Here is a 52,524-nt window from a genome sequence, read left to right as displayed (position 1 = left end):
GTTTTTGCTCGCTAAGAAGCGTGATCGAAGATGCTTCCCAAAAACTCAGCCTATGCTTCCGAAGTATTTTTTGCTCGCATGGAAGCCAAATCAAAGAAGCTTCGCAAAAAAAAGCTTATGCTTCCGAAGTGAGTTTTTGCTCGCTAAGAAGCGTGATCGAAGATGCTTCCCAAAAACTCAGCCTATGCTTCCGAAGTATTTTTTGCTCGCATGGAAGCCAAATCAAAGAAGCTTCGCAAAAAATTTGAGGAGGCAGGGAAAATGACCCAACCATCTTCCCCCTGGCTTCGCTCTTATCCGTCCGAGGTTGCGCCTTCGGTGGATATTCCGGACCTCGCCATCGGCGATTTGCTGCTCCAGACCGCGGCCAAATATCCGTCCCGCGAGGCGCTGTTTTTTTTCGGCAAACGGATCTCTTACAAAGAGCTGCTCGCGTCGGCCCAGCGCATGGCGGCCGGCCTTCAGGCTGCAGGTATCGGCAAAGGCGACCGCATCGCCATCATGCTGCCGAACTGCCCGCAGACGGTCATCGCGTACTTCGGCGTCCTGCTTTCGGGGGCGATCGTCGTCATGACGAACCCGCTCTACGTGGAGCGCGAGCTGGAGCACCAGCTGAAGGACAGCGGCGCCGTCGCCATCGTGACGCTGGATCTGCTGTATCCGCGTCTCGCGCGGGTGCGCGGCGAAGTGCCGGAATCCGGGCCGGTCCCGCAGCTCAGGAAAGTCATCGTCACCTCCATCCCGGACGGATTGCCGTTCCCCAAAAATCTGCTCTACCCGATCAAGCAGCGCCGCGCGGGACCGCTTCCGGACGTTCCGTACGGCCAAAACGGCGTGACGCGATATGCGTCGTTCATGGCGAAAGCCTCCAAGCTGCCGGCCGAAGTCAAGACCGACCCGGAGAAGGATATCGCGCTGCTCCAATACACGGGCGGCACGACAGGCGTCGCCAAGGGCGTCATGCTGACGCATCGCAGCCTGATCGCGAACGCGGCGCAATGCGCGGCATGGTTCTACCGGTTAGAGGAAGGCAAGGAGCGGTTCCTCGCGGCGCTGCCTTTGTTTCATGTGTTCGGTTTGACGGTTATCATGAACTTATCTGCGCTGATTGCGGGCTCCATCGTGCTGCTGCCCCGCTTCGAGATTGAGGCGGTACTGAAGGCGATTCGCGACGAGAAGCCGACGATCTTCCCCGGGGCGCCGACGATGTACGTTGCATTGCTCAACCATCCCGACGTGAAGAAATACGATCTGTCGTCGATCAACGTGTGCATCAGCGGCTCTGCTCCCCTGCCGATCGAGGTGCAGACGCAGTTCGAGGCGCTTACCGGCGGACGGCTAATCGAAGGGTACGGGTTAACGGAAGCGGCGCCCGTAACGCATGCCAACCCGCTGTGGACGAGGCGCAAGATCGGGACGATCGGGCTGCCGCTGCCCGGTACGTTGGCAAAAGTCGTCGATTTGGACACCGGCGAAGAACTTCCGCCCGGCGGAATCGGGGAGCTGCTTATACATGGCCCCCAGGTGATGCAGGGTTACTGGAACAAGCCGGAGGCGACGGCCGCGTCGCTGAAGGACGGCTGGCTGCGGACCGGTGACTTGGCGCAGATCGACGCGGACGGATTTTTCGCGATCGTGGACCGGATCAAGGATATCATCATCGCAGGCGGCTTCAACATCTATCCCCGCGAGGTGGAAGAGGTGCTGTATGAGCATCCCGGCGTCAGGGATGCGGCCGTCATCGGCGTGAAGGATGCGTACCGCGGAGAGACCGTGAAGGCGTTTATCGTGCTGCGCAAGGACGTGAACGTTTCTTCCATGCAGCTCGACCGCTGGTGCAGGGAACGGCTGGCGGTGTTCAAGGTGCCGCATCAGTATGAATTCCGAGCGGACCTGCCGATGACGATGATCGGGAAGGTGCTGCGCCGCAAGCTGCAGGAGGAAGAGGAACAAGCCGCGGCCGGCGGCGATGAGGACGGTGAGGCATGAACGACAGCGGGAATGAACAGCCTCGGGATGCCCGCAAGAAGCTGGAAGCGCTGGAAGCGGCGGCTCGGCCGACCTTTTGGGGCTTTCTTGGCTGTGAGCTGGTGTCCGCGGACGGGGACAAAGCGGTCATCGCGCTGCAGGTCCGGCCGGAGCATCTGAATTTGGCGGGCATCGTGCACGGCGGTGTGCTGGCCTCGCTGCTCGACAATGCCATGGGGCTTGTCGCCATTCTCGCGTGTCCGGGAGAACGGACGGTGACGACGGGGCTGAACGTCCATTATTTGTTATCCTCCTCGGAGGGGAGGCTGACTTGCGAAGCGGCGCTTATCCACCGCACGAGACGAACACTTACATTAGAAGCACGAGTTGCCGATAATAAAGGTGAGCTTCTTGTATGGGGAAGCGGAACGTTTCGCAGGGTAACTTGATTGTAACATGTTACATTTCTGTAGCGGGCTGTCCGTCGCATTGAAAGCGCTATTCCTTTCCTCTATAATTAGCCTATATATGGAAATTATCCGGAGCGAAGGGGGGGCGCATGTGTGGTTAGTCCTTGGATAACGACTGCGGTCATCCTGTTCGGCATCATCGTTGCGATTGCGGGCGTCATTGCTTACTTGCGTATGTATAAGAAGAGTACATGGTCGGCTGCAACAACGCGTCCGCAGGAAGTGGATTTGCCCGGTGCAGATTCGACAGAAAATGACAAAATTTGATGCATTTATAAATAAAAGTTCGTGTTCGCTTTTCTATCCGGATTGAAAATGTTATAATTGATTGATAAGTTAGAAAATTCAATGCGGAGTCTCCTTCACGCTTTCAGACTCACCTTCATTCACGTGGATCGTTCAACATGCTGTAATCGTAATTGTTAGAACCACCAACCGATGCTAGGGAGGGGATTTCATGGCTAAACGCAGCCATAATGAAGTCAAAGAAAGCCTCGTGGAGCTCACACGCATTTTTCAACCGAAGGACTCGCGCAAGTTTGTCAGGGATTATATCCGCAAGTACAGGATCATGGGCGGATATGAAGAAGAGCTGACGCTTCTGGTCGAGCATGAGATGGGGAGACTTCGCTCCTCGGTAAGCTAATCGAACGTATACAAGCCTTGCCCGGAACGATAGGGACAAGGCTTTTTTGTTGCTCTCCGGTCCATAAACGCCGGCCATGCCGTATGCATGTGGAGGGTTGCGCATGATCCAGTACAAGACGAGTGAAGAAATCGAACGGATGCGCAAGGCGGGGCGTATCGTCGCCGCCTGCCACCGCGAAATCGGCCGAAGGCTCAAGCCGGGCGTGACGACGCTGGAAATTGACCGCTTCGCAGAGGCCTACATGGTCAGCTGCGGTGCCAAGCCGGCTCAGAAAGGGTATAAAGGTTATCCGTATGCTACCTGCGCCTCCGCCTGCGACGTCGTCTGCCACGGATTTCCCCGTGACGTTCCGCTTCGGGAGGGCGAAATCGTGACGATCGACATGGTCGTCGAGCTTGACGGCTGGATGGCGGATTCCGCCTGGACGTACGCGGTCGGGCGGGTAAATCGCGAGATGATTCGGCTGATGAGCGCCGCGAAGTTTGCCCTATACCAAGGCATCGCGCAGGCTGCGGCGGGTAATCGGATCGGAGATATCGGCCATGCCGTGCAGACTGTCGCCGAGCGGGAGCAGTACGGCGTCGTAGAGGCATTCATCGGTCATGGCATCGGACGCCGGATTCACGAGGATCCTCAAGTCCATCATACGGGCAAGGCGGGCACCGGCAAGAAGCTGAAGGAAGGAATGGTCATTACGATCGAACCCATCTTCGTAACGGGCAAACCGCATATCTCGATCGATGCCGACGGCTGGACGGCACGTACGTTCGACGGTTCCTGGGGGGCCCAATTCGAGCATACCGTAGCGGTGACGAGCCGCGGGCCGGTCATTCTGACCTAAAAAACGCTTATTTCATTTTGCCTACATTGTCTATTCGTGTCTTGACCTTGCATTGCACTTCGATTTGCGGATACCGTTCGCTCCAGTTCGTTCCCTTCCACGCCGGATAGCCCATATGGTTGCGCACGTAGCTGCCGATGCCGATGCTGTCCGCCCCCGCCTTCTGCAGCTTCTTGACCAACAGCTCGGCCTGTTCGGCCACGTAGGCCGATATTTTCTGTTCGAGCTTCTTCAGGTCCTGCGGCTTGCCAAGCTCGAGCTCGCCGCCGATGTATTCCGAGACGGAGGCATTTAAATGCACGCGAACGGTGACTTTCGTCTTGTCGCCGGCCCCCGTGACCGCGATGCTGCGGCTGCTGACGAGCGACGCCAGCGTGACCGCTTCCGCGGTTTTTCCCTTCTTCTGCAGGCTGATGCCGAGCTCGCCCTGCTTGAATCCGCCGTGCAGACAGGCGAAGATCATCGCGTCTTTCTCCGGTATGCGGCCGACATAACGGTCGTCCTTGAACAGGGCGATGCCGTCGATCACGATATTCTCTCCGGCCCGCCTGATCATCGGTGCGACGGGATCGATGCCGTCATCATAATAGTCGCGCACGAATTCATACAGCGTTGCTCTCGGGATGGAATGCGTTTCAGACTCTTTATCGAGCAGCCGCTCGATATACAAGTCCGTCCGAGGATGCTCGCTGTACCGCTGGTTTAGCAGGTTCTCCGCGTCGCCGTTCACGACCGCGATTTTCATGAGCGGCGAAATGGCGGGATCGCGGGTCTGGGTATCCAAATGGTCGCCGACGCCTGCTTGAACGAAGGATTTGCCGAGCAGCGTGACGCGCAGCTGGCCGCTCACCAGCTGCAGGCTGGTCTGCCTGGACATTTGAATGCGCGCCTGCTTGCTCGTCGGAGCTGTCGTGCGGAGCACTTCACGCTCTTCGTTGGAATCGTCCTCCAGTCTCGGAATGGCGACGGCGACCTTCAACTCGCCGCTCGGCAGGAGATCGTAACTTGTCGTTTGGATGAAGCCGACCTGCTCGAGGATACGCTGGTCGCCGCAGCCGCCCAGCGGGAGCGACACGGCAGCGATCAAGAGGAGCGGCAGCCGCATGCACCGGGAGAAGGGGCTACGCATTGACCGCCGCCCCCTTCTCTTTGCGAATCATTAGGAGCATGACGAGAAACAAGGGCAAGCCGAATGAAACGATGATCTCGGCAATGCCGAGCCAAGTCAGCCAAGCGTTGACATCCGCTAGCGTATCCGGTACCAGTCCGACGAAGAACGTGCCGGCAACAAGCGCAAATCCCCGGTATTCGGGCTTGATCCGCGGAAACAGCCGCCCGCCTGTCTCGCTCGCGGACCAAAAATACATCGACATAGTCGAAAGCATCGTGAAGAGCAGCAGGCCGTACAGCATGTTTTCGATCCGTTCGATGAACGGAAATTTGATGTAAGCGAACATGTCGATCAACGGAAACTGCATATGCTTCAGCTCGCCGAATCCGAAGAACCCGAAGACAAGGAAGCAGATATAGATGTAGCTGACGAATACGAGGAGATTTGCCCATAGAGCCATTTGCACCACCTTTGAAGAGCGGTCTACATAAGCGAACAGAAGCATGACAAGCTCGTAGCCCAGAAAGGCCGAATAGATGCCCGTCATGCCCATCGGATTGAAATCTCCTTCGTGAAAGAAGAAGGGCGTCATCCGCTTCCAGCTGAACTCATGAAAGAACATGCACGAGAACGGATACATCCACACGGTCAAATAGAAAAATACCGTGCTCGCTTTGGACATCGTATAGACGCCTTTGATGCACAGGAGCATGGCGAGCAGGTCGATGACGAGCTTGAACCAGACCGGATTCGCTGTCGGAAAGGCGATCATCTGAAAGATATATACGTATTCCATGGCGACCAGGCAGGCCAGCATGCTCCAAAGCGCCGTCAGCGTCAGGTACAGCGGAGCAAGCAGCAGCTTGGGCAGCCGCTGCTCCATGAGATCGAAGATGGATTTTCCATGTCCCAGGCGATAAATAAGGCCGATCAGAAGCAAATTCGCCGTCACGACGATGCAATAGGCAGGCAGGACGAGCCAGCCGTTCAGCCCGAACGTTTGCGCCAGCATCTGGCCAAGCCAGATAATGACGACGCCCGTTTGCGTCATATATAGAAGAATAAGCACGTGGAACGAGGAAAGCTTTTCTTTGACCGCTTGCAATGCTGCTCGCCTCCTACTCTCTCGGTTTCATGCGGACCGGATTGGGGCTCTTCACTTGCGACGGGCGTTTCGTCAGCAGCCTGAAGGGGGCGCGAATGAAGACATCCGACCAATCGCCCGGCTTATGAGGCGCGACCGGGGTCAAATAGGAAGAGCCGAGACTTGTTACATGGCTGAGATGGATAATGAGGAACGCGATGCCGATCGTGATGCCGAGATTGCCCCAGATGCCCGCCAGAATAATCAGGCCGAAGCGGATCAGGCGGATGGAGGCGCTCATGATGAAGCTTGGCATGACGAAGGAAGCGATCGCCGAGGAGGCGACCACGATGATGAGAATATTGCTCGTAAAGCCGGCTTGCACGGCGGCTTGGCCGATGACGATACCGCCGACGATGCCGATGGTCTGGCCGATCTTCGTCGGCAGGCGGGCGCCGGCTTCGCGCAGCAGCTCAATGACCGTCTCCATGAGCAGCGCCTCGTAAACAGGCGGGAACGGGACCCGGCTTCTCGATTCCGACAGCGTCAGCAGCAGTTTCTGCGGAATCATCTCGTAGTGGAAGGTGGTGACGGAAACATAGAAGCCCGTAAACAGCACGGTAATGATGAATGCGATGAACCGCAGCATCCTGGTCGCGGTGCCGAGCGACCAACGCTGGTAATAATCGTCGGAAGAGATGAAGAACTCGAACAGCGAGGTCGGCGCGCTGAAGGCAGACGGACTTCCGTCCATCACGCCGACCACCCGCCCCGCGACGAGCTTGGAGGCGATGGCATCCGGACGCTCCGTCGTGAAGAACTGCGGGAAGATCGAGGCGGGCATATCGTCGATCAATTGCACGAGCATGTTCGTATCATGAACGGCGTCGATTTCGATTTCCCGAATACGGCGAACCACCTCTTGGACGTATTGCATGTTGACGATGTCCGCGACGTAGAGCACGTAAACGTCCGTTTTGGAGACTTCGCCGACCTGCAGCCGGATGCACTTGAGATGGGAGCTTCTTACGCGTCGGCGGATTTGCGAAAGCGTCGAATTCGCCGGCTCGGAGAACGCCTCGTGCGGACCCGTGATCGTCGTTTCCGTCTCCGATTGGCTGATGGCTCTGCCCTGCGGGTTGTACATGTCGATGATGTAGGCTTGGCCGTCGTGAAAAAGCGCCACGCTGCCGGATAAGATCGCGACGACGATTTCCTTGTCTTCGCTCTTCGCCGTACGGGCCAGCCGCGCAAGCGCAGTTTCCAGCTCGTTTTCGGTGGCGGACAGGATCGGCGTCAGCACTTCGCGGGAGAGTTTGCCGGCGTCGATCATATGGTCGAAATAGAGCAGATCAACGTTCAGCTCGGGATAAGCCATGTGCGTGAAATCCGCGCAGTCGTCGAATTGATGAAGGATATGGGTAAATTGCTGCCCTTGTTGTTCCATAAGCACGCCCTATGTCTTCGGAAGTTAGTATGCTTCCATCCTTGCCCAAGGTTTGCGATTTATACGAAATTCCGGTTATTTACATATAGGAAAGGGCCGCGCGGAGGCTGGCGCGGCGGCATTCGAAGCGGATTAAAGCGGATTAAGGCGCGGAGCGGCGGGGAAGCGTCGCGGTGGCCCGGTACTGGCGGGGGGTGACGCCCGTCTTCTTCTTGAACAGGCGGTTGAAAAATTTCGTGTTCAAGTACCCGGACCGGGCGGCGATATCGCTGATGCGATCCGTAGTCCCGAGCAGCAGCCGGCAACTGAGATCGATGCGCGCGCTCTGAACGTAGTCCAGGAAGGTGACGCCGGCCGCTCTTCTGAAGCTGCGCTGGAACTGGCGTTCGCCGATGCCGAGCTTCGCCGCCATGTCGGCTGCCCGCAGTTCTTCTGCGCAATTAGCGTCGATATAGGCCAGCAGCTCTTGCATGGAGGAAGCGGCAATGCTGCCGGCAGCAGGTTCGACCGGCTGTTCTACCTGCTCCTCCACGCAGCGGCGGTAGAGCAGGACGAGCAGCTCCGCCGTCAAGGCGCACAGCGCTGCGACGAATCCCGGCCGGCGCGACGAGAATTCGCCGTGCAGCCGGTGGAAGAGGCGCTGCGCTTCTTCGCCGCGGTCGTGAAGGCGGAACCACGCTTTGCCCGTGCGGCGTTCCCGGAAGAAGGCGGCGAGCTCGGGTTCGGCTTGAACGGCCTGCAGGAGCTTGTCCAGCTGCTCGGCCGTAATGATGCAGTTGTACAGGGCAAGCGGCTGCCCTTTGGCCGACGGACGGAAGACGTGGGAGATGCCGATCGGAATGAAGAACAGGTCGCCGCGCGCGACGGCCATTTGGTCCGTATCGAGATAGTGGTAACCGGAGCCCTCGGCGACGAGGCAAATTTCAATGAAATCATGCGCGTGCATGCGCAGCTCGAACGATTCGCGGGCGCGGTTGACGAAGACCGGCACCGGATTGTCGATGAGCGAGGCGTAAGGCAGCAGCCGTTCGCCCCGAAATGAAGGCTCAGGCGTTGGGGCGTTCGACTGCGTCGGCGAATCAATCGCTTCGTTCGTTGGTTCTCTCATACCGGCCCGATCTCCTCTCTTTGTAGGTTATTATAACGAATTCGGCTGGCAGGTACATGATTACGGCTGAAGTGGTCATAATAACCAAAACAAGAGGAGGTTTTTACCAATGTGCCAAGCAATTTCCATCACGGCCGCTTCATCCGAGCTGACGGAACGTTTCGAGCTCGATAACGTTCTGTTCCATACGTCAGGCCGGTACGAGATTCAACCGACAGAATCGGTTTCTGCCATCATTCACCGCAAAGACGAGCGCGTCCTGGACGAATTCCGCTGGGGAATGGTGCCCTATTGGGCCAAAGATTCCGTGCAGATGGACAGCATGAAGCTGTTCGAGAAACCGATCTATGAGCGAATCGCGAACAAACAGCGCTGCGTCATCCCGTGCAACGGCTTCTATGTCTCGCGTACCGAAGGCAAAGAGGTCAAGAAGTTCAAGATCACCATGCGCAGCGGGACGTTCGCCGTTGCCGGTCTCTACGACGTGTTCCGCGCCGCTTCCGGCGAGGAGATGCGCACCTGCACGATGCTCATGACCAAGGCGAACGGGCTGATCGCCCAGTATCAGCCGAATATGCCGGCCATCCTGGAGCAGGAAGACATCTCCGATTGGCTGACGCGCGGCGCCCGTACGCCGTTCGAGCTGAAGAACATGCTGCGCATGATGGAATCGGTGCGCATGATCGCCATTCCGGTGACGCCGTCCGGCGAAGCGGATGTCGAGTTCGAATCGCCACGAACGGAGTACGTCTAAGCTCAGCCATCTAACGTCGGTTCCGCTAGGACGGAACGCGTTGACGTCTGCCCTGAAGAGCGCCAAAAGCCTCTATACCCGCTACGTGGGTTGGAGGCTTTTTCGCGTGCATGGGCTGGGCTGACAGAGAACAAGGAGGCCGGAATTGTGCGAAACAGTAGTTTTGGAGATTCTGAGAGCCGCAGCCGGGCCGGAATTGTGCGAAACAGCAGCTTTGGAGGTTCTGAGAGCGGCAAACGGGGCGATTTGTGCGAAATTGCAGCTTTGGAGGCTCTGTGAGCGGCAAACGGGGCGAATTTGTGCGAAATTGCAGCTTTGGGGGCTCTGTGAGCGGCAAACGGGGCGAATTTGTGCGAAATTGCAGCTTTGGAGGCTCAGTGAGCGGCAAACGGGGCGGAATTGTGCGAAATTGCAACTTTGGAGACACTGTGAGCGGCAAACGGGCTGGAATTGTGTGAAATTGCAGCTTTGGGGGCTCTGTGAGCGGCAAACGGGGCGAAATTGTGCGAAATTGCAGCTTTACAGGCTCTGTGGGCGGCAACCGTGGCGAATTTATGCGAAACAGCAGCTTTACAGACTCGGTGAGCCGCAACCGGGCTGAAATTGTGTGAAATTGCAGCTTTGGAGGCTCCGTGAGCCGCAGTCGTGGCGAATTTGTGTGAAATTGCAGCTTTGGAGACACTGTGAGCGGCAGCCGGTCTGAAAATATGCGAAATTGCAGCTTTGGAGGTTCTGAGAGCAGCAAACGGGGCGATTTGTGCGAAATTGCAGATTTGGAGGCTCAGTGAGCGGCAAACGGTCCGGAATTGTGCGAAACAGCAACTTTGGAGGCTCGGTGAGCCGCCACCGGGCTGGAATTGTGCGAAACAGCAACTTTGGAGGCTCCGCTAGCAGCAACCGGGCCGGAATTGGCCAACCAGCAGCGGTGCCGAGTCCGGACGCCGCCCTTTCTATGCCAGCTTTTCTTATGGCCAACAAGTCAGCGGCGCTCACTCCCGGTCCGACCGTTCAGCGATCAAATCGGAGGGCAGCTGCTCAATGATACGCTTAAAGGTTCGGTTGAAATACGACGGGTCGCTGTAGCCGAGATGCTCCGAGATGTCTCGCGCGGTGAGCTGCGAGTGGCGCAGCATGTAGACGGCGGTCTTCATCCGCCGCCGGTGCACGTATTCGCTGATCGTCATGCCGGTGACGCTTCGGAACAAGGAGGCGGCATAGTTGGGGCTGACGCCGATGCAGCCGCCGAGCTCTTGCTTGGTGATTTTGCCGCGGTAATGATCCTCGATGTAGCGCTTCATGACTTCAATATGATGAATGGAAGACGGCGCCTTCTCGCCTTCGTCGTACTCCCTGCTGATCGTCACGATCAGCTCGGTAAGCAGCGCGCCGCACATGACGGAGAAATAGCGGTCGCGGGCCGTCCACTGCTCGACGATGTAGAGCAGCTTCTCGAGCAGCAGCTCCGGCATATGCGTGACCCAGCTCAGGGGAGTGCGTCTGGCGAGCAGCGGCAGCAGCCTTACCGCCGAGGAATCGGACGGGCTGAAACGCACGACGACGCTCTCGCGGATGCTGCCGGAGCCGCGCAGCTCGGCGGCGAGCACGCCTGCGGGGATGAGCAGCAGATCGTTCTTGCGCAGCTGCGTCGTTTGCCCGGCGAGCCGAAAGCTCGTCTGGCCGAACCGGATCCAGACGAGCGTGTAGCTGTCGCTCCCGAGCGGCGATTGTTCGTTCTTCAGAATGCCGCGCTCCTGCCGGATGTCGAAAATGTCGAACACGGAGCATGACCTCCTTTTCCGTTCATCGTACTATGATACAATCACTGTACTATAGTACATCGCGCTGGCGCAATTGTTCTTTTACAATGAAAGAAGCGATGAAAATAGGAACCAAGGAGTGAGCTTAATGAAAAAAACAGCGATCGTTTGTACGATGGGACCTGCTTGCATGTCGCCCGACATGTTGGAAAATATGCTGCTTGCCGGCATGAATATAGCAAGACTGAACTTGGCGCACGGAGAGCTTCAAGACCATAAGGAACGCATCGAGCTTGTTCGCGCGGCGGCGAAGAAGCTGAACCTGCCCGTTTCCATCATGCTGGATATCAAAGGACCGGAAATCCGCACGGGACTGCTCGAGGAGCCTTCTTACCTGCTGAAGGCCGGCGAGTTCCTGACGCTGACGACAGAGCAGATCAAGGGTACGGAGAAACGCATTTCGGTCTCGTACGATCTCGCCAGCGACGTCGCCATCGGCTCGCGCATCATGATCGATGACGGCCTGATCGAACTGCAAGTCGTCCGTATCGAGGGACCCGACGTCGTATGCGTCATCCAAAACGGCGGCATCATCAAATCCCGCAAAGGCGTGAACCTGCCGGGTATCCGCACGAGCCTTCCGGGCGTGACGGAGAAGGATAAGCTGCACATCGCATTCGGCATCGAGAACAACGTCGAGATTATCGCGATGTCGTTCGTTCGCCGGGCCGAGGACGTGCTTGAAGTGAAAGCGATGCTGGCCGAAAAGGGCGCCGGCCATATCGAAGTGATGTCGAAGATCGAGAACCAAGAAGGCCTGGACGAGCTGCAAGCGATCGTGGAAGCATCGGACGGCATCATGGTTGCCCGCGGCGACCTCGGCGTCGAGATTCCGATCGAGGACGTGCCGCTGGCGCAGAAGCAAATGATCAGCGCATGCAACCGTGCGGGCAAATTCGTCGTCACGGCGACGCAAATGCTCGAATCCATGCAAAGCAATCCGCGTCCGACTCGCGCCGAAGCGTGCGACGTCGCGAATGCGGTATGGGACGGCTCCGACGCCGTCATGCTTTCCGGCGAGACGGCTGCCGGCAAGTATCCGCTCGAAGCTGTACGCACGATGGCGGCACTCGCGATCCGAGCCGAGCAAGCGATGGGCGAAGGCGAAGTCGCAAAGAAAGATTTGATCGGAGCGTAGCCTTCGTTTAAAGTGAATAGATAAGGTGAAACGGTTGACGTCGTCCTTGTGGCGGCGTCTTTCGTTTCATTCCGGAGAAATTCAGCGTGCAGGATGAAGGTAAGCAAGTGAAGCTTAATCGGCGCTTGAATAGGGACAAAGCGCGGCGGCATGATGCGTTTTGCGATTTACTAACGTTAGGCGGGAGCTATTATGCACGTATTGACGGTTGATCATATTGCCAAGAGTTACGGGGAAAAAGTATTGTTTCAGGATGTGTCGTTCGGCGTGGAGACCGGCGACAAAATCGGCATCATCGGCGTCAACGGCACCGGGAAGTCGACGTTCATGCAAGTCGTGGCTGGTATAGAGCAACCGGATTCGGGCTCTATTCTCGTCGCGGGGGGCACGACGGTACGGATGCTGTCGCAGGATCCGCAGTTTGATCCCGAGGAGACGGTGATGGAGCATGTGCTCGGCGGCGACTCCGCCCAAATGCAGGCGGTGCGCGCGTACACGGACGCACTGCGGCAGTTGGAGCTGAACCCGGGCGACGCGGCGCTGCAGGAGCGCCTCGTCCGCACCAACCAGCGGATGGATGAGCTGGACGCTTGGAGCATCGAGAGCGATGCCAAGATCGCGCTGACGAAGCTCGGCATTCTGAATTTCGATGCGAAGCTCGGCGTCTTGTCCGGCGGGCAGCGCAAGCGCGTGGCGATGGCGGCTGCGCTGATCCAGCCGGCCGACGTGCTGCTGCTGGACGAACCGACGAACCATATCGACAACGAGTCCGTCGCTTGGCTCGAAGGCATGCTGCAGAAGCGCAAGGGCGCACTGCTCATGATTACGCATGACCGGTACTTCCTGGATCGGGTCACCAACCGGACGCTGGAGCTCGACAAGGGGCGGGCGTACTTCTACTCCGCGAACTACAGCCGCTTCCTGGAGCTGAAGCTGGAGCGCGAGGAGCGGGAGGCGGCTTCGGAGTCCAAGCGTCAAAACCTGCTTCGCAACGAGCTCGCCTGGATGCGCCGCGGCGCGCAGGCACGCTCGACGAAGCAGCAGGCGCGTATCCAGCGGTTCGAGTCGCTCAGCGCGCAAGGACCGGACCGGGCAGCCGGGAAGCTGGAGATGTCCGTCGCCTCGTCGCGGCTCGGGAAGAAGATCCTCGAGATCGAGGGGCTGCGCAAGTCGTTCGAAGGCCGCGACGTGATCGCGAACTTCAGTTATATCGCGGTGCCGGAGGACCGCGTCGGCATCGTCGGGCGCAACGGCCTCGGCAAGTCGACGCTGCTGAAGCTGATTGCCGGCAAGCTTGCGCCCGACGCGGGCACCGTCGATCTTGGACCGACGGTCAAGCTTGGCGTGTTCTCTCAGGAGCGCGAGGAGATGGACGAGACGCTTCGGGCCATCGATTATATCCGCGAGATCGCGGAGCAGGTGACGACAGGCGACGGTTCGACGATCACCGCGGGACAGATGCTGGAGCGGTTCCTGTTCCCGCCAGCGCAGCAATGGACGCCGATCGCGAAGCTATCCGGCGGCGAGAAGCGCCGTCTGCAGCTGCTGCGTGTCCTGATGGAAGCTCCCAACGTGCTGCTGCTGGACGAGCCGACGAATGATCTCGATATCCTGACGCTGACGGTGCTGGAAGATTATTTGGACGATTTTCCGGGCGTCGTCTTCACGGTATCCCATGACCGGTATTTCCTGGACAGGACGGCGGAGCGTATCTTCGCCTTCGAAGGCAACGGCGTCATCGAGCAGCATGTCGGCAATTTCACGGATTATCAGGTATACGCGGCCGAGCACGGAATTCGTGCCTCCGCGGGCGCATCCGAAGGGCGCAAGACGGCTCAGCCTGCGCCCCTGGCGAAGACCGAAGCCGCGCAGGAGCCGGCCAAGCCGACGAAGATGACCTACAACGAGCAGAAGGAATTCGATACGATCGACGCCGATATCGAACGAGCGGAAACGGCGCTCCAGAAGGTGCAGGAGCGGATGGAGGCTTCCTCCAGCGACTCCGGCTTGCTGCAAGAACTGCTCACGGAGCAGGCTCAGCTGGAGTCGAAGCTGGAGGAACTGATGGACCGCTGGGCGTATTTGAACGAGCTGGCGGAACAGATCGCGGCGAACAAGAAGAAATAAAAGTAAGCGGAAGTAAACCCCGTGTCGGTGAACAAACGAAGAGTGCCGGAAAGCCCAGTGGGCTGCTCCGGCACTCTTTTTTCGACGATTCAAAGATTCGGCGATTCGATGTTGGATTGTCCGATCGGCTTATTTCCCGCCACGAACCCCATGCAGGAAAAGCCGAACGATGCCAAGAATACGATAGTGAACATCTGATGTAAGCAGTCAAATCGAGAACGTCAAGCTTCCACGGGCTGATGACCTTTCGAAGAGATGGCAGCAGATGGACGCGCGGGCTCCTGTTGAACGTTCACGCCTGTCGTGACTGCAACGCTATTACTGCCGGACAGCGATGCCGGCACTCCTTGCTGCTGGAGCTTCCCCAGCTCATCGCGCTCCGCGGCGCGGTTCAAGAACATGCGCTTCCGCCAGCGGATGAAGACGAGGATGCCGCGCACGTATTCGTCGGAGATCATGCAGCAGTAGATCGCTACGAGTCCCCATCCGAGATGCAGCCCGAACCAATACGACATGCCGGCTGCCACGCCCCACATGGAGAAGATGGCGATGATCATCGGATAGCGCGTGTCGCCGACCGCGTTGAGGCCGGAATTGAACGCCATATTCAGCATTTTGCCGGGCTGCAGGAGCATGTTCAGGGCGAGCAGCGCGATGCCCATGTGGATGATTTCGGCGTCCTTGGTGAAGAAGCCGAGGAACGTTCGGCCCAGCAGGACGAGCAGTCCCGCGTTGACGGTCACGATGGCGAGCCCGATGAAGAGTGCTTTATAGGCGCTGGCATAGGCTTCCTTCCACCTCTTCGCGCCGAAGAGATGGGCGATCTGGATCTGAACGCCCATGGCAATGGCGTAGCCGAGCATGAAGCAGAACGATTCCAGCGTGTTCATGTACGTCCGGGCCGCGAGCTCCTTCGCGCCAAGAATGGCCAGGAACATGAAGATGACCATTTGCGAAAGCATCCAGCAGGATGAGCTGACGCCGAGCGGCCAGCCGATGCGAAGCACTTCCTTGAAGAGTCTGCGGCTGCGCAGCTTGAGATCCGCGAAGCCGATTCTGCGTTCGAACGCATGGATGAACATGTAGGCGAGAACGAGCATCATGATGACCCGGCAGGAGAACGTCGAGATCGCGACGCCCTTCAAGCCCAATTGCGGAAAGCCGAAGGCTCCGAATATAAACGCATAGTTGAGCAGCACATGCAAAATATTGATGCCGACCGCCGTCAGCATCGGCCCGCGCGTGTTGCCCGTATTGCGAATGACCGTGCTGAACGCGGCCGCCAAGGCAAACGGCGCAATCCCGCAGCCTGCGATGGACATATACGATCGGCCGAGCGGAAGCAGCTCCTCCGGCATTTGGATGATTCTTGCGATCTGGTCCGGAAACAGGAAGAGAACGGTGCTGATCGCAAGCCCGATGCAGACGGCGAATTTCGCCGCGATGATGCTGATCGTGCGGGCTTCCTCCGGCTTGCGCGAGCCCAGCTTCTGCGCGACGAGAATGCCGGCGCCGCCCGTAATCGTCACGAACAGCGTGTTCACGCCATTGAAGAGCTGATTGGACAGGCCCACGACCGCGACGGCATCGTCGGATACGCGGCTTACCATCAGCGTATCCACGGTGCCGAGAAGCGTGGCGAGAAAGAGTTCAATGAAGATTGGCCATGACAATGACCATAATGAGTACGATTGAAATGCGGTTCTATTGTTCGCGGATGCGCCCATCTCGATTGTATGCCTCCCAGGTGCTTGATCGCGCGAGAAGCTTCGGATGCTCGCGCGGAGCGCGGTATGCGCGCTCGTTTCACTTTCAAATTATAGATGGTATACTGGGCGCAATGTATGAGGGTATCAACCGAAACTTTCAAATTTGAAACCTCCGTATCCAGTCGGAACGGGAGTCGCGGCAAAGGATGGTCTTTCAATGAACAGACTTCAATTTACGGTCCCCCCGCTTCCGCACTACATGCTTTGCGGGCTGTCGTCGTACGGACCGGGAGGACGGCATGTCAGCCGGCGGAACGTGGGGGTGTTCGACCTTCTGATCGTTCGGGAGGGCTGTCTCTATATGGGCGAGGAAGATCAAACCTACGAAGTCGGCGAGGGCTGCGCGCTTATTCTCCGGCCGGACAGCTATCATTTCGGGACCAAAGGCTGCGACGTCCACACATCCTATTATTGGCTGCACTTTCAGACGACGGGAAGCTGGACCATGACGGATGACGAGCTGCCCCGCTCCGGGCCGGAGCCGTACGACGAGAAGCGCATGGAGGCGTTGTGGTCGTATGCGACGCACACGTTTCAAATTCAGGTCCCCCAATTCGTCCGGCTGCTTCACCCGGGCAAGGTCGACGAGCTGATCGACCAGCTCATTCAGCTGAACCACAGCTTCTATTCCGGCAGCGCCAAATGGAATCAGCAGGCGCTCTTCCAGGAGGTGCTGCGGCAGCTGTCGGCCTCGATGGCAAAGGAAGAATCGGCGCCGGCGGCGGCTTGCGCGGACCAGGCGGCAGCCTACATGCGGAAGCATTACCGGGAGTCGATCACCGCGCATGAACTGGGCGAACGGTTGAATTTTCACCCCGTCTATATCGCCCGCTGCATGCAGCGGTATTATGGCTGCGCGCCGATGGAATATTTGATGCATCATCGGATCGAGCAGGCGAAGCTGCAGCTGCTTCAGACGGATCATACGATCGCCCGGATCGCCGAAGAAGTGGGCTTCAACCAGGCGGCCTACTTCACTTCCTGCTTCACGAAGGCGGAAGGGATCTCCCCGCGTAAATACCGGCAGCGCTTCTCGTACGGTTAAACGGCGGTGAATGGGATAGGCGTATGGGTGAGTGCAGCGGTGAGGACGCCCAAGCTTGCTTCACTCGTCTTCTCGTTCATGCCGGTCCGTCAACAACGAGGTCAAGAGGCTGGCATAAAACCGGTCTCTTCCTAATATGGCTATTCGTAGGACAACTAGCGGCAAGTAATCGAAGACTCGTAAGCCAATCACTCGAAGGAGGAGAATGAATGACCGCAAAAATCGCATTTATCGGGGCGGGCAGCCTGGTCTTCACCAAAAATTTGGTGCGCGACCTGCTGACCTTCCCCGCCTTCCAGGACAGCACGATCGCGCTGATGGATATCGACCCAGGCCGCTTGGCGTATGCCAAAGCGGCGGTGGAGAAAATTATCGAAGCAGGCGAATACCGCGGCGTGAAGCTGGAAGCGACGACGAACCGCGAGGAAGCGCTCCGCGGGGCGAACGGCGTGTTGTGCACGATCATGGTCGGCGATTTGGACGTGTACCGGCATGACGTGGAGATTCCGAAGAAATACGGCGTCGATATCAACATCGGCGATACGCGGGGCCCGGCCGGCATTTTTCGTTTTTTGAGAACGCTTCCAGCGATGCTGGAGATTTGCCGCGACGTGGAAAGGATCTGTCCGGACGCGATCTTTCTGAACTATTCGAATCCGATGGCGATGCTCTGCAGGGCGCTGCAGAGCGAAACGAACGTGCAGGTGACCGGACTTTGCCATAGCGTGCAGGGAACGGCGTCGATGCTCGCCGGCTGGATCGGCGCGCCGATGGACGAAATCACCTATACGTGCGCGGGTATCAACCATCAGGCGTTCTACCTTGAATTCAAACGGAACGGCGAAGATGCCTACCCGATGATTAGGGATGCCGTCAAGAATAATCCGGACGTATATAACGAGGAAATCGTGCGAAACGAAATGTTCCTGCACCTGGACTACTACGTGACGGAGTCGAGCGGTCATAATTCGGAGTACAACGCCTGGTTCCGCAAACGGCCCGACTTGATCGAGCGATACTGCACGCACGGAACGGGCTGGAATCCGGGCGAGTACGGTGCCATCGTCAAATACGGGGAACGCATGAAGAATAATTGGCAGAAACAGATGGAAGAATGGCGCGACGGCCCGGTCGACTTGGCGCGCGGGGAAGAATACGCTTCGTACATCTTCAACGCGGCGTTCGGCGACGGCACGCTCTTCAAATTCAACGGCAACGTCCGCAATTTCGGCTTGATCGATAACTTGCCGGAAGGCGCCTGCGTCGAGGTGCCGGTACTCGCTTCGAGAAACGGGCTGTCGCCGATCCACGTCGGCAAGCTGCCTGACCATTTGGCGATACTGGTCAATACGAGCGCGAGATGCGAGGAATTGGCGGTCGAGGGGGCGCTGACGGGCAATAAACGGAAAATTTTCCAGGCCGTCGCGTTCGACCCGCTCACCTCCGCCGTGCTCAGCCTGCAGGAAATTCAAAGCATGGTCGACGAGCTGTTCGAAGCTAATCGCGGCTGGCTGCCCCAGTTTGAAGGCGACCGGCTCGTGAATTCCTGATCGTACGTATAAGCACGACAAACAGGGGCAGTCCGGGACGAACTCGTCCGCGGCTGCCCCTGCTCTTGGTGGGGTAGTTAAAGGTTGATTATTGACCGTTGAACGCTTTGAGCATCCACGTGTGTTTCTCGATGGATTTATGAATAGCCAGCAGCAGATCGCCTGTCGTTTCGTCTCCGGCTGCTTCCGCGGCTTCCATGCCTTCCTTCAGCTCGGCGGCAACGTTCGTGAAGTCCGCGATCAAGGTTTCCACCATTTCGCCCGCGGATTCTTTGCCCGTCGCTTCTTTGACGCTGGAATATTCCAAGTGTTCGGCCATCGTCGCGTAAGGCGCGCCGCCGATTGTCAGCAAGCGCTCGGCGATGTCGTCGACGTGCAGCGTCGCCTCTTCGTAGAGCTCTTGGAATTTCACGTGCAGCGTGAAGAACTGGCTGCCTTTTACATACCAGTGATAGTTGTGCAGCTTGATGTAGAGTACGCTCCAGGTCGAGATTTGTTTGTTCAGAACGGATTGCAGTTTTTTGGTCGGCATGATCGACAGCTCCCTTTTAATAAGATAGATTACTTGCACGTTCAATGTCTGCTCGCGCTCGGGCGAGCACGCCGGCGTTCGGCTGATATTGGCCCGTTCGCCAGGGATACCCATCTATTTTGCCGAAGCGCCCGCCGAAATAATCACGGCATCTGCAGCTTGCGCTTCCGGCAGCCAGATTGGACGTCCGGCAAGCTGGCGACTGTACCCGGCACAAGCCTTAAAATGACTGCCGCTAGCCTGCAGAACCCCAACCTACGTTAACTATCATTCCCATAGGCGGCTTCCCTTCCTCTCATTAAACAAGACGATTGGACTTGAAACTAATTAATAATAACTACTAAATTAAAATTATTATAAATAAGGCCGAATGTCAAGTGTCATTGCTTGAATTCTTCAAGCATGTTACGGTAGCTTCAATAGGATGGAGGCGTGCAGGAATGAGGATCGTTGTGTTCGGTGCGGGAGGCAGAACAGGACGTCTGGTCGTGCAGCAGGCTTTGGAGCAGGGACATCTCGTGACGGCGTTCCTGCGCGCTTCGCATCGTTGGGATTTATCTCATGCCGGCCTGCGTCTCGTCCGGGGAGACGCAAGCGACGTGGCTGCTGCTGCCGCTGCCATTGCCGGCCAGGATGCCGTTATTTCATGTCTCGGCACCAGGCGCTGGAAACGAGGAAGACAGCTCTCGGATTCGGCGGGTAGCATCATCGCAGGCATGCAGCGACATGGCGTGGCCCGAATCAGTTACTTGGCTTGCGCCGGCATCCATGGCGAAATATCCGGCCTCTCCGGAATCGCCGCCCGGCTGCTGCGGCTCCGCGCGCTCGCGGACCATCGCCGCGCGGCGGACGCGCTGGCAGCGAGCGGGCTGGATTGGACGATCGCCCGTCCGATCCGATTCTCGGGGTGGCGGCTGAGAGGCGATTATTTGGAAGCGCGGCAGGGCGTTCCAAGCGGCAAGTCGCGAATCTCGCGGGCGGATACGGCTCATTTTCTGCTGCGGACGCTGAAGAATCCGCTATACAGCCGTCAGTCGATCGGACTGAGCTATTAACGCATGACGGAAGCACGGCAGGCGTGCAAAGCAACCGCTGCCGTATAAAACGAGGCAAACTGGCCAAAACAGAAGAGAGAGGGCACATTATGGATCGAACACAGAAGCGGGTTCGCAAGGCCATCATACCGGCAGGCGGTCTCGGTACGCGTTTCCTGCCGGCTACGAAAGCACAGCCCAAGGAAATGCTGCCGATCATCGACAAGCCGGCGATTCAGTATATCGTCGAAGAAGCGGTCGCTTCCGGGATAGAGAGCATCATGATCGTGACGGGCCGCAACAAGCGGGCGATCGAGGACCATTTTGACAAGTCGTACGAATTGGAAGCGGAGCTGGAGGCGCATGGCAAAGCGGAGATGCTGGAGCTGGTCAGAAGCATCTCGCATTTGGCGGAGATCGTCTATACCCGGCAGGGCGCGCCGCTTGGTCTTGGCCATGCGGTGCTGTGCGCTCGCCGATTCGTGGGCGACGAGCCGTTCGCCGTGCTGCTCGGCGACGATATTTTGCAAGGCGGGAAGCCTGCGACCGCGCAGATGATCGAGCTCTACCGGGAGCGGCAATCATCGGTGGTGGCCGTTATGGAGGTGCCGTGGGATCAGACGCATAAATACGGCATCGTCGATTTGCGTGAAAGCGGCGGAGGCAGCGTGCGCGGTTTCGTGGAGAAGCCGTCGCCCGGCGAAGCGCCTTCCAATCTGGCCATTGTCGGCCGTTACGTGTTGGAGCCCGGCATTTTCGACCTGCTTGAGCATGCCGTTCCCGGCAAAGGCGGAGAGATTCAACTGACGGACAGTCTGCAGCGGCTTCACCAGACGAACCCGATGACCGCGTTCCGGTTCGAAGGCCAGCGTTACGATGTCGGGGACAAGCTCGGTTTCGTCCAGGCGACGATCGATCTTGCGCTTCGCCGCGAAGACTTGGCTGACGACGTGCGACAATATATGATCGAGCGCTTAAAACAGGATTAGCGAGGCGAGGGCTGCATGAATCACCGCGTCCTCGTCGGCAGAAGGCGAGGATGTACGGTTGAACAAGAAACGAAAGCAGCAATACCGCCGCTTCTTCCTTACGGCAGCGGTGCTGATCGTATTAGGGGCCGCGACGGGGTATTGGATGAGCCGCTACGCGGACATCGATTTGCCGGCAAGTACCGTGGAGTCGGACAAGCCCGGGGAGCATGCGCATCATGATGCCATGGACGGCGATATCGATTTGGACAGCGTTATGGATATAGATATGGATATGGATATGGAAGACGGACAGAACGGTACCGCGGCGAGCGCGGAGCATGGAAGTCGGCAAGGCGATGCGGATGGTAGGAGCCAAGCAGCGGGAACGGAAACGGCGGACCATGTGGAATGGACATGGCCAGGCGGCGTGCCGGAAGCCGGGGAGACCGGAAAACTGCGCATAGCGGTAACGAACGGAGCAGGCGAGCCCGAAGCGGGGCTGCAGGTCAACCACGAGAAGCTGCTGCATCTCATTCTCGTCAGTCAAGGACTCGCGACGTTCATGCATCTGCATCCGGCGGAGACGGACCAACCCGGCGTGTTCGAGGTCCCGGTGACGTTTCCGTCGCCCGGCCGGTACAAGCTCATCGCGGATTTCAAGCCGCAGAGCGGCGGGCAGCAATGGCAGAGTGCCTGGGTGCAGGCAGGCGGTGCGGGAACGAGGCAATCGGAGCCGGCGCTGACAGAAGATAAGAAGCTGGAGCACGGCGCCGGCGGCATGTCGGTTGCATTATCGTTCGGGCAAGCGCCAAAGGCTGGCGAAGCGACGGAGCTTACGTTTACATTCGCCGAAGGCGCAGCCGGCGGAGCGCCGGTCCGCGATCTGCAGCCGTATCTAGGCGCGGCGGGGCATGTCGTCATTATGGATGCCGAAGCCAAGCAGTATCTGCACGTGCATGCCATGGATCAAGCAAGCGGCCCGACGGCAAGGTTCCACGCGACGTTTCCGGAGAAGGGCCTGTACAAAATATGGGGCCAGTTTCAGCGGAACGGCCGCGTCGTCACCGTTCCTTTCGTGGTGGAGGTTAGCTAGCCGCTCATGCGTGCGCCAAAAAGCTTGAAATGAATAAAGCGGCAGCCCTGGACGATCTTCCGGGACTGTCGCTTTTTTGCGGGAAATGAAGGCGGGGTCCAGTCGATCACAGCTGCTCAACCGCTGCTTTTATAGATGCATCCAATTTCGGTTGTGCCTTGGACGTGGACCAATAGATCGCGAGCATGTTCCCTTTCTGGTATAGAGAAGGATAGGTCGTGAAAACGGCGTTTTCCATCTGCTTCGCGAATTCCGTCGCGCCCGCCTGCCGGGCTTTTTTTGTACCGAAAATATAAATATAGACCATCTCAGAAGCGGTTTGGTTGACGGATGTTTCCTTGTCCGTGTCCTTGTCCGTGTCCGTGTTCGTGTCCTTGTCGATGTCCTCCACATCGGGAACGACGTTTTGCAGCATCCGCAAGTCGCCCGCGATACCGTATTGCCCGAGCCGTAAATGCTGAGCGGCCATGGCGCTTTTCACATCCTGCAGGCTGTACGACTTCTCGCGCAGCGAGCACCCGGATAACATACTCCAAGCAATGAGGATGAAGATGGCAGGTTTGAGATTCATCGGCGTACTTCCTCCTTTAACGAATGGAACTGTTTCGATGCGCAAGCAACTGCGGATTCATTTATTCCATATTTTTACTATATAGACGCGTTCGGAACGCAAAGGTTGCTGCTAGCTCCTGATCTTCGACGGAGGCAAACTTCCTTCGGTGCTGCAGGCTGTGCAAGCATGTTGCCTGTATGTACGTACAAGTTGAGCGTATGCTATACTATTTCCATACAAGTTAACGGAAAGCAAGAGAGAACGAGGTGCCGAGTGAAGGAACAGCCAACGCCCAAATATCAGCAATTGAAAGAAGAAATCATGTCCTGGATCGCCAAAGCGGAGTTTAAGCCCCATGACAAGCTTCCGTCGGAGAACGAGATCGCCGGCCGATTCGGCTTCAGCCGCCAAACCGTCCGCCAGGCGCTCGGGGAATTGGAGTCGGAAGGCTGGCTGTATCGTTCCCAGGGCAAAGGAACGTTCGTCGCCGAGGCGGAGCGAAGCCAAAGCATGACGGAGACGCAGCAGAAGCTGACGGTCGGCGTGATGACGACGCACATCTCGGATTATATATTCCCCAAAATCCTGCGCGGCGTGGAATCAGCGCTGCGGCTTCACGGGGCTCGGATGCTCCTGGCAAGCACGGATAACGAGAAGGAGCGGGAGCGGGAAAGTTTGGCCTCCATGCTGCTGCAGCAGCAGCTCGGGGGGCTGATCATCGAGCCGACGAAGAGCGCGGAGGGCAATCCGAACCTGGATTATTTTCTGGCGCTGGAAGCGAGGAAAATCCCGTTCGTGATGCTCAATGGCCGCTATAGCGATCTGGATGCGCCATGCGTGCGGGTGGACGATGAACTGGGCGGTTACCGCGCGGCGGAGCATCTCGTGAAGCTGGGCCACCGGCGGATCGCCGGCTTCTTCAAGACGGATGATTTCCAAGGCGTCGACCGGATGCGGGGCTTCATGCGCTGCCTGCGGGAGCGGAAGCTGACGCTGCAGCCGGACTTTCTCGTCCGCTACGCGACGGAGGAGAAGCGGACGAAGCCGGCGGATGCGCTTGCGGAGCTGCTGCGACGGGATCCGGCGGAGCGGCCGACCGCGATCGTTTGCTATAACGACGAGCTGGCCGTACGTCTGCTGGACGTCGTTCGGCTGAATGGCATGACGGTGCCGGCCGACCTGTCGATGGTCGGCTTCGACGATGCGAATTTGGCGACGGCGACGGAAGTGAAGCTGACGACCTTGGAGCATCCCAAGACAAGGATGGGCGAGGATGCCGTGGCGCTGCTCATGAAGCTGATGAACGAGCGTGGCGCCCGCGAGACGGCAGGGGATCTCGTGTACGATCCGAAGATCATCGTTCGCCAGTCGACAGGTCCAGTGTCGGATAGGGCGGCAAATTAAGGCGTGACACACTTGTACGTACAAGTTATAATATAGACGAATATGAGGTTGCGACGGGGTTACGGCGAGGGCTGACGAGGGAAGGAATCGTTCCCGGCAGCGCCGGGCCTCATGGATAGCGGAGAGGAGAATGCTCATGCTGGAACAATTGAAGCAAGCCGTCTGGGAAGCCAATATGGACTTGCCCAAGCACGGCCTTGTCACGTTTACGTGGGGAAACGTAAGCGGCATCGACCGCGAAAGCGGGCTTGTCGCGATCAAGCCGAGCGGCGTGCCGTACGAGGAGCTGCAGGCGGATCAGATCGTCATCGTCGACTTGGATGGGAATGTCGTGGAGGGCAGCCTGCGTCCGTCTTCCGATACGCCGACGCATGTCGCGCTGTACCGGGCGTTCGAAGGCATCGGCGGGATCGTCCACACGCATTCGCCATGGGCGACGAGCTGGGCGCAGGCCGGTCGGGCCATTCCGGCGCTGGGCACGACGCACGGGGATTATTTTTACGGCGAAATTCCATGCACGCGTCCGATGACGGAGAGCGAGATTACGGGGGCTTACGAGCTCGAGACCGGGAATGTGCTCATCGAGACGTTCCGCGAGCGAGGCATTGATCCGAATCAAGTGCCTGCCGCGCTCGTCTACAGTCATGCGCCGTTCTGCTGGGGCAAGGATGCGCATAATGCGGTCCATAATGCCGTCGTCGTGGAAGAAGTGGCCAAGATGGCGCTCCACACGTTTCAATTGAATCCGAACGTGCAGCCGATGGACCAGCATCTGCTCGATCGCCACTACTTGCGCAAGCACGGCAAGAACGCTTATTACGGGCAAAAGTAAGCGATTGCAAGCGAAACAGGCCGGCAAGCGCCGGTTCGGGAATTCAAAATTTGGGAGGAGCCTATTCATGACGCATAAATATGCCATTGGCGTGGATTACGGAACGGAGTCCGGACGGGCGGTGCTGGTGCGCTTATCCGACGGCGCGGAAATCGCGGAGCATGTGACGCCTTACCGACATAATGTCATCGACGAGCGTTTGCCCGAGAGCGGCTTGAAGCTGGAGCACGATTGGGCGCTGCAGCATCCGCGCGATTATATCGAGGTGTTGGAGCAGTCCGTTCCGGCCGTCGTACGGGAGTCCGGCATAGATCCGGTCGAGATCATCGGCCTTGGCATCGATTTCACGGCTTGCACGATGCTGCCGATCGACGAAGCGGGCCAGCCGCTGTGCTTCGATCCTGCCTACCGTGAGAACCCGCACAGCTGGGTGAAGCTGTGGAAGCACCACGCGGCGCAGGACGAGGCCAATCGGATCAACGAAACGGCGGCAGCGCGCGGCGAAAGCTTCCTTCCCCGCTACGGCGGCAAAATTTCCTCCGAGTGGATGCTGGCGAAGGTATGGCAGATCCTGAACGAGGCGCCGGACATTTACGAGACGGCGGATCAGTTCGTCGAAGCGACGGATTGGGTCGTCGGTCAAATGACGGGCAACATCGTGCGCAACAGCTGCACGGCGGGCTACAAAGCCGTATGGCATAAGCAGGACGGCTATCCGAACCGCGAATTCCTGAAAGCGCTCGATCCGAAGCTGGAGGACCTGGCGGAAACGAAGCTGCGCGGCAGCGTGCTGCCGCTGGGTACCAAAGCGGGCGAGCTGACGACCGAGATGGCGTCCCGCATGGGGCTGGTTGCGGGGACGGCGATCGCCGTCGGCAACGTCGATGCGCACGCGGCCGTCCCGGCCGTCGGCGTCGTTACGCCGGGCAAGCTCGTCATGGCGATGGGTACCTCGATTTGCCATATGCTGCTGGGCTCCGAGGAGAAGCAGGTCGAAGGCATGTGCGGCGTCGTGGAAGACGGCATCATTCCGGGCTATTTCGGCTATGAAGCGGGCCAATCGGCGGTCGGCGATATTTTCGCCTGGTACGTCGATGAGGCGGTTCCGGCCTATGTGGTTGAAGCTGCGCAGAGCGAAGGCATCAACGTGCATGAATGGTTGGAAAAGCATGCTTCGGAGCTGAACGTCGGCGAATCCGGCCTGCTGGCGCTCGATTGGTGGAACGGCAACCGTTCCGTGCTCGTCGATACCGATTTGACGGGCATGATTCTCGGCTTGACGCTGCTCTCGAAGCCGCAGGAAGTGTACCGCTCCTTGCTGGAAGCGACGGCGTTCGGCACGCGCAAAATCGTCGATGCCTTCCACGGCAACGGCGTCGAAGTGAACGAGCTGTATGCCTGCGGCGGCTTGCCGCAGAAGAACCGCCTGCTGATGCAGATCTACGCGGACGTCACGAACCGCGAGATCAAAGTCGCTGCTTCCAAGCAAACGCCGGCGCTTGGCGCGGCCATGTTCGGCGCTGTGGCAGCCGGAGCCGCCAAAGGTGGTTACGACAGCGTCGTGGACGCCGCTGCCGCGATGGGACGCGTTCGCGAGGAGACGTTCAAGCCGATTCCGGCGAACGTTGCGGTCTACGAGAAGCTGTACGCGGAATACAATCTGCTTCACGATTATTTCGGCCGCGGCGCGAACGACGTGATGAAGCGTCTGAAAGCGATCAAGGAAGAGGCGAGCGCGCACTGATAACGGGGCGGGGCTGACAAGTTAATGCGGGATGAATAAGCCGAAGCAGAGCTAACAAGCCGATGCGGCATGAATAAGTCGAAGCATAGCTAACAAGCCGAATCAGCGTTAATAGGTCTTATCGTATACTCATTTTTGCTCAAATACAGATCGCCCGCAGCCATGGTGGCCGCGGGCGATTTTTTCGTTCCGGTATTCGTTGTGTTTTCGTTCTGGTTTCGAACCGGTGTCGTTCTTGCCTTGTTGCGTAATCGCCGGGCAAGCGTTACTGCTCTTCTTCCTCGAGGCGCAGAATTTGCTCGAAGTTGTTCTCGACTTGACCGGAGAGCGGCAGCGCGTGCTGCTCATCGCCGCGCAGCACGCGAACGATCAGTTCCAGGCCGACGGAATCGCCGTTGTGAACCGGCAGATTCAGCAGCGTCTGCGGAATCGGACGTCCGTTCAGGCGGAGAATGGCTTCCACGCTGCCGGTGACCGCGACGCCGTTCACGGATATGATGCGTCCGTTATTGCTGAAGCGGACGACGCCGGTAGAAGCCAGCGCCTGGCCGACGTTCATGCCGGGGAAATGCCGGATCGTGTAAGCATTCGTGATCCACGGGAAGAAGTTGCCGCCGTTGATGACGACCCTTACGAATCCGAAGCCAGGCTGAGGGAACGGTCCGGGTCCGGGAATCGGGATTGGAATCGGAATCGGGAACGGACCCGGGAACGGAGGGAATGGCCCAGGGAACGGCGGAGGCGGTGGCGGGAAGCCTCCGCCCGGACCGCCAGGGAAGCCAGGGCCGCCAGGACCGCCCGGACCGCCGGGAAAGCCAGGGCCACCCGGACCGCCAGGGAAGCCAGGGCCACCCGGACCGCCGGGGAAGCCAGGGCCGCCCGGACCGCCAGGGAAGCCAGGGCCGCCCGGACCGCCAGGGAAGCCAGGGCCACCCGGACTACCGGGGCCACCAGGGCCGCCTGGACCGCCAGGGAAGCCAGGGCCACCCGGACCGCCGGGGAAGCCAGGGCCGCCCGGACTACCGGGGCCACCAGGGCCGCCCGGACCGCCGGGAAAGCCAGGGCCACCCGGACCGCCGGGGAAGCCAGGGCCACCCGGACCGCCAGGGAAGCCAGGGCTGCCGCCTGGACCGCCAGGGAAGCCAGGGGTGCCCCCTGGACCGCCAGGGAAGCCAGGGCCTCCACCCGGACCGCCAGGGAAGCCGGGGCTGCCGCCTGGACCGCCGGGGAAGCCGGGGCTGCCGCCTGGACCGCCGCCCGGACCGCCGGGGAATAACCCCCTTGGTCCTTTGCAGCCGCAATCCGCATACCGCTCGTAATAACCAGCGGGCGCGCCGGAAACATACGTGTAACGAGTCATGGATCAAACTCCTTTATTGGCTTTCAAGGATAGGTGAATATCTCGGTTCAGCTTATGCGGCAGGAGCCTATCCGGTGTTTCGATTTCTCAACTTCACGACTATCCCTGCGGGAGGCGGTATACAAATAGGTAGGGGCGAAAGGAGGCCGAAACGGTGGGTTTTTATATCGAAGTGGAACCAGGCGTGAAGCTGTTCGTCGAGGACGTCGGCCAAGGAAGACCGGTCGTCTTCATCCACGGCTGGCCGGTGAACCGACGCATGTGGGAATACCAGACGAGCGTCGTGCCCGTGGAAGGCGGCTATCGCTGCATTCGGATCGATCTGCGCGGTTTCGGCAATTCCGATGCGCCGCTCCATGGGTACACGTACAATCGGATGTCCGACGATATCCGGATCGTCGTGGAGGCGCTTGGCTTGCAAAACGCTACGCTTGTCGGCTTTTCGATGGGCGGCGCGGTCAGCATCCGGTACATGACGCGCCATGCCGCGCGCAGGATGCGAGGGCTGGTGCTGGCCGCCGCTGCGGCGCCGTCGATGACCAGGCGTCCGGGTTACCCATACGGCAAGCCTGCTGCCGAATACGATGCGATCATACGAGCCCTCCGAACCGACCGGCCGAAGACGACGGCGGACTTCGGCGCAGGCTTCTTCCATAAGCCCGTCAGCGAGCCGTTTCGTGATTGGTTCAACGGGCTTGGCTTTGAAGCCTCCTCCTATGGCGCAATCCAGGGGATGGAAGCGCTGCGCGACGAGGATTTGCGCGGCGACTTGGCGCTTATTCGCGTGCCGACGACGATACTGCACGGCAAGCTTGACCTGATCGTCCCGTTCGAACTGGGCAAGCTGCAGCAGCAGGGGATCAAAAATTCCGTTCTGATCCCGTTCGAAGAGAGCGGGCATGGCTTGTTCTACGACGAGCGGGAGAAGTTCGACCGCGAGCTGCTGAAGGCGTTGAAGTCGCACGCGCCTCCGCCATCACCGCCGCCATCATCCACAAGTTCACAGCAAGCTTCGCAGTCCCCGGAGTCTCCCCAGTGATCATGGATTTCGGATATGTAAAAATAAGGGTAACCGGCGCTCGGCCGGTTACCCTTATTCTTATTCAAATGCCGCTACGGCCTCTATATCCGTCTACCGCCGCCGCGCCTCGCTCAGTCTGAACTGTCCGACGAGCTGCTGCAGGAATGCCGTTATCGCCTCGACATGGTTAGAAGTGTGGCGGACGTGGTTGAAGTCGCCAAGCAGCTCCTGCACGTTGCCTTCCACCTCCGTGGAGATCCGGCGGTTCTGCTTGCTGACGAGGGCGATCTTCTCCATGATGGCGACGACCTCGTCGATGATCTGCGATTTCAACGAGTCATCCTCGTGCGTGCCCCGCAGAATCTCCGATGCCGCCGCGACGAGCGCCGTACCTTCGGCTACGACCCGCGTGCCTTCCGCCATCGTAGCCGTGGCCCGCTGCGCGTTCACGTAGATATGCTGGACGATGCCATGCACCTCTTCGGTCGAGCGGCGGGTCGAATCCGCGAGCTTCTTGATCTCGGAGGCGACGACGGCGAAGCCTTTGCCCTGCTCGCCGACCCGTGCCGCCTCGATGGAGGCATTCAGCGCCAGCAGATGGGTCTGCGACGAGATTTCCTCGATGACGCCAAGCACGCTGCGAATCTCGCCCGTCGTCACCATGAACGCCTCGATGGAACGGTTCGTCTCGGATACGCGCTCCGCGATCTGCTCCATCTTGTCCCCGATGCGGACAAGCTCTCCCTGCGCGACGCCGATGTTCGCGGAGGCCTTGTCCTCCAGCAGCCGCAGCGTTTCCCGCATCTCGCCGGCGACGTCCTTCGCGATGTCGATATCCTTCAGCTGGCTGCGAATGCTGAGGATCATGTCGTTGATTTTGCCGCTTACCCGTTCCGTCGTGCCCGCGGTGGCGCCGGTCGTCTCCAGCAGCACCCGCTGATTGGTCAGCACGTCCGCGGAGGCCAGTTTTACCTGAAGCATGACGCCTTCCAAGGAATCGATCATATTGTTGATCCATTTGGCCAGCTCGCGCGTCTCGTTATTCGCGAACGATCCCGTGTCCAGCCGCTGCGTCAGATCGCCTTTGCCCTCCGCGTTGATGCGGATAAAACGATTGAGCCGCCGCATCTGGCGCGCGGTCTCGCGATTGCCGCCGCGGTCCAGCGACCAGACCATGGCGAGGCCGAACAATAGATTGAAGACGCCGACGATAACGGCTCCGAGGACGGGCATGTCGTTCGTGAACATGAAGTAGGCGAGGAGGGTTCCGATCGCCCCCAGGCCGGCCAGCCAGCCAATCGAATGACGGAACTGCGTCCACCGGATGCTGCGGATCCGGTACACTTCCTCCAAGTCGCCCTCGCACATCATGCCCCACACGTCCGGGCAGTGCGGCAGCTGGAACGTGACGCCTTTGCCGATGACGGGAATGTGTCGGTAGTCGGAATAGCCGGGGAAGCCGACGAAGAGGTTGCTGCCATTGCGAATCGTGTTCGCGACGCCGGGATGCAATTCACCGGTCGCGGGATCGGTGAACATGAGCTCAAGCTCCGTATGCTCCTTGACGGATACCGTGCCCCAGTCCGTGGAGACGCCGTCCTTCAAATTCTCGCCGTGCGTGAAGGTGCGATCCTCGAACCGGCTGCGCGACAAGGCGGTTCCGGGCGCGATCTCTGTATGGAGCCGCGGCTTCGCCATGAACAAATAGTTGTCGCCGGAATCGGAATACACATGGCCGGATTCCCGTTGGATCAGATCGCCGATCACATCGTTCGGCACCCGTCCGCAGAGCGCGCCTTGCCATTCGCCGCCCCGTATGACGGGGGAGATGAAGAGCAGCGTCATTTTGTCGTGAAAGGAAGAGGTGCTTGGTCCGAGCTTCAGCGTCCAGGGGTCGGCGTACGGTCCGAACAGGCATTTACGCGCGTCTGCCGTGCCTTTAGCATAGGTAAGTCCAGCTGCGATCAAGCTGCCGGAGCCGTACTTCTCACCTACGTGGCGCATGTCAGTCGAGCAAGTTACGCTGCCTTCGCGATCCAACAGGAAGATTTCGGAGAAATCCGCAGCGCGCGTTCGCGTCTCAGAGAACATGGGAGCAAGGATGGAACTGTCCAACGTTACGACACCTGCAACGTTTTCCTTCGACATTTGCGTCAGCAGGCGGTCGAGATGATCCCAATATTCCGTCGTCCATGCTTGAAGCAGATCCATCCGCGTATCCGCGATGCCCTCGAAAATATCCGCGACATCCGCTTCCGTCTCGGCATTGAGCTTGTGCGACCACCAAAGCGGCAGCCCTTTTCGAAATCCGAGCCAATCAAACATCAGGCATCCCCCACCTTTAGTTATCCGTTATATGGAAGGAATTATAACATGAATATTCGGAAAAATGGAGACTTTTGTCGGATTTATTGGGATTATGCGAAATAATGTTAGGTATTTAGACATAAGTATTAAAAACAAAACAAAAAAGACCTCCACGCCGCAGCGCGAAGGTCCTCTTCAAAACGATTCTTATTTAGCAGCGTCGTAGCGTTTGCCGACTTCTGCCCAGTTTACGACGTTCCAGAACGCCGCGATGTAGTCAGGGCGTTTGTTTTGGTATTTCAGGTAGTAAGCGTGCTCCCATACGTCCAGACCCAGAAGCGGAGTGTCGCCTTCCATGATCGGGCTGTCTTGGTTAGGCAGGCTGTATACTTTCAATTTGCCGTTGCTCAGCGCAAGGAACGCCCAGCCGCTGCCGAAGCGAGTCGTTGCCGCTTTTGCGAAATCGGCTTTGAATTGCTCCAAGCCGCCAAGCTCGCTAGCGATCGCGTCTGCAAGAGCGCCAGTAGGTTCGCCGCCAGCGTCCGGTCCGATTGTTTCCCAGAACAGGGAGTGGTTCGCATGGCCGCCGCCGTTGTTGCGGACAGCTGTACGGATTGCTTCAGGTACGCTGCTCAGATCGGCAATGAGGTCTTGAACGGATTTGCTTTGCAGCTCGGAAGCGGATTCCAGAGCGGCATTCAGGTTCGTGACGTAAGCGTTATGGTGACGGTCGTGGTGAATCATCATCGTCGTTTCGTCGATATGCGGTTCAAGAGCATTGTTTGCGTAAGGCAAAGCGGGCAGTTGGTGTGCCATTAGTCAAAAACCTCCTAATAATATGTAGTCGAGATCATGTCCATTATCTCTGTTCCTGACCAATAAATCAACATTAATGTTTGTAAAGTCGGCATGGACATGGACTGTCATCTAGCATGAACCATTCCGCGGCTTCCCATACGGCAAAAATAGACTAGGCCAAGCTCGAAGCAAAGCGGCTCCCGTCGGAATATACATAAGTACTATCGTTGAAATGGGTGAGTCATGTGATTGTGTCCGATACGAAATTGCCCGGCGTGAAGGTGATCGAACCCGCTTGCTTCCAGGATGAACGCGGATTTTTCATGGAGAGCTACAACTGCCTGCGGCTGCTCGAGCATGGGATAACGCACCTGTTCATTCAGGATAACCATTCCTTGTCCGTGCTGCCCGGCACGCTGCGGGGGCTGCACTACCAGCTGGAACCGAGCGCGCAGACGAAGCTGGTCAGGGTCGTGGCGGGAAGCATCTTCGACGTCGCCGTCGATATTCGCCGCGGATCGCCGACATTCGGCCGGTGGGAAGGCTTCGAGCTCTCGGCGGGCAATAAGAAGCAGCTGCTCGTCCCGCGCGGATTCGCGCACGGCTTCATCACCTTGGAGGCCAATACGGAAGTGTGCTATAAAGTCGACGCCGCTTATTCGCAGCAAGATGATCGCGGCATTGCGTGGAACGATCCGGAGATCGGCATCACGTGGCCGCTGGAACCGGCTGTTTTATCGGCGAAGGATGCGAAGCATCCGCTGCTCCGCGACGCGGAGATCCATTTTACTTATTGAGGTGAAGACAGCGTGAAATTGTTGATTACGGGCGGAGCGGGCTTCATTGGAAGCAACTTCGTACATTACATGCGAAAGAAGCATCCTGCCTATACGCTCCTGAACGTGGATGCGTTAACGTACGCAGGTAATTTAACCAATTTGGAAGGAATTGAATCGACTTCGGAGGGCGGCGGCTATCGGTTCGTTAAGGGCGATATTCGGGACCGGTCCGCGATGGAGCCGCTATTTGAAGCGGGCGTGGACGCCGTGATCAACTTTGCCGCGGAATCCCATGTGGACCGAAGCATCGCGCAGCCGGACATCTTCGTGACGACGAATATCGTCGGTACGCATACGCTGCTCGAACTGGCAAGAGCGTACCGGGTCGATAAATTCGTTCAGATCTCGACTGACGAGGTGTACGGCACGCTTGGCGATACGGGCCTCTTCAGCGAAACGACGCCGCTGTCGCCAAACAGCCCGTACTCGGCGAGCAAGGCGTCGGCGGATCTGCTCGTGCGGGCGTATCACGAGACGTACGGCATGAACGTCAACATTACCCGCTGCTCCAACAATTACGGTCCCTATCAGTTTCCGGAGAAGCTGATTCCCCTGATGATCGCGCAGGCGCTGCAGGATAAGCCGCTGCCGGTGTACGGCGACGGGCTGAACGTGCGCGACTGGCTCTACGTGGAGGATCATTGCAGCGCGATCGATCTCGTGCTGCACGGCGGAGTGCCGGGAGAGACGTACAACGTCGGCGGTCGCAACGAGCGGACGAATCTGCAGGTCGTGGCGACGATTCTAGAGGCGCTCGGCAAGCCGGCTTCGCTCATACGGCATGTAGCGGATCGGCTCGGCCATGACCGCCGCTACGCGATCGACGCGGACAAAATCCGCAGGGAGCTGGGCTGGCAGCCGCAATTCCCGTATGAACGCGGAATCCGAGCGACGATCGAATGGTACGCGGGTCATCCCGAATGGATGGAGCGAATCGCGACAGGCGCCTATCGCAGCTTGAACGCTGGCGAGACGGCCGACAACAAGGAGCTGGACAACACATGACAACAAGACCGATGCGCATTATTGTCACAGGGGCCGACGGTCAGCTCGGCCGGGAGCTGGTCCAGCTGCCGGGACTGGCGGAGAAAAATATCCACATCCTCGGATTCGGACGGGGCGGATTGGACGTGACGAGCCTGCAGAGCTGCCGCGAGGCCGTCAAGCGCTATCAGGCGGATGCCGTCATTCACTGCGCGGCGTATACGGCCGTCGACAAGGCGGAGACGGAGCCGGATCTCGCGCACCGCATCAATGCGGAGGGAACGCGCAATATTGCGCTTGCAGCCCGCGAATTCGGCGCGAAGCTGATTTGCGTCAGCACCGATTACGTATTCGAAGGGACGGCGTCCCAGCCGTATAAGGAAAGCGACGAGACGAATCCGCGCACGGTTTACGGCCGTACCAAGCTCGCCGGAGAGCAGGAGGCGCTGAAGGTAGGCGGCAAAGTATTCATCGTGCGCACGTCCTGGGTATACGGCCGGTACGGGCGCAATTTCGTCCAAACCATCTCCGAGCTCGCGAAGACGAGGGATGAAATCCAGGTCGTCAAGGATCAAATCGGTTCGCCGACCTATACGCTGGACTTGGCGGAATTCCTCGTTCAGCTCGCGCGGACGGAGGAATACGGCATTTATCATGCGTCCGGCAGCGGAGTATGCTCCTGGTACCAATTCGCGCAGGCGATCCTGGAGGAGATCGGCGCGAAGAACGTGAAGCTGGTTCCCTGCACGACGGCGGATTTCCCGCGTCCTGCGCCTCGCCCGGCGTATTCGGTGCTGCAGCATGGCGAAATCCAGCGGAAGGGGCTCAAGGATCTACGGCACTGGCGGGCAGCGCTGACGGCGTATATGCGGGGATAAAGCACGGCTACGCGGTGCTTTATCCCTAGTATGGAAGATTATATCGGCGAAGATTGTTGAAAGCGCTTAAATTTAAGCGCTTTCAACAGGAATCGGGTGAATTTGCAACTTTTTTAAGGATTTTTAAAGGTTTTAGAAGGAATTCGCATGAATTTGTCGTATTATTAATTTTACCTAAAGAAACCGTTAGTCTATCATTCCATACTGCGTTTGAAGAGGAGCTTAAAGTTATGGACGTTCGATCCTTCCAATTAGCCGATTATCAACCTGTTACCGAGCTGCTGGAAACCGTCTTGTCGGAAGAGTGCTATGAGCAGACCATGGAAGCCTTTGCCCGCCAATTGTCGTGGGACAGCGAATTGGTACTGGTCGCCGCGATCGGAGATGAAATCGCGGGCATCATGATCGGCACGATCGACAATGGCAGAGGGTACTACTACCGTATTGCCGTGCATCCCGATTATCAACGTCAGGGCATCGGCAAGAAGCTGATTGCGTCGCTGCGCCAACGTTTCGTACAGCGGGGCGTATCCAAGATCATGATTACGGCGGACGAGCACAACGAACCGATCCTTTCTCTTTATGAATCGCTTGGCTATGTCACGGCGGATTTCTTCCGTTCGTTCCAGAAGCTGAGCATTGTCGCAGGGTAACCTATCCGGCTTCATTCCTCTCTATATTGCTTTAATGAAGGACAAGCATATCTGCCGTCATTGCTTTTGGCGAACAGATATGCTTTTCTTATCTTATGGGTAAGTAAAGCGCTTCATTAAATGGAATAATAAATCGATCTCGTATTCGCGTTCCACGACTCACAAGAAATCCTGTCTGCGTAGGAGTATTGCTTATGACAACCTATCGGCCCTGCGTCATTAAGAGCTTCAAAAACAACGGGCATCTGCACCGGATGTGGCTGGAAAATTGGCTGATTCCCGCCGATCTGCTGGCACCTGAACATGCCGCGGAGTCGATGCTCGTCTTCATCAACCGTCAGACCCCGATTCAGGAAGCGGACGGCAAGCAGTGGATCAGCCGAGTGCCCGCGGTGTCCTTCTTCATCCCGGGCGAGTGGTTCAACGTCGTCGGGCTGCTGGAGGAGCATGGCGTGCGGTATTACTGCAACGTCGCCTCGCCGTTATTCTTCCAAAACGACGTGCTGACGTACATCGATTACGATCTCGACGTCATCGTCCCGCGCGGCGGCAAGGCGCAGGTCGTGGATCAGGAAGAGTATGAAATGCACAAAATCGCCTATCATTATTCAGAGGAAGTCAACCGAAAAGTAATGGAGGGGCTGGAAGCGCTGCTTCGCCGCGCGAAAAGCGGACAGCCGCCGTTCAACGACCAATTGATCGTGTCGTATTACGAGGCTTGGCATAAACAGATGGGCGAGGTGTAGCTGACAAATGAATACGGGTCCGGGTCCGGGAAGCGAAACACCGCAGGGAATCGAACCAACGGCCTTGGGACCGCGCAAAAGCAGGACGACGTCCGCTAAGCCGGCCAAAGGGCGTCCCGAGTCGAAACGGCCAGACAAGAGCCGATTGGACCTAAGCCGGTCGGAATCATGGCGCCCGGAAGCAAGCAGCTCAGAGGCTAGAAGTCCGGAAGCAGGCAAGAGGTCCGCTTCTCCCGGGACGACGTCGCCTTGGCTCCGCGAATTGCGGGACTGGGGCATCACGCTGGCCGTAGCCGTTCTCGTCGTGCTCGGCATGCATTATTTCGTATTCAGCCTCTCTACGGTAAAGGGACATTCGATGCAGCCGACGCTGTCCGAGAAGGAATGGCTGTTCGTCAATAAGATCGGCTATGCACTCGGTTCGCCCAAAATCGGCGACGTCGTCATTCTCAAGGAAACGTTCGAAGAGGAAGCAAGCAAGGAATATCTCGTCAAACGAATCGTGGCCGGTCCCGGCGATCGGCTCGAAATCCGTCAGGGCGAATTGTACCGTAACGGGGAGCTCATTCTGGAGCCGTATACGGACGTGCTTATCGAGGATGATGATTATGGGCCGGTTACCGTGGCTGCCGATCATTATTTCGTGATGGGCGACAACCGGCACGCGGGCGCGAGCCGCGACAGCCGCGTGTTTCAGGCGGTGCCTCGAAGCGCCATTCTTGGGCGCGCGGATTTGATTCTATGGCCGATTACGAAATGGGCGTCATTATAGCACGAGCAGGAAGGAGGTGCCGAGTTGGACAGCGGCAGCATGGATTGGCAGCAATTGAAGGACGACATGAAAGCCGCCGCGGCAGAACTCGGCATCGACAAGATCGGCATCGCTCCCGCAGCGCCGTTCACGGAATTGCGGGTAAGGCTTGAACGTCATCGGGAGCTGGGCTATGAGTCCGGCTTCGAGGAGCCCGATTTGAATAAACGGACGGAGCCGTCGCTGCTGTTCGAAGACCCGCAGTCCATCATTGCGATTGCGATCGCTTATCCATCCAAGCTGCAGGATCCGCCGAAATCGGTTCCCGGCGCCAGGCGCGGCATCTTATCTCGTTCCGCCTGGGGCGAGGATTATCATGCCGTGCTGCGCGAGCGGCTGCGGCGCTTGGAAGCTTGGCTGCAGGAGCGGGTTCCGGAAGGACGGTTCCTCAGCATGGTGGATACGGGCGCGTTGTCGGACCGTGCGGTGGCACAGCGCGCGGGCATCGGCTGGTCCGGCAGCAATTGCGCCATCATCACGCCGGAATGGGGCTCATGGGTCTACTTGGGCGAGATGATCACGAACCTGCCGCTGCCGCCGGACAAGCCGGTCACGGAGAGCTGCGGCGACTGCACGGTTTGCATCGACGCGTGTCCGACGGACGCGCTCGTCGCCCCGGGGCAGCTGAATTCGCAGCGCTGCATCTCGTACATTACGCAGACGAAGGGGCTTGTCCCGGACGAGCTGATGCGCAAGATCGGCAATCGCTTGTATGGCTGCGATACTTGCCAGATCGTTTGTCCGGAGAACAAAGGGAAGAACGCGGCGCATCATGAGGAGCTGATCCCCGACAACGAGAAGGTGAAGCCACTGCTGGTGCCGCTCCTGACGATGGGAAACCGCGAATTCAAGGAGCGTTACGGTACGAGCGCGTCCGCCTGGCGGGGCCGCAAGCCGATTCAGCGCAATGCCGTCATCGCGCTCGGCAACTTCAAGGATGCGGCATCCGTTCCGGCGCTGGAAGAAGTGCTGCGGAACGATCCGCGCTTCGAGCTCCGCGCGACGGCCGCTTGGTCGCTTGGCCGGATCGGCGTTGATTCCGCTGCGGCAGCTCTTGCGAAGGCAAGAGAAGGCGAGAAGGACATCGCGGTGCAGGAGGCGATCGATACGGCGCTTGCCGCTATGGGGGACCAGCCGGGAGTATCGGCGGAGACCCTTGACCGCGGTGCGCGTCATGGAGAATAAGAAGCAGCAATCGAGCGGTGCGATGGCTGCTTCTTCGTTTGCGAATGCAGGTCTCGCATGCTATTATAGAGGGCAATATGACTAAATAGAGATAAGGCAAGGTGAACAAATATGTGGACGGTCATTATTTCGATCATTACGCTCATCGTCGGTGCTGTCGGCGGCTTCTTCGTTGGCGTGTACTATCTCCGCAAACAGCTGGAGAAGATGCAGAACGATCCGGAAATGCTGAAGAAGATGGCGAAGCAAATGGGCTACAACATGAACAACCAGCAGTTGCAGAAAGCGCAGACGATGATGAAAAATCAACAACCGCGCCCGGGCAAACGGAGATAATCGCTCCAGCCGCCTGACGGTGCAGGGGAAAGGAGACGATACGCAAATGGCAGGCATGAAAGACTACGTCAATTCGGTCGTTTCGGATAATCGCGAGAAAATGGAATATCACATCGGACAAATCTTAAGCCTCATCGGCGAGGACGTAAACCGCGAAGGATTGCTCGAGACGCCCGCGCGCGTGACGCGCATGTACGAGGAGATCTTCGCCGGTTACGCGGTGGATCCGCGGGATGTGCTCGGCGTAACGTTCGACGAGCAGCACGAAGAGCTCGTCATCGTACGGGACATCGTCTATTACAGCCAATGCGAGCATCATATGGCACCGTTCTTCGGCAAAGCGCATATCGGCTATATTCCGAGCGGCAAGATCGCCGGACTAAGCAAGCTGGCGCGGCTTGTCGATGCCGTCACGCGGCGCCTGCAGGTTCAGGAGCGGATCACGACGCAAATCGCGGACATTATGGACGAGGTGCTTCAGCCTCACGGCGTCATGGTCGTAGTCGAAGGCGAGCATCTGTGCATGTGCGCGCGCGGCGTGAAGAAGGCGGGCAGCAAGACGGTTACGTCGGCCGTGCGCGGTGAATTCCGTACAAGCTCGGCACTCCGTTCGGAGTTCCTCTCCCTGCTGAAGCAGTAAGAGACACGGTGATTTGAATAAGGGCTCTGTTTTGCAGGCCGCCTGAATGGCGGACGCAAAACAGAGCCCTTATTGTTTCTAGCGGAGCTTATGAGGTTAAGCGGTCTTATAGGCCGCGTCTACTTGGCTAAGGAATAGTGCGGCGCGCTGGATGTATTCCTTCGGGTGCGTCTTGAACAGCAGCTCGTGGATACCGCCGGATACGACCCAGCTTCGCGATAAGCTATTCTTCTGCAAGGATGCGATCTGTTCCGCGGTGGATACCGAAGCGATGGCATCCTTCGTGCCGTGCATGATGAAGAGCGGCATCGGGTAAGTCGTCTGCATGACCTGCTTAACGGGCAGTTTATCCATATGGACACCGGTAAAGAACGGCAGCATCCATTTGATGAGCGGAATCGACGGATTGCGCGGCAGGTCTTTCATATATTGATGCATATTATTGTACATAGAGTCGGAGCTTGGCAGAAACAAGCTGTCGAGGAGCATGGCGTCGATCCGGTCGGAATCGTCCGTTTGCAGCGCCGCTTGCAGCGCGGTACCGGCGCCCATGGAGAAGCCCCATACGACGACCTCGCCTGCGCCCTGCGACCGTGCATACTGTACGGCAGCAAGCAGCTGCTGGGATTCTTCTTGACCGCCCGTGGCAGGCGTACGCTTGCCGGAAGAGGCATACCCGTAATCGAACATGAAGACGTTGTAATGCAGACCGTGCAGAAGCTCGGCCAAGTCATACATCGGCACCCACGTTTCTTCGCGGTTCGCGCCGTAGCCGTGACTGAAGACGACGGTACGGTCGGAATTCGCTGTTGCAGCTACAGCTGCTGCGGCAGAGGCAGAGGCGGAACCGCCGCTGCGCGTGCCCGTGGATTTGTTTGCGGCCGTCGTTGCCGCATTGGTTAAGACGGCTCCTTCTCCGATCGAAGTCGAGGACGATCCGCCTGAAGCTGGAATATACCAGCCATGAACGGTCGTTTGACCGCTTTTGCTCGGGAAAGCAACGTCGCTGTACGCAAGTCCTTTGGCGTCGAACGGATTGGTGGTGAGCGCAGGTACGTAGGGATGCGCAATTACCCAGGCAACATAACCATGGAAGGCGAGCCCGAGAAACAGCAGCAGCGCAGCGAACGCGGACAGCACCGCAAGCGCGGCATGCCTGCGGCGGCTGCCGGCAACGGCCTTCTCCGTGGGCGAAGGCGCGAGGGGAGGGAGAAGGCCGGGCGTGAAGCCGCCGGCAGCCGGATGCATCGGTGTCATTGTCGTACTCATGATTGTTACCCCCTCAAACTGGCCTATTTCATGAACCATATGAAAGCGTTTTCTAGTAGTTCTGTATTCCTATGTTATGGCGAGTGGGACCTGCCTGTCAATCGATGTCGACGATTTGTTAGCGTCCTGTAATCATGCTGTAAAAGAAGGCGGAAATTCGCGCTTCGCTTTACCTTAAGTAGCGATTTGAGTTATACTGACTATAATTGAGTTTCACAGAATGAAACCGGGACTGGGGGAGAGGGCCAATGGCGGAGGATGGCAAATCGACGGTGCGTGCCGTCGAGCGCGCGCTCGATTTATTGCTTTGTTTTACTGCTCAGCGGGAATGGGCGATGACGGAGCTGGCCGAGAAAGTCGGCCTGCACAAGAGCACCGTCCACCGCATGCTGGCTACGCTCGAACAGCGCGGTTTCGTGGCGCGGGATTCGGCATCGGACCGATATCGGCTGGGCCTGCGGATCTGGGAGCTGTCGGCGAATATGTCGGGGGCTGACGATCCCGCGGTCATCGGGCTTCCGGAGATGGAGCGGCTGCGGGACCTGCTTGGCGAGACGGTCAGTCTCTATTTGCGCGACGGCAACGAGCGTATTCGCATCCAAGCCGTGCAAAGCATACAAGCTATCCGCCGGGTAGCGCCGATCGGCGCACGTCTGCCGCTCTATGTGGGGGCATCCAGCAAAGTGCTGATCGCCTTCGAAGAGCCGGCTACGGTGGAGGAATTGCTGCAGGACGAGTCGTGGCCGCCTGCCTTCGACCGGAAGCAGTACCGCGGGCAGTTCGAGGAATGGCGCCGGCTCGGGTACGCGACGAGCGTGGAGGAGCGCGAGCAGGGCGCAGCCGCCGTGGCCGCCCCGATCTTCTCCCGAATGGGCAAGCTGGTCGCAGCGCTCTCCGTATCGGGCCCGGCCAATCGGCTGACGCCGGAGAAAATGCGCGAGCAGGCGCCGGCCGTCATGGAAGCGGCGAACCGGCTCGGTTCGATGTTGAAATAGGGACGGAATGTTATAGGACGCATGCGAAAGCTAAGCTATCGCATGCGTCATTTTTGTTTAGGCGCGCCGAGAGGAGTACGGGAGGCTGACGGAGGTGCAATGACCCTGCGCGAATGCTTGAGCGAATGCTGCCGAGCACGTTGCCATGCGCCGTCCGCCCGCTGCTGCTCCGCAGAGAAACAAGTTAGGGCTTCGCCTGGCAGGACAACCGCACAAGCGAATGCGCGGCCTGAGCCATACAATGGATTAAGACGATAAGGGATCGCACCGGGCAGCTTCCAACGACGGCGGAGCGCCGCGAGCGGTACGACAACCGGCATCGTCTGCATGACCACAACGAGCAGGGAGTTAATGCCGTCCATGACGATGCTTATTCCGCCTGAAGCTTCAGTTCCACGGGCTTCCGAACGCCACGGAAGCCTGCCGGGAACGAACCTTCGGTTTGAGGATATAGAAGTTTGATTTCGCAACGCAATAAGGGTTAAGTCGGCTCCGGCGATGTCGCAGATTCGCGTCCTGCGGATGTTGCCGGATCGATGCAATCGCACGGCCATAGGGAGGATGTCCTCCCGCAAGCGCGCAAACGCAATGCGCAATGACTCCCTGCGCAGTTCCCGCGAGACCAAGCGGAGAAGGGCGGCCGCACATTCCTTCTTCCGCGAGATTGACCCGCTGACTCCACGAGCATGCCGCGGATCGTGCCGAGGCGAAGGCACGCAGCCCGGATGGCTCTGAATACACGCAAAAAAACGGGCCCGCTCTCTTAGAGAGCGGGCCCGTTTTGAGATATCCGGTCCGTTTAGTTGCCGTTTGCGGCAATCATTTGACGGAGAACGGTTTGCAGAATACCGCTGTTCCGGTAGTAGTCCACGTCGACCAGGGAATCCAAGCGGACGATGGCTGGGAATTCGAACGTCGTACCGTCTTCGCGCGTAGCGATGACCGTAACCGTTTGACCCGGCTGCACGTCGTTGCTCAGGCCGATGATGTCGAACGTTTCGCGGCCCGTGATGCTCAGCGTTTTCCAGCCTTGACCTTCCTGGAATTGCAGCGGCAGCACGCCCATGCCGACCAGGTTGGAACGGTGAATCCGCTCGAAGCTTTCGGCGATGACGGCTTTGACGCCCAGCAGGAACGTGCCTTTTGCCGCCCAGTCGCGGGAGCTTCCCGTACCGTATTCTTTACCGGCGATGACGACAAGGTTCTTGCCGTTCTTCTGATACAGCATGGATGCGTCGTAGATGGACATCACTTCATCCGTCGGCAGGTAAGTCGTTACGCCGCCTTCCGTGCCAGGAGCAACCTGGTTGCGGATCCGGATGTTCGCGAACGTACCGCGCATCATGACTTCATGATTACCGCGGCGCGATCCGTAGGAGTTGAAGTCCACTTTGTCTACGCCGTGTTTGATCAAGTATTCGCCGGCAGGGCTGTCGGTCTTGATGTTGCCCGCGGGAGAGATATGGTCCGTCGTAACGGAATCGCTAAGCAATGCCAGCACGCTCGAGCTCTTGATGTCTTGGATATCGCCGATATCCGCGCCCAGGTTCTCGAAGAACGGCGGGTTTTGGATGTACGTCGATTTTGCGTCCCACTCGTAGCTCTCGCCCGTCGGTACGTCGATCGCGTTCCAACGCTCGTTTTGCGTGAAGACATTCTCGTATTTGTCGCGGAAAATTTGCGGGCTCATTGCCGAAGCCATGGCATCCGAAATTTCTTTGGACGTCGGCCAGATGTCCTTCAGGTAGACAGGCTGGTTGTTGCCGTCATAGCCGATCGGATCGGAAGAGAGGTCGATGTTCACTGTTCCGGCAAGCGCATAAGCGACGACAAGCGGCGGAGATGCCAGGTAGTTGGCTTTGACCTGTGCATGGACACGGCCTTCGAAGTTCCGGTTACCGGACAGTACGGCCGCAACCGTCATGTCGTTGTCCGCGATCGCTTTGCTTACTTCGTCCGGCAATGGACCGGAGTTACCGATACAAGTTGCGCAGCCGTAGCCGGCTACGTAGAAGCCGAGTTGTTCCAGCGACTCGAGCAGGTTGGCGTTCTTGAGGTAGTCCGTAACGACCAGGGAACCCGGCGTCAGGGAGCTCTTCACGTAAGCCGGTTTCTTCAGGCCGCGCTCGACGGCTTTCTTCGCCACGAGGCCGGCGCCGATCATAACGCTCGGGTTCGACGTGTTCGTGCAGCTTGTGATGGCCGCGATGACGACTGCGCCCGTGCCCATTTTGCTCACTTGGCCGTTCATGTGCTTCACTTCGACCATCTCTTCGATTTTGTTGTCGGAGAGGCCGTAGCCGCCTTTCTCGACCGGCGTACGCATGATGCCGTTGAACGATTCTTTCATCGCCGTCAGCTCGACGCGGTCTTGCGGACGTTTAGGACCTGCAAGGGATGGTACGATCGTGGACAGGTCGAGCTCGACGATGTCCGAGAATGTCGGTTCAGGCGTTTCGTCCGTGCGGAACATGCCTTGAGCCGTATAGTAAGCTTCGACAAGCGCGATTTGATCTTCCGTGCGGCCTGTCGAGCGAAGGAAGTGCAGCGTTTCGTTGTCGACAGGGAAGTAGCCGACAGTAGCGCCGTATTCTGGAGCCATGTTGGCAACCGTAGCGCGGTCTGCCAGGCTGATGTTGGACAAACCAGGGCCGAAGAACTCGACGAATTTGCCGACAACGCCTTTTTTACGCAGGATTTGCGTAACCGTGAGCGCAAGGTCAGTCGCCGTAGCGCCTTCTGCCAGGCTGCCCGTCAGACGGAAGCCGATAACTTCCGGCGTAACGAAGTACAGCGGTTGGCCAAGCATGCCGGCTTCCGCCTCGATGCCGCCGACGCCCCAGCCAACGACGCCAAGACCGTTGATCATCGTCGTGTGGGAGTCCGTACCTACGAGGGAATCGGGATAAACGACCGTTTCGCCGTCAATGGTTTTGGTAGCCGCAACGGATGCCAGGTATTCCAGGTTGACTTGGTGAACGATACCCGTGCCCGGCGGTACGGCGCGGAAATTATCGAATGCCGTTTGCGCCCAGCGCAGGAAACGGTAACGCTCTTCGTTGCGTTTGAATTCGATGTCCATATTGTATTCGAGCGCTTCCGGCGTTCCGAAAGCGTCGACCATAACGGAGTGGTCGATAACGAGATCAACCGGCACCAGCGGGTTGATTTGTTTCGGGTCGCCGCCCGATTTCTTCACGGTGTCGCGCATCGCCGCCAGATCGACTACGACCGGTACGCCGGTGAAATCCTGCAGGACGATACGTGCGGGAATGAACGGGATTTCTTTGTCTTCGCGTCCGTCAGCCCAAGTAGCGAGCTGCTTTACATGTTCTTTCGTGATGCCGCGGCCGTCGAATTGACGAACGGCTGCTTCGAGAAGCACCTTAATGGAGAAAGGAAGCTTCGAAATTTTACCCAAGCCTTGCTCTTCCAATCCGCCCAGACGGTAGTAAGCATACTGCTTGCCGCCGACCGACAGCGATTCGCGGACGGAGTACTCGTTTTGCTTTGTCATTGCGCGTCGCGCCTCCTTGACTTTGTGTGTTCCGGTTTCATTCTGTGAAACACGATTTCAAAAAATAATTCCTGCTCTAAGTATAGCGTTTTTCGAGCAAATAAGAAAGACCAAATATCACCTGCGGCGGCAGATCTTCCGCCTGTTTTTACATGAATCGGTTCCCGCGCTCATATAATGAACCAGCGTTATTCCGTCTGCTGGCGGAGGTTTGTCCAAACTAACGGACTGCGGGAGGGATTACAGGTGCCGCGATCGCGAATACGGACCGGAACAGGCAAAACGGTAACGAATAAAAGCGCGGCCGGCAAGCCAAAGCCGAGCCGCGTTTCGGCACAGGCCGTGCGGCTGCACGGCGCGGGAAGATCGGGCAGCGCCGTGCTTGCGCAGGAAGCCGGCGAGCCGCCGGACACGGCCAAATCGGAAGGCTGGAAGGCAGCCGTGCACCGTTATGTGAAGCTGTACAATCAAGCCGAGATCGATCGCTACGCGGCTCCTTTCGGCGACATGATCGCCGACGAGGACCATATGCATCGGTTCGGCCAGCGGCTCGGCAGGCTGCGCGAGCAGGAGCTGCTACGCGGCATTCTGCCCTCCCGCAGCGAGACGAGCGCCGAGCTGCTGCGCATCAGCGAATCCGGTTCCCTCTCCGAGGTGTCCGTGCTGATCGAGCTGCGCGTCAAGCGGACGATCGAGCACCAGGGTCGGACGTATTCGGAGGAGCGCTTAGACCGCGAACGGCTCTGGCTGGCGACGGACGGAGGCGAGTACGTCATCTCCCGGATCGAGCCGATCGTGTCCGAACGCCGGCCGAGGTACGGTACGTCCCCTTCCGGCAGCGCCGGCGAATCCGGCCTCGAGCATGCCCTGGCCGCGGAGAGCAAGCCGCAGTCCATACCTTATATAAATTATGATGTTTTGCCGTTTTTCAAACATGGGCGAGCTGGGATTCGTTACAGGCGGGATCTTGCGGCCGCTTACGCCGATCGCTGGTGGAACGAGGCGAATCCGGCGTACGAGAATTTCGAGGTGAATTGCACCAATTACATCTCCCAATGTCTCTTTGCAGGCAGCGCACCGATGAACTATACTGGAAAAAGGGCTTCGGGCTGGTGGTACCGCGGCTACAGCGGGGGCCGGGAAAATTGGAGCTACAGTTGGGCGGTCGCGAACGCACTTCAGCTATATTTGTCAGTGCCGCACAATTCTTCGCTGCGCGCGACGGTCGTCGATTCGGCGGATCAGCTCGCCCTCGGCGATGTCATTATTTATGACTGGAGCGGAGACAATCGGTTCCAGCATAGCACGATCGTGACCGCGTTCGATGCGGCGGGCATGCCGCTCGTGAACGCGAATACGGTGCCGAGCCGCCACCGCTATTGGGATTATCAAGATTCCTACGCGTGGACGGAGAACACCAAGTACCGTTTTTTTCATATCGCGGATGAGTTTTAACGTGCGCTTCCAGCCCGATTGAATGACAACCCGCCTGTGTGGGAAATTTATACGTAACCGGAGGATTGAATCATGGGGGAGAAAGTGCGCGTAGGTCTAATCTACGGGGGACGTTCCGGCGAGCATGAGGTTTCGCTGCAAACGGCTTTGGCAGTTATGAAGGCATTCGACTACAGCAAATACGAAATCAAACCTTTCTATATTTCAAAATCAGGCGAGTGGCGCTCGGGCGACACCTTGCTGGCTCCGCCTTCCGATTTGGCCGTGCTGCGGCTCGCCGACGGGGACGCCATCGTCGGCATGGATGCGCTGATGCCGGTCTTCGGCGGCGGCGCCGACCAGGTGTCTGACGCGTCCGCTTCCATATCTGCCGTTCCGGCAGAGGTGAAGATCGCTGCGGTTTCGTCCGGGGCGGCGAACAGCGTCGTGCCTGCTTCCGGCGGCGATAACGGGCTGGACGTCGTATTCCCGCTGCTGCACGGCACGTTCGGCGAGGACGGCACGATCCAGGGCTTGTTCGAAATGGCGGACATTCCGTATGTCGGCGCGGGCGTGCTCGCATCGGCGGTCGGCATGGACAAAATCACGATGAAGAAGGTATTCGCCCAGGACGGTTTGCCGCAGTGCATCTACCGCTACTTCAACCGGACGCAATGGGAGAAGGACGAATCCTACTACATTATGGAAATCGAGACGGCGCTCGGCTATCCTTGCTTTATCAAGCCGGCAAACCTCGGCTCCAGCGTCGGCATTTCCAAAGCGCGAAACCGCGAGGAACTGATTACTGCCGTGAATTATGCGCTCCGCTTTGACCGCAAGGTCATCGTCGAGGAGTTCGTGGACGCGCGCGAAATCGAAGTGAGCGTGCTCGGCAACGATGAGCCGCAGGCCTCCGTGGTCGGCGAGATCACCTCGTCGAGCGAGTTCTACGATTATAAAGCGAAGTATATCGACGGCAAGTCGATGATGCATATTCCGGCCAATCTCCCTGCGGAAGTGTCGGAGTCGGTCCGCGAGATGGCGGTCCGTGCCTTCCAGGCGATCGACGGCTCCGGCCTGTCGCGCGTGGATTTCTTCCTGCGCAAGGAAGACGGCCAGCTGTTCATTAATGAAGTAAACACGATGCCTGGCTTCACGCCGTACAGCATGTATCCGCTGATGTGGAAGGAAAGCGGCGTATCGTACGCGGAGCTGCTGGATACGCTGATCGCGCTCGCGATTTCGCGCCATGCCGAGAAGCAGCGCATCGATTACAGCGGAGGAGGTCCGGCTTAGGCTAAGCCGGATGGGGTGCCGCGGACGCGGTGCCTGCGTCTACGAAGCCGGGTTTGGTGCCCGGCTGCGACGCTTCGCCCCGCAATTTATGCTTACGGACTAGTTGTACTTTCTTTCATGCCGGTAATCTGGCAGCGAGGCTTCGCCCGCAAAACTTGTAGGAGGTCACGTCATGGGATTCCAAACGGAGTTTAATTCGGTCTGCAAGTTCAAGTCCAAGCAGGAAGTGTACGAGCTCTTGGAATACGGCCGCGGCAAAATGGTCAAGAGCGGCTTCCGCGTGTATCCGACCGGGCAGAAGGTCATCGCCTACACCCCGGATAACGAAGCGATTGCGATCGTACGCATTCTCGTGTCCATTGCCGAGATCAATTTTCAAGGCGAGGAAATCACGCAGGTCGAGATGGAACTCGTCCGCAAGTTGACGGAGGAAGAGGCGCGCGTGCAGACGGCGCTGGCAGACGAAATGTTTTTTGGGGAACAGGCATGATTGTCCGCTTCGGGTTCGTGGCGATGAGCGTGCTGCTGGGGAAGGATACGTCGCCGTCTCGGACGATGACGTATGCGAATTTCTCTAAGCTCGACGACCGGGAGGCGGGAATTCGCCGATTGGAGCGGATCGCGGAGGATAACTTGCGGACGACGCTGAGAATCATGAAGCACTGCGTCGGCCATGACGTCTATGTCTATCGGATGACGTCCAAGCTCATTCCGCTCGCGACGCATGACGCGTTGAAGGACTGGAACCCTTACCCGGCGCTGGAAGAAGCGTTCGCGGAGATCGGCCGGTATGCCAAGGATAAAGGCATGCGGTTGTCGTTCCATCCCGATCACTTCTGCGTATTCAGCACGCCGCGGCCCGAAGTGTTGGCCAAGTCGGCAGAGGATTTGAATTACCACGTCACGATGCTGGAGCATATGGGGCTGGACCCCGCTACCAAATGCAATATCCATGTCGGCGGCGCATACGGGGACAAGCCTGTCGCGCTAGAGCGGTTTATTCGGCAGTTCGGCGCGATGGACGGCCGGCTCCGCGGCAGAGTGACGTTGGAGAATGACGACAAGACGTTTACCGTCCGCGAGACGCTCGAAGCGGCGGAGGCGGTCGGTACGCCCATGGTGCTCGACATTCACCATCATGCGGTCAATGACGGCGGAGAGAGCGACACGTCGCTTCATGATGAATTATGGCCGCGTATCGTGCGCACGTGGAACGGCCCGGACGGGCAGCCATTGCCCGTCGTGCCGAAGCTTCATGTCTCGAGCCCCAAGAGCGAGAAGGATCCGCGAGGCCATGCCGATTACGTCGAGGTTGGCCCGCTGCTCCGCTTCCTGCGGGGCGTGAACGGTTCGCTGCCGCGGCTGGACGTCATGATCGAGGCGAAGCAGAAGGACGCTGCGCTCCTGCAGCTGATGGCCGACATGCGCCAGCTTCAGCAGGAAGGCGAACGCATTCGCGTCATCGACGGCGGCAGCATCGAGATTTTATAAGAAAGAGGCGCGAAAAGAGGGCTTGAATTGAAGCTTGATCTTTCGCGCCTCTTGCGTTATTTTTGGTAAAGGAAGCGCTCTCATTTCGGCATCATACACCCTGGTCCTACTTCCGCATTCGCAATACCACTACGGAGAGGATTGTGATTCAATGAACGGATTATTAGCAGGGAAGAACATGCTTGTTATGGGCGTGGCAAATGACCGCAGCATCGCATGGGCCATTGCCCAGTCGTTGGCAGCGCAGGGTGCGCGCCTCGCGTTCACCTACGAGAATGAGCGGGTGGAGGAGCGGGTCCGCAAGCTGGCGGATACGATCCCCGGTTCGATTTTGCTGCCGTGCAACGTCACGGTAGACGAAGAGATCGAAGGACTGGCGGATCAGATTCGCGAGAGCTTCGGCGTCCTTCACGGCCTCGTACATAGCATCGCTTTCGCGAAGACGGAAGAACTCGAAGGCATGTTTGTCGACACCTCCCGTGCCGGGTTCGCGCTCGCGCACGACGTTAGCGCCTATTCGTTGACGGCAGTCGCTCAGCGGCTCTATCCGCTGATGACGGAAGGCGGCAGCATCATGACGATGACTTATCTCGGCGCGGAGCGCGCGCTGCGCAACTACAACGTCATGGGCGTGGCCAAAGCCGCACTGGAAGCGTCCGTTCGTTACTTGGCGGCTGACCTCGGTCCGCATGGCGTGCGGGTCAACGCTGTTTCGGCCGGTCCGATCCGGACGCTGGCGGCCAAGGGCATCAAGGACTTTAATTCGATTCTCCGTCAAGTGGAGGAGAAGTCTCCGCTGCGCAAGACGACGGATGCCTCCGAAGTCGGCGACACGGCCATGTTCCTGCTAAGCAACCTCTCGCGTGGGATTACGGGTGAAATCATTTATTGCGATAACGGGTACAATATTGTGGGGGTTTAAATAAGCAATCATTGCATCACGGCGTTTGCCTTGCAACTTAAACATTGAGGCGATTTCCCTATCTGACCGATTGCGGGTCGATAAGGAAGTCGTCTCTTTTTTACTGCTTTTATTGGGAATTTGTCTTTCTCGCCGAAATTCGACAAGCATAACTTTTGAACTATAAATAAAAAGCCGCAGAAATGCGGTTAATGGTCGAAAATAAATTATTTTGGGGAGAAACATAGTTCGACATTCTTTTTGCGATACATATCGTATCCTAAATATTAGGAGAATACATAACGGAGGTGGGCAATTAGTCCTAATTCAGTTAAACGGGTCAAGAATATATATGAGTTGTTGGAGGGTTTGGTCCAATATGTCAATTCCTGCTAAAGAAGAGGTCATAGAACGGGAATGGATTATCTTATTTCTTCAAGCAAAATTAATCGGATTGACGATTGAAGAAGTCAGGGCTTTTATTGAAACTGGCAAAAGAGAGAGCGAAACGGGAACGGGCAGCTTCATCGGGTGTCCTTAGCTGCCGGCGTTTAATTCGTGGTCTCGTTGTTTCTCTTCCATTTTTGAAATTCCAAAAACTCTTTGAACTGACTTTTGCTGATCCCGGATGCCATTGCTTCTTTCAGCAGCAGCTGCCAATCCGCGTCCAGTTGTTGTTCGGCCTCAGAGGCGTCTCCGTACAGAATCGAATGAATGGATACTTCAAGCGCCGTAGCGACCTTCTCCAGAAACTGAATGGAAGGGTTGGATTGAAGTCCACGTTCGACGTTGCTTACATAGGATTTTGCAACTTCGGCACGTTCCGCAAGCTCGGATAGCGACATCCCTCTATCTGTCCGAAGCTGTTGAATTCGTTTCCCAATTTCTTCGATCATTCGCATGCATCCTTTATCGTTAAATGTTCGGCCAGGAGGATATTACAAAGACCTTTCACTATTGCATATCTTACGTCGATTAGAAAGAATTGTAAAGTAACCTGCCATGAATATAAGGAGCCGGCCCATAGGGTCGGTTTTTGTTTTATGCAAGCTTCGGCTGTTCTTTATGTAGAACGAGATTCGGGGAAAATGGAAGATATACTGACATATTAAAAGATAATTAAAGATATTCCTTTTAATATGTTCTTAAATGAGAACAAAAGCCGAAATATGGTCCTTTCTATTTCAAATAGGGTAGGATATATTGAATGCAAGAATTGTTCTTTATAAAGAACAATATGTTCTTGATAAAGTCGAGGTGAACATCTTGCTTCCGCGATCCGCCAAGCCAAAGCTTCAGCGAAAAGCCGACCGGCCGAAAGGTCCCCGGGCAATAATCCTTCTGGCAGGACTGCTGCTGATCGCAATGCCTTCCAGCCGGATAGGTACGACCTATGGCGAATTTTCCTCGACTGTGGAAACCGGCATTGGCATTAGCGCTTGTCCCATTTTTCCAAGCACTGTTCAGCAGTTGCTGGGGACCTTCGCACAGGAATTGAACCAAGCAGGCATCGCTTTCGCAGAATTGTCGGGCTACCATGAACCTTCCTTCGATTCAACGGAACTGCCCGATCTATCGACGCTGACGGAGCAGCAGCTGTTGGTGCTGGGCCGCTCGCTGCAATCTCGAATCGACAAGCTGTCTTTCGAGCAGCAGATTCTTCAAGGCCGTTTGGCTGCGAATGGGCAAGCTTGGCAAAGCCAGCAAAATGCCGTAAACGCAGGAGCGGCGGTTATATCGCAATTGTCCTTGTACGTGCGAACAGTAAACGGGCACTGTCTGGCGCAGAGCGATCCAGCAGTTCTGCAAGGCTTCGGAGACGCCATAAGCGCCGGAAAGGAGCTTTTGCCCAGCACGATTTACGAACGGGCTTTGAAAATCTTTGCAGCATTGAGAGCTGCCGGCAGTGTTGACATGGTTGATGTACCGCTTGTGATATCCACTGAACAATTGGAGACAGAGACGCGAGAAGAGGACGTTTCCTTAGACAATAGCAAGGCCGGCTCCGTATTCAATGCGATG

Annotated in this window: 48 protein-coding genes and 1 pseudogene (1 of these 49 running past the window's edge); 35 read left to right on the top strand and 14 right to left on the bottom strand. The window is 57.9% G+C overall.

Going from position 1 to position 52,524, the window contains the following annotated elements; all coding sequences use genetic code 11:
• From AC0YNU_RS24400 to map, 6 genes are all read left to right on the top strand, one after another.
• Window positions 1–248 (top strand): hypothetical protein (locus tag AC0YNU_RS24400; RefSeq protein WP_475761286.1); only part of this gene is annotated, 248 nt, incomplete at its 5' end.
• Between the two features lie 13 nt (window positions 249–261).
• Window positions 262–1,989 carry a long-chain-fatty-acid--CoA ligase gene (locus tag AC0YNU_RS24395; RefSeq protein WP_475761285.1) on the top strand — a complete coding sequence of 576 codons (1,728 nt, stop codon included), beginning with the start codon at window positions 262–264 and terminating at the stop codon, window positions 1,987–1,989.
• Window positions 1,986–2,417 carry a PaaI family thioesterase gene (locus AC0YNU_RS24390; protein WP_475761284.1) on the top strand — a complete coding sequence of 144 codons (432 nt, stop codon included), beginning with the start codon at window positions 1,986–1,988 and terminating at the stop codon, window positions 2,415–2,417. The genes AC0YNU_RS24395 and AC0YNU_RS24390 overlap by 4 nt, the downstream gene beginning before the upstream one ends.
• 114 nt (window positions 2,418–2,531) lie before the next feature.
• On the top strand, window positions 2,532–2,705 hold the full coding sequence (locus AC0YNU_RS24385; RefSeq protein ID WP_475761283.1) for a hypothetical protein: 174 nt from the start codon (window positions 2,532–2,534) through the stop codon (window positions 2,703–2,705).
• Between the two features lie 190 nt (window positions 2,706–2,895).
• A complete protein-coding gene (locus tag AC0YNU_RS24380; protein ID WP_161703939.1) occupies window positions 2,896–3,084 on the top strand; it encodes a hypothetical protein in 189 nt (62 codons plus the stop codon).
• A gap of 103 nt (window positions 3,085–3,187) precedes the next feature.
• Window positions 3,188–3,928: a type I methionyl aminopeptidase gene (gene map, locus AC0YNU_RS24375; protein WP_475761282.1), complete on the top strand. Its 741-nt coding sequence runs from the start codon at window positions 3,188–3,190 to the stop codon at window positions 3,926–3,928.
• 7 nt (window positions 3,929–3,935) lie between these two features.
• Here the strand turns inward: map and AC0YNU_RS24370 are convergent, their stop codons facing one another.
• The 4 genes from AC0YNU_RS24370 to AC0YNU_RS24355 form a co-directional block, all read right to left on the bottom strand.
• Window positions 3,936–5,057: a Ger(x)C family spore germination protein gene (locus AC0YNU_RS24370; RefSeq protein WP_475761281.1), complete on the bottom strand. Its 1,122-nt coding sequence runs from the start codon at window positions 5,055–5,057 to the stop codon at window positions 3,936–3,938.
• Window positions 5,050–6,144: a GerAB/ArcD/ProY family transporter gene (locus AC0YNU_RS24365; RefSeq protein WP_475761280.1), complete on the bottom strand. Its 1,095-nt coding sequence runs from the start codon at window positions 6,142–6,144 to the stop codon at window positions 5,050–5,052. The genes AC0YNU_RS24370 and AC0YNU_RS24365 overlap by 8 nt, the downstream gene beginning before the upstream one ends.
• A gap of 13 nt (window positions 6,145–6,157) precedes the next feature.
• On the bottom strand, window positions 6,158–7,570 hold the full coding sequence (locus tag AC0YNU_RS24360) for a spore germination protein (RefSeq protein ID WP_475761291.1): 1,413 nt from the start codon (window positions 7,568–7,570) through the stop codon (window positions 6,158–6,160).
• A 142-nt stretch (window positions 7,571–7,712) separates the two neighbouring features.
• Entirely contained in the window at window positions 7,713–8,678 is a 966-nt protein-coding gene (locus AC0YNU_RS24355; RefSeq protein ID WP_475761279.1) for a helix-turn-helix domain-containing protein, read from the bottom strand.
• A 109-nt stretch (window positions 8,679–8,787) separates the two neighbouring features.
• Between AC0YNU_RS24355 and AC0YNU_RS24350 the strand changes: the two genes are divergently transcribed.
• A complete protein-coding gene (locus tag AC0YNU_RS24350; protein ID WP_475761278.1) occupies window positions 8,788–9,432 on the top strand; it encodes an SOS response-associated peptidase in 645 nt (214 codons plus the stop codon).
• Between the two features lie 989 nt (window positions 9,433–10,421).
• Here AC0YNU_RS24350 and AC0YNU_RS24345 read toward each other — a convergent pair.
• The gene (locus AC0YNU_RS24345) at window positions 10,422–11,210 is read right to left on the bottom strand and encodes a helix-turn-helix transcriptional regulator (RefSeq protein WP_475761277.1); all 789 of its coding nucleotides are present in this window, start codon (window positions 11,208–11,210) and stop codon (window positions 10,422–10,424) included.
• A gap of 127 nt (window positions 11,211–11,337) precedes the next feature.
• On the opposite strand from AC0YNU_RS24345, the pseudogene pyk reads away from it, so the two are divergent.
• Together pyk and AC0YNU_RS24335 are read left to right on the top strand one after the other, a co-directional pair.
• A pseudogene (pyk, locus tag AC0YNU_RS24340) lies at window positions 11,338–12,375 on the top strand (pyruvate kinase); the annotation flags it as partial.
• Window positions 12,376–12,579: 204 nt separating this feature from the next.
• Window positions 12,580–14,514: an ABC-F family ATP-binding cassette domain-containing protein gene (locus AC0YNU_RS24335; RefSeq protein WP_475761276.1), complete on the top strand. Its 1,935-nt coding sequence runs from the start codon at window positions 12,580–12,582 to the stop codon at window positions 14,512–14,514.
• 221 nt (window positions 14,515–14,735) lie between these two features.
• Here AC0YNU_RS24335 and AC0YNU_RS24330 read toward each other — a convergent pair whose 3' ends face one another.
• The gene (locus AC0YNU_RS24330; RefSeq protein WP_475761275.1) at window positions 14,736–16,241 is read right to left on the bottom strand and encodes an MATE family efflux transporter; all 1,506 of its coding nucleotides are present in this window, start codon (window positions 16,239–16,241) and stop codon (window positions 14,736–14,738) included.
• 199 nt (window positions 16,242–16,440) lie between these two features.
• On the opposite strand from AC0YNU_RS24330, the gene AC0YNU_RS24325 reads away from it, so the two are divergent.
• Both AC0YNU_RS24325 and melA read left to right on the top strand, forming a co-directional pair.
• Window positions 16,441–17,328, top strand: coding sequence for a helix-turn-helix transcriptional regulator (locus AC0YNU_RS24325; protein WP_475761274.1), 888 nt, complete (start codon window positions 16,441–16,443; stop codon window positions 17,326–17,328).
• Window positions 17,329–17,537: 209 nt separating this feature from the next.
• The gene (gene melA / locus AC0YNU_RS24320; protein ID WP_475761273.1) at window positions 17,538–18,878 is read left to right on the top strand and encodes an alpha-galactosidase; all 1,341 of its coding nucleotides are present in this window, start codon (window positions 17,538–17,540) and stop codon (window positions 18,876–18,878) included.
• 88 nt (window positions 18,879–18,966) lie between these two features.
• On the opposite strand, the gene AC0YNU_RS24315 is transcribed toward melA, so the two are convergent.
• Entirely contained in the window at window positions 18,967–19,410 is a 444-nt protein-coding gene (locus tag AC0YNU_RS24315) for a Dps family protein (protein WP_475761272.1), read from the bottom strand.
• 440 nt (window positions 19,411–19,850) lie between these two features.
• On the opposite strand from AC0YNU_RS24315, the gene AC0YNU_RS24310 reads away from it, so the two are divergent.
• The 3 genes from AC0YNU_RS24310 (at window position 19,851) to AC0YNU_RS24300 (ending at window position 22,508) form a co-directional block, all read left to right on the top strand.
• The gene (locus AC0YNU_RS24310) at window positions 19,851–20,465 is read left to right on the top strand and encodes an NAD(P)-dependent oxidoreductase (RefSeq protein ID WP_475761271.1); all 615 of its coding nucleotides are present in this window, start codon (window positions 19,851–19,853) and stop codon (window positions 20,463–20,465) included.
• Window positions 20,466–20,554: 89 nt separating this feature from the next.
• The gene (galU, locus tag AC0YNU_RS24305) at window positions 20,555–21,433 is read left to right on the top strand and encodes a UTP--glucose-1-phosphate uridylyltransferase GalU (RefSeq protein ID WP_475761270.1); all 879 of its coding nucleotides are present in this window, start codon (window positions 20,555–20,557) and stop codon (window positions 21,431–21,433) included.
• A 58-nt stretch (window positions 21,434–21,491) separates the two neighbouring features.
• Complete coding sequence (locus AC0YNU_RS24300; RefSeq protein ID WP_475761269.1) at window positions 21,492–22,508, top strand: hypothetical protein; 1,017 nt, start codon at window positions 21,492–21,494, stop codon at window positions 22,506–22,508.
• 106 nt (window positions 22,509–22,614) lie between these two features.
• Here the strand turns inward: AC0YNU_RS24300 and AC0YNU_RS24295 are convergent, their stop codons facing one another.
• Window positions 22,615–23,079 (bottom strand): hypothetical protein, encoded by a 465-nt coding sequence (locus AC0YNU_RS24295; protein ID WP_475761268.1) that lies wholly within the window; start codon window positions 23,077–23,079, stop codon window positions 22,615–22,617.
• Between the two features lie 255 nt (window positions 23,080–23,334).
• On the opposite strand from AC0YNU_RS24295, the gene AC0YNU_RS24290 reads away from it, so the two are divergent.
• The 3 genes from AC0YNU_RS24290 (at window position 23,335) to AC0YNU_RS24280 (ending at window position 27,041) form a co-directional block, all read left to right on the top strand.
• Window positions 23,335–24,465: a substrate-binding domain-containing protein gene (locus AC0YNU_RS24290; protein ID WP_475761267.1), complete on the top strand. Its 1,131-nt coding sequence runs from the start codon at window positions 23,335–23,337 to the stop codon at window positions 24,463–24,465.
• Window positions 24,466–24,601: 136 nt separating this feature from the next.
• Entirely contained in the window at window positions 24,602–25,297 is a 696-nt protein-coding gene (gene araD / locus AC0YNU_RS24285; RefSeq protein ID WP_475761266.1) for an L-ribulose-5-phosphate 4-epimerase, read from the top strand.
• Window positions 25,298–25,364: 67 nt separating this feature from the next.
• Window positions 25,365–27,041, top strand: a complete 1,677-nt coding sequence (locus AC0YNU_RS24280; RefSeq protein ID WP_475761265.1) for a ribulokinase — start codon at window positions 25,365–25,367, stop codon at window positions 27,039–27,041.
• 265 nt (window positions 27,042–27,306) lie between these two features.
• Here the strand turns inward: AC0YNU_RS24280 and AC0YNU_RS24275 are convergent, their stop codons facing one another.
• Window positions 27,307–28,401 carry a hypothetical protein gene (locus tag AC0YNU_RS24275; RefSeq protein ID WP_475761264.1) on the bottom strand — a complete coding sequence of 365 codons (1,095 nt, stop codon included), beginning with the start codon at window positions 28,399–28,401 and terminating at the stop codon, window positions 27,307–27,309.
• Window positions 28,402–28,555: 154 nt separating this feature from the next.
• Between AC0YNU_RS24275 and AC0YNU_RS24270 the strand changes: the two genes are divergently transcribed.
• Window positions 28,556–29,440 (top strand): alpha/beta fold hydrolase, encoded by an 885-nt coding sequence (locus tag AC0YNU_RS24270; protein WP_475761263.1) that lies wholly within the window; start codon window positions 28,556–28,558, stop codon window positions 29,438–29,440.
• 93 nt (window positions 29,441–29,533) lie between these two features.
• Here AC0YNU_RS24270 and AC0YNU_RS24265 read toward each other — a convergent pair whose 3' ends face one another.
• Both AC0YNU_RS24265 and AC0YNU_RS24260 read right to left on the bottom strand, forming a co-directional pair.
• Entirely contained in the window at window positions 29,534–31,747 is a 2,214-nt protein-coding gene (locus tag AC0YNU_RS24265; protein WP_475761262.1) for a methyl-accepting chemotaxis protein, read from the bottom strand.
• A 189-nt stretch (window positions 31,748–31,936) separates the two neighbouring features.
• The gene (locus AC0YNU_RS24260) at window positions 31,937–32,545 is read right to left on the bottom strand and encodes a superoxide dismutase (RefSeq protein ID WP_475761261.1); all 609 of its coding nucleotides are present in this window, start codon (window positions 32,543–32,545) and stop codon (window positions 31,937–31,939) included.
• A gap of 227 nt (window positions 32,546–32,772) precedes the next feature.
• On the opposite strand from AC0YNU_RS24260, the gene rfbC reads away from it, so the two are divergent.
• The 9 genes from rfbC to folE all read left to right on the top strand — a co-directional run bounded on the left by rfbC (window position 32,773) and on the right by folE (window position 39,599).
• A complete protein-coding gene (gene rfbC, locus AC0YNU_RS24255; RefSeq protein ID WP_475761260.1) occupies window positions 32,773–33,324 on the top strand; it encodes a dTDP-4-dehydrorhamnose 3,5-epimerase in 552 nt (183 codons plus the stop codon).
• 12 nt (window positions 33,325–33,336) lie between these two features.
• Window positions 33,337–34,371 carry a dTDP-glucose 4,6-dehydratase gene (gene rfbB, locus AC0YNU_RS24250; protein WP_475761259.1) on the top strand — a complete coding sequence of 345 codons (1,035 nt, stop codon included), beginning with the start codon at window positions 33,337–33,339 and terminating at the stop codon, window positions 34,369–34,371.
• Window positions 34,368–35,228: a dTDP-4-dehydrorhamnose reductase gene (gene rfbD, locus AC0YNU_RS24245; protein ID WP_475761258.1), complete on the top strand. Its 861-nt coding sequence runs from the start codon at window positions 34,368–34,370 to the stop codon at window positions 35,226–35,228. Before rfbB ends, rfbD begins: the two co-directional genes overlap by 4 nt.
• A 230-nt stretch (window positions 35,229–35,458) precedes the next feature.
• Window positions 35,459–35,881, top strand: coding sequence for a GNAT family N-acetyltransferase (locus AC0YNU_RS24240; protein ID WP_475761257.1), 423 nt, complete (start codon window positions 35,459–35,461; stop codon window positions 35,879–35,881).
• Between the two features lie 194 nt (window positions 35,882–36,075).
• A complete protein-coding gene (locus AC0YNU_RS24235; protein ID WP_475761256.1) occupies window positions 36,076–36,627 on the top strand; it encodes a DUF402 domain-containing protein in 552 nt (183 codons plus the stop codon).
• Window positions 36,628–36,634: 7 nt separating this feature from the next.
• Entirely contained in the window at window positions 36,635–37,399 is a 765-nt protein-coding gene (gene lepB, locus AC0YNU_RS24230; protein WP_475761255.1) for a signal peptidase I, read from the top strand.
• 39 nt (window positions 37,400–37,438) lie between these two features.
• Window positions 37,439–38,623, top strand: coding sequence for a tRNA epoxyqueuosine(34) reductase QueG (gene queG, locus AC0YNU_RS24225; RefSeq protein ID WP_475761290.1), 1,185 nt, complete (start codon window positions 37,439–37,441; stop codon window positions 38,621–38,623).
• Between the two features lie 111 nt (window positions 38,624–38,734).
• A complete protein-coding gene (locus tag AC0YNU_RS24220) occupies window positions 38,735–38,959 on the top strand; it encodes a YneF family protein (protein ID WP_161704945.1) in 225 nt (74 codons plus the stop codon).
• A gap of 46 nt (window positions 38,960–39,005) precedes the next feature.
• Window positions 39,006–39,599: a GTP cyclohydrolase I FolE gene (gene folE / locus AC0YNU_RS24215; RefSeq protein ID WP_475761254.1), complete on the top strand. Its 594-nt coding sequence runs from the start codon at window positions 39,006–39,008 to the stop codon at window positions 39,597–39,599.
• 96 nt (window positions 39,600–39,695) lie between these two features.
• Here folE and AC0YNU_RS24210 read toward each other — a convergent pair whose 3' ends face one another.
• The gene (locus AC0YNU_RS24210; RefSeq protein ID WP_475761253.1) at window positions 39,696–40,868 is read right to left on the bottom strand and encodes an alpha/beta hydrolase; all 1,173 of its coding nucleotides are present in this window, start codon (window positions 40,866–40,868) and stop codon (window positions 39,696–39,698) included.
• 248 nt (window positions 40,869–41,116) lie between these two features.
• On the opposite strand from AC0YNU_RS24210, the gene AC0YNU_RS24205 reads away from it, so the two are divergent.
• Entirely contained in the window at window positions 41,117–41,863 is a 747-nt protein-coding gene (locus tag AC0YNU_RS24205) for an IclR family transcriptional regulator (protein ID WP_475761252.1), read from the top strand.
• A gap of 799 nt (window positions 41,864–42,662) precedes the next feature.
• Here AC0YNU_RS24205 and acnA read toward each other — a convergent pair.
• Window positions 42,663–45,380 carry an aconitate hydratase AcnA gene (gene acnA / locus AC0YNU_RS24200; RefSeq protein ID WP_475761251.1) on the bottom strand — a complete coding sequence of 906 codons (2,718 nt, stop codon included), beginning with the start codon at window positions 45,378–45,380 and terminating at the stop codon, window positions 42,663–42,665.
• 246 nt (window positions 45,381–45,626) lie between these two features.
• On the opposite strand from acnA, the gene AC0YNU_RS24195 reads away from it, so the two are divergent.
• The 6 genes from AC0YNU_RS24195 (at window position 45,627) to AC0YNU_RS24170 (ending at window position 51,043) form a co-directional block, all read left to right on the top strand.
• On the top strand, window positions 45,627–46,835 hold the full coding sequence (locus AC0YNU_RS24195) for an amidase domain-containing protein (RefSeq protein WP_475761250.1): 1,209 nt from the start codon (window positions 45,627–45,629) through the stop codon (window positions 46,833–46,835).
• A gap of 72 nt (window positions 46,836–46,907) precedes the next feature.
• Window positions 46,908–48,110 carry a D-alanine--D-alanine ligase gene (locus tag AC0YNU_RS24190; RefSeq protein WP_475761249.1) on the top strand — a complete coding sequence of 401 codons (1,203 nt, stop codon included), beginning with the start codon at window positions 46,908–46,910 and terminating at the stop codon, window positions 48,108–48,110.
• A gap of 172 nt (window positions 48,111–48,282) precedes the next feature.
• A complete protein-coding gene (locus AC0YNU_RS24185; protein ID WP_161704957.1) occupies window positions 48,283–48,600 on the top strand; it encodes a hypothetical protein in 318 nt (105 codons plus the stop codon).
• On the top strand, window positions 48,597–49,601 hold the full coding sequence (gene uvsE / locus AC0YNU_RS24180) for a UV DNA damage repair endonuclease UvsE (RefSeq protein ID WP_475761248.1): 1,005 nt from the start codon (window positions 48,597–48,599) through the stop codon (window positions 49,599–49,601). Before AC0YNU_RS24185 ends, uvsE begins: the two co-directional genes overlap by 4 nt.
• A gap of 151 nt (window positions 49,602–49,752) precedes the next feature.
• Window positions 49,753–50,523, top strand: coding sequence for an enoyl-ACP reductase FabI (fabI, locus tag AC0YNU_RS24175; RefSeq protein ID WP_475761247.1), 771 nt, complete (start codon window positions 49,753–49,755; stop codon window positions 50,521–50,523).
• Window positions 50,524–50,881: 358 nt separating this feature from the next.
• Window positions 50,882–51,043 (top strand): hypothetical protein, encoded by a 162-nt coding sequence (locus tag AC0YNU_RS24170; protein WP_475761246.1) that lies wholly within the window; start codon window positions 50,882–50,884, stop codon window positions 51,041–51,043.
• A 10-nt stretch (window positions 51,044–51,053) separates the two neighbouring features.
• On the opposite strand, the gene AC0YNU_RS24165 is transcribed toward AC0YNU_RS24170, so the two are convergent.
• Window positions 51,054–51,398 carry a helix-turn-helix domain-containing protein gene (locus AC0YNU_RS24165; RefSeq protein WP_475761245.1) on the bottom strand — a complete coding sequence of 115 codons (345 nt, stop codon included), beginning with the start codon at window positions 51,396–51,398 and terminating at the stop codon, window positions 51,054–51,056.
• A gap of 307 nt (window positions 51,399–51,705) precedes the next feature.
• On the opposite strand from AC0YNU_RS24165, the gene AC0YNU_RS24160 reads away from it, so the two are divergent.
• Window positions 51,706–52,524 carry the 5' portion of a hypothetical protein gene (locus AC0YNU_RS24160; RefSeq protein WP_475761244.1) on the top strand. It continues 402 nt past the right edge of the window, so only the first 819 of its 1,221 coding nucleotides appear in the window; its start codon is at window positions 51,706–51,708; its stop codon lies beyond the right edge, outside the window.

The sequence above is a fragment of the Paenibacillus sp. J31P316 genome (genome assembly GCF_056269105.1).
Note: the sequence above shows the minus strand (reverse complement) of the source record. Positions and strands in the feature narration are given on the sequence as shown.

Bases quoted from the DNA above. Each gene is read 5' to 3' on its own strand.
- AC0YNU_RS24395 (WP_475761285.1), top strand. From the start codon at position 262: ATGACCCAACCATCTTCCCCCTGGCTTCGCTCTTATCCGTCCGAGGTT.
- AC0YNU_RS24390 (WP_475761284.1), top strand. From the start codon at position 1,986: ATGAACGACAGCGGGAATGAACAGCCTCGGGATGCCCGCAAGAAGCTG.
- AC0YNU_RS24380 (WP_161703939.1), top strand. From the start codon at position 2,896: ATGGCTAAACGCAGCCATAATGAAGTCAAAGAAAGCCTCGTGGAGCTC.
- map (WP_475761282.1), top strand. From the start codon at position 3,188: ATGATCCAGTACAAGACGAGTGAAGAAATCGAACGGATGCGCAAGGCG.
- AC0YNU_RS24370 (WP_475761281.1), bottom strand. From the start codon at position 5,057: ATGCGTAGCCCCTTCTCCCGGTGCATGCGGCTGCCGCTCCTCTTGATC.
- AC0YNU_RS24360 (WP_475761291.1), bottom strand. From the start codon at position 7,570: ATGGAACAACAAGGGCAGCAATTTACCCATATCCTTCATCAATTCGAC.
- AC0YNU_RS24355 (WP_475761279.1), bottom strand. From the start codon at position 8,678: ATGAGAGAACCAACGAACGAAGCGATTGATTCGCCGACGCAGTCGAAC.
- AC0YNU_RS24350 (WP_475761278.1), top strand. From the start codon at position 8,788: ATGTGCCAAGCAATTTCCATCACGGCCGCTTCATCCGAGCTGACGGAA.
- AC0YNU_RS24335 (WP_475761276.1), top strand. From the start codon at position 12,580: ATGCACGTATTGACGGTTGATCATATTGCCAAGAGTTACGGGGAAAAA.
- AC0YNU_RS24330 (WP_475761275.1), bottom strand. From the start codon at position 16,241: ATGGGCGCATCCGCGAACAATAGAACCGCATTTCAATCGTACTCATTA.
- AC0YNU_RS24325 (WP_475761274.1), top strand. From the start codon at position 16,441: ATGAACAGACTTCAATTTACGGTCCCCCCGCTTCCGCACTACATGCTT.
- melA (WP_475761273.1), top strand. From the start codon at position 17,538: ATGACCGCAAAAATCGCATTTATCGGGGCGGGCAGCCTGGTCTTCACC.
- AC0YNU_RS24315 (WP_475761272.1), bottom strand. From the start codon at position 19,410: ATGCCGACCAAAAAACTGCAATCCGTTCTGAACAAACAAATCTCGACC.
- AC0YNU_RS24310 (WP_475761271.1), top strand. From the start codon at position 19,851: ATGAGGATCGTTGTGTTCGGTGCGGGAGGCAGAACAGGACGTCTGGTC.
- galU (WP_475761270.1), top strand. From the start codon at position 20,555: ATGGATCGAACACAGAAGCGGGTTCGCAAGGCCATCATACCGGCAGGC.
- AC0YNU_RS24295 (WP_475761268.1), bottom strand. From the start codon at position 23,079: ATGAATCTCAAACCTGCCATCTTCATCCTCATTGCTTGGAGTATGTTA.
- araD (WP_475761266.1), top strand. From the start codon at position 24,602: ATGCTGGAACAATTGAAGCAAGCCGTCTGGGAAGCCAATATGGACTTG.
- AC0YNU_RS24280 (WP_475761265.1), top strand. From the start codon at position 25,365: ATGACGCATAAATATGCCATTGGCGTGGATTACGGAACGGAGTCCGGA.
- AC0YNU_RS24275 (WP_475761264.1), bottom strand. From the start codon at position 28,401: ATGACTCGTTACACGTATGTTTCCGGCGCGCCCGCTGGTTATTACGAG.
- AC0YNU_RS24265 (WP_475761262.1), bottom strand. From the start codon at position 31,747: ATGTTTGATTGGCTCGGATTTCGAAAAGGGCTGCCGCTTTGGTGGTCG.
- AC0YNU_RS24260 (WP_475761261.1), bottom strand. From the start codon at position 32,545: ATGGCACACCAACTGCCCGCTTTGCCTTACGCAAACAATGCTCTTGAA.
- rfbD (WP_475761258.1), top strand. From the start codon at position 34,368: ATGACAACAAGACCGATGCGCATTATTGTCACAGGGGCCGACGGTCAG.
- AC0YNU_RS24240 (WP_475761257.1), top strand. From the start codon at position 35,459: ATGGACGTTCGATCCTTCCAATTAGCCGATTATCAACCTGTTACCGAG.
- AC0YNU_RS24235 (WP_475761256.1), top strand. From the start codon at position 36,076: ATGACAACCTATCGGCCCTGCGTCATTAAGAGCTTCAAAAACAACGGG.
- lepB (WP_475761255.1), top strand. From the start codon at position 36,635: ATGAATACGGGTCCGGGTCCGGGAAGCGAAACACCGCAGGGAATCGAA.
- queG (WP_475761290.1), top strand. From the start codon at position 37,439: ATGGATTGGCAGCAATTGAAGGACGACATGAAAGCCGCCGCGGCAGAA.
- AC0YNU_RS24220 (WP_161704945.1), top strand. From the start codon at position 38,735: ATGTGGACGGTCATTATTTCGATCATTACGCTCATCGTCGGTGCTGTC.
- folE (WP_475761254.1), top strand. From the start codon at position 39,006: ATGGCAGGCATGAAAGACTACGTCAATTCGGTCGTTTCGGATAATCGC.
- AC0YNU_RS24210 (WP_475761253.1), bottom strand. From the start codon at position 40,868: ATGAGTACGACAATGACACCGATGCATCCGGCTGCCGGCGGCTTCACG.
- AC0YNU_RS24205 (WP_475761252.1), top strand. From the start codon at position 41,117: ATGGCGGAGGATGGCAAATCGACGGTGCGTGCCGTCGAGCGCGCGCTC.
- acnA (WP_475761251.1), bottom strand. From the start codon at position 45,380: ATGACAAAGCAAAACGAGTACTCCGTCCGCGAATCGCTGTCGGTCGGC.
- AC0YNU_RS24190 (WP_475761249.1), top strand. From the start codon at position 46,908: ATGGGGGAGAAAGTGCGCGTAGGTCTAATCTACGGGGGACGTTCCGGC.
- AC0YNU_RS24185 (WP_161704957.1), top strand. From the start codon at position 48,283: ATGGGATTCCAAACGGAGTTTAATTCGGTCTGCAAGTTCAAGTCCAAG.
- uvsE (WP_475761248.1), top strand. From the start codon at position 48,597: ATGATTGTCCGCTTCGGGTTCGTGGCGATGAGCGTGCTGCTGGGGAAG.
- fabI (WP_475761247.1), top strand. From the start codon at position 49,753: ATGAACGGATTATTAGCAGGGAAGAACATGCTTGTTATGGGCGTGGCA.
- AC0YNU_RS24170 (WP_475761246.1), top strand. From the start codon at position 50,882: ATGTCAATTCCTGCTAAAGAAGAGGTCATAGAACGGGAATGGATTATC.
- AC0YNU_RS24165 (WP_475761245.1), bottom strand. From the start codon at position 51,398: ATGATCGAAGAAATTGGGAAACGAATTCAACAGCTTCGGACAGATAGA.